The sequence below is a fragment of the Rhizobium sp. Root149 genome (assembly GCF_001427345.1).
Taxonomy (GTDB): Bacteria; Pseudomonadota; Alphaproteobacteria; order Rhizobiales; family Rhizobiaceae; genus Neorhizobium; species Neorhizobium rhizoryzae.
In genome coordinates this window covers 913,611-969,601 of the sequence record NZ_LMGD01000012.1, presented here as the reverse complement: position 1 = coordinate 969,601, position 55,991 = coordinate 913,611, and the positions used below count along the sequence as shown (strand labels likewise).

Sequence of the window (55,991 nt, the reverse complement as noted above, 5' to 3'; positions counted from 1 at the left end):
CAGGTATCTCCGTCTTGAGCGGAAATTACGGATGAGCTGCAAAATGGTTCCACCGCGTGTCATCGAAAGCGGCTTTCGCATCATCTCTGTCGCAGCTTCTGGCATTTCTCAGCAGTGATCCTAAGTAACCAGCCACGATCATCTTTCACCTTGTTCGGCCATCTTTCCTTTCTAACCTATCCAGCTACAAGGTCACCATTGCTTTGTTGAAGAGGAATCACATGCTCAACCTGCCGAAAACCCTATCCAGTATGTTGATAGCCTTGGCATTCCTGCAGCCACTACCCGTCATGGCGCAGGAGAAGACGCTTCCGCAAAGCCAGCAGCAAATGCAGCTATCTTTTGCGCCGCTTGTGAAGCAGACCGCAGGAGCGGTCGTCAACGTCTATGCTGAGCGTGTGGTGCAGCGGCTCAATCCCTTTGCCGGTGATCCGTTCTTCGAACGTTTCTTCAACCAGCGCATGCCGAACCGATCGGAGAAGCAGTCTTCGCTGGGGTCCGGGGTAATCGTTTCTCAGAACGGACTCGTCGTGACGAATACGCACGTCATTGAAGGCGCTGACGATATCAAGATCGCACTTCCGGACGGTCGTGAATTCCCATGCGAAGTGCTGCTCAAGGATGAAAGCATCGATCTGGCTGTTCTGAAGATCAAGGCGAATGAACAGTTCCCGGTTCTCGGCATAGGCAATTCGGACGCGGTAGAGGTCGGCGATCTGGTTCTGGCAATCGGAAATCCCTTTGGCGTTGGGCAGACCGTGACGAGCGGCATAGTCTCAGCACTTGCCCGTAATCAGGTGACCGACGGCGACGTCGGCTTCTTCATCCAGACGGATGCCTCGATCAATCCCGGCAATTCCGGGGGCGCCTTGATGAACATGAAAGGCGAACTGATCGGCATCAATACCGCGATCTTCTCCAGGGGCGGCGGTTCGAACGGCATTGGCTTTGCTATTCCCGCCAATCTCGTAAAGGTCTTCCTTCAGGCGGCAGAAGCCGGCAAGAAATCGTTCGAGCGTCCCTATGTTGGTGCAACCTTCCAGCCAGTGACCTCCGAAGTCGCAGAAGCGCTCGGGTTGAAGACGGCGCGTGGCGCTTTGGTGGTTAGCGTGACTGAGGGTGGTCCCGCGGACAAGGCTGGCTTGAAGGCTGGCGAAGTGGTAACGGGCGTCAACGGCATCTCGGTCGAACACCCTGATGCGCTTTGGTATCGTCTGACGACAGCTGGCCTTGGTAATGCAACAAAGCTGACCGTCCAGCAGGGTGGCGCACAGCGTGAACTTAGCATGGTCATTGGTGCCGCTCCGGAAAGCGTGCCGCGCGATGTTCGCCTGATCGAGGGCAGAAATCCCTTTGCTGGGTTGCGGGTCGCCAATCTCTCGCCGCGTCTTGCGACGGAAGTGCGTCTTCCGACAGACAAGACGGGGGTTGTCGTCACGGAAGTCGTCAAAAATTCCCCCGGTGCGCGTCTTGGTTTCCAGGCGGGTGATATCATCGTATCGGTGAACGGCGATCCTGTGCCATCCACAAAGGCAATGGCAGCTCTGGTGGAAGACAATCCCGGCTTTTGGCGTGTAGAGATCGAGCGTGGCGGCCAGCGTATCCGTCAATTCTTCAGATGAGCGGCGATCTGTTCGCGCCCAGGATTCCGGAAGCCGTCGCCAATCGTCGGCCGCTCGCGGACAGGCTGCGCCCCACCTCCCTTGCGGAGGTGACGGGCCAGTCGCACCTCACGGGCGAAGATGGCGTCCTACGCCGGATGATCGCGTCGGGTTCGCTTGGATCGATGATCTTCTGGGGACCGCCCGGGACAGGAAAAACGACGGTCGCAAGATTGCTGTCAGGTGAAGCCGGTCTGGCGTTCGAGCAGATATCCGCCATTTTTTCGGGTGTGGCCGATCTCAAGAAAGTGTTCGAAACAGCACGGCTGCGCAGGCATGATGGGCGACAGACATTGCTGTTCGTCGATGAGATTCATCGCTTCAACCGGGCGCAGCAGGACAGCTTCCTGCCGGTCATGGAAGACGGCACGGTGATCCTTGTCGGCGCAACGACAGAAAACCCAAGTTTCGAATTGAACGCCGCTCTCCTGTCCAGGGCGCGGGTGCTGACCTTCCGTTCTCATGACGAGGAGAGCCTGAGCGAACTCCTGCTGCGCGCGGAGCAAGCCGAAGGCAAGCCGCTTCCGCTCGATGATAGTGCGCGCGGCGCACTTCTAAGGATGGCGGATGGCGATGGGCGGGCGGTTCTGACACTTGCTGAGGAAGTCTGGCGTGCGGCTCGGGCAAATGAGATTTTCGATGTCGATGGCTTGAGCGCAATCGTTCAAAGGCGAGCTCCGGTCTACGACAAAAGCCAGGACGGCCACTACAATCTGATCTCTGCCCTGCATAAATCCGTGCGCGGATCCGATCCCGATGCCGCGCTCTACTATCTTTGCCGAATGTTCGACGCGGGCGAGGATCCTCTTTACATTGGCCGCCGATTGGTTCGCATGGCGGTGGAAGACATCGGGCTAGCCGATCCGCAGGCATTGGTGGTGTGTAATGCGGCCAAGGATGCCTATGACTATCTCGGATCACCTGAGGGTGAGCTGGCTTTGGCGCAGGCTTGCGTTTACCTGGCAACCGCTCCCAAGTCGAACGGTGTCTACACTGCCTACAAAGCTGCGATGCGCGCCGCCAAGGAGCACGGCTCTCTCGTGCCGCCAAAGCATATTCTCAATGCACCCACCAAGCTTATGAAGGGTGAGGGCTATGGCGACGGATACCGTTATGATCACGACGAGCCCGATGCCTTTTCCGGTCAGGATTACTTCCCGGAAAAGATGGGCAGAGTGACTTTCTACGATCCACCGGAACGCGGTTTCGAGCGCGAGATCCGCAAGCGGCTCGACTGGTGGGACAAGCTGAGGCGCGAACGAAACCCGCGTTAACCGCGGCTCTGCTTGGGCGCTGGAATGCTATTGGCAGGTGGCGCCACCATTTTCACGGAGGAATCTGCCAGTCCATGGTGGCCTTCCGCATCAACGATGAGATGCCACGTTCCGTCTTCCGGAACGACCAGTCGGATCGGCGATTTTTTCGCAACGCCTCCGATATACTTGAAGTCGAGACGCTCGTTGAAGCGCTGCCAGGCAGTGGCATTCATCAGCCGCACGTTGTTTACCGCACTCATTGTCACTTCGATCGTGGTGCCAGCGCGCTGCTGCTTAAGATCATAATGTGTGAAACGAAAACTCGGGCCTGCCATTTCCAACTCCAGAACAGTCTGCTGCCCGTAGTTAGAACGCAAAGTGTTAAAGTTCGGTAGGTCTGCATTCGTCTCTCCGGACGAGACTGAATATTATAATTTACAGTAAAGATATTATTTAATACGGGAATGAACGTGATAAAGGGACATCTTTTGAATATGATTTGCAATTAAAATACATTCTGTATTGTCAAAAAATTTTAATAAAACTGCAGCAGGTTTTATAGAATGCGAGTGAAAGTTCAAATTTTATGTGTTAGATCGCCGCCAACATCGAAGGCGGAGAGATTAGTCAGCCGCTCCGGCAATCTCAAAACCGGTGTTGAATGTATTACTGAGTAAACGCACTAAGTATCAAATCATAAAAAAACGAATATCATGAGGAGAGGACGCAATGACGTCAGGCTCGAATGACAACTTTTATTTTGAAGACGAAAATCAGCAGATCAATGAATATGTAGAAGAAGACTACGGCGGTCCTCGTAAGATCCATCCTGAACAATATATGGAATCGCGCTCTCCCTCCATGTTCCACACCCCTTGGATCCCCATGTGTTACAGGGTCGATGTGCCCGCGCCGAAGAAGAAGGCTGCGTAATTTCATCTCGATCGTCGATCGGGGGGGCTGTATGGACTTCCCAGTCGTCGCCCTGCGCGCTACTTGGCGAAGCATGCGCCATTCATCATGCTTCCTCCTATTCCTCATGCGTTTCTCTGCCCCCTTTGCGATGTTGGCGATTGCAGGGCAGACGCTTGCCGCCGATTTGCGCCGCGGCGAGCAGATCTTCAAGCAATGCGCGAGCTGCCATACGCTTCAGACGAACAGCAATGGCTTCGGGCCAACCTTGAACGGTGTCATTGGCAGAACTGCCGGCACAGTCCCGAACTTCCGATATTCCCCCGCAATGACGGAAGCGGGCGCGAAGGGTCTTGTCTGGGACGAGGCTGCGCTTTCAGAGTTCCTGCGAAGCCCGAAGAGCAAGGTGCCGGGCACCAGCATGCGCTTCTGGGGGTTCTGGTTTCGATCGGAAATCGATGATGTCGTGGCTTACATCAAGGCAAACCAGTGACGGTTTCGGGGTCATTTTGTGCGTGGCCGCCTAAAGGCAGGTTTTCCCCAGGCCGCGTCTCCCTGGTTAAGGATGTGTTTATAGATTCGTGAAAAATGGAGAATGTATTGGCAAGGTCTGATGAATGAGGCTGGGGCAAAGGGAGGCCGCTTTCACAGACCGAGGATGTCCCGATGATCGCCCGCGCATCGGCCATACGTGGGCTGTGTATGGAGTTTACGAACATGATCAAGAAGCCGCTTGCCCTGGCCGTCATTGCCAGCCTTACTGCTCCGCTCGCCACGACCGCTTCCGCAGCAGACCTCACTTCATCCTATCAGGAACCGCCTGCCTATAACGAGCCTGCTGCACGCAGCGGCAACTGGGATGGCGCCTATGTTGGTGCGCATGGCGGTTTTGTTTCGCGCCGTTTGAACCCCTTCAAGGGTGGCAAGGGCGTTGCTGCTGGCGTTCAGGGTGGTTATCAGGCGGATGTCGGCGGCGTTGTTGTCGGCGGTGAAGGCGAATTGTCCTACCTCGGCGATGCTGACGTGAAGGTCAATGGTGGCAAGCTGGAAGAGCGTCATCGTCTGGGCCTGAAGGCGAAGGCAGGCGTTCCGCTCGATCAGACGCTCCTGTACGGTACGGCCGGTATGGCCATGACCAACTTCCGCGATAACGGCGGCGTCTCGGGCCCGGATGGCTGGAAGGCAGGCTACATCGTTGGCGCTGGCATCGAGCAGAAGTTCAACGACAAGATCTCGGCCAAGGTAGAATACAATTACACCGGAACGCCGAATGTTCGAAGCTTTGCGGGTGGTGTTGCCTCCGAGCAGGATGTGCATGATCACACCGTCAAGGCTGGCGTGAACTACAAGTTCTAAGTCGCCCGACTGTCAGGAATTCCAATGGCTCTCTCGCAATTCGGGAGGGCCATTTTGTTTGAACTGCCCATGCAGCTCACTTTAGTGGTATTTCGCCTTGCCAATGCCATGTTTGGCGGGGCACTCGAAATGGGATACGGGCCGGGCCTGTCTGATTCGAGCGCACGTGCAGCTCATCGGATTGCAAAGCGGCACAATCCGGCCCGGCAATGAATGTGAAGACTGAAGGGCTTCGAGAGAAGCCGATGAAATTGAAGTGACAAGGAGAGAGCGATGATCGACGCCAGAGGCGGCATTTCCGGTTTGCAGCCGCACATCACAGTTATCGGCGTCGGCGGTGGCGGCGGTAACGCGATCAACAACATGATTGCGGAAGAGCTGGCAGGCGTAGAATTCATCGCCGCCAACACGGATGCGCAGGTGCTGGCCACGTCCAAGGCGCAGCGCCGTATTCAGCTCGGTGCCCATGTGACCGAGGGTCTGGGCGCCGGCTCGCTGCCGGATGTCGGTCGTGCCGCTGCGGAAGAATCCATCGATGAGATCATGGATCATCTCTCCGGCTCCCATATGTGCTTTGTAACGGCAGGCATGGGCGGAGGAACCGGCACGGGTGCAGCTCCGGTCATCGCGCGGGCTGCCCGCTCTGCCGGTATCCTCACGGTCGGTGTCGTCACGAAGCCTTTCACCTTCGAAGGCAATCGCCGCATGAAGACGGCTGAAGCCGGGATCGAGGAACTGCGCCAGGCCGCTGACACGGTGATCGTGATCCCGAACCAGAACCTCTTCCGCATTGCAGACGCCAAGACCACCTTTGCCGATGCCTTCATGACTGCGGACCGCGTTCTCTTCGCAGGCGTGGGCTGCATTACGGATCTCATCGTCAAGGAAGGTCTGATCAACCTCGATTTCGCCGATGTGAAATCTGTCATGCGGGGCATGGGCCGCGCCATGATGGGTACGGGTGAGGCGGAAGGCCAGGGCCGCGCCATGCGCGCTGCGGAAGCCGCCATCGCAAACCCGCTGCTGGACGATATCTCCGTGCGCGGCGCGCGCGGCGTTCTCATCTCCATTTCCGGCGGTATGGATATGACGCTGTTCGAAGTGGATGAGGCCGCCAGCCGTATCCGCGATGAAGTGCAGGATGAGGCCGATATCGTGGTTGGCGCGATTTTCGACCGCAATCTTGATGGCCGTTTCCGCGTTTCCGTTGTGGCAACGGGTCTGGAAGGCCAGCCGCTCGCGGCTGAGTGATCGGCCTGAACCATTTGCCGGAAGTGACAGGCGGCGGGGCTGGAAACGGCTCCGCCGCTTTTTCATGACCGGTGACATGCGCTCTATGCAAACTCCCTCATGGACCTTATCCATTTCTCATCAAGTGGGTTGGGAGGAAGCCATGAGTCGGATTGAGGGAAAAATCGCGGTTATAACCGGTGGCACGCAAGGGCTGGGTGCCGCCATTGCCGAGCGCTTTGCCGCGGCAGGCGCAGGCGGCATCATCATTGTCGGGCGCGATGCGGAAAAGGGCCGGGGAGTGGCAGACCGTATTACCGGTGCGACAGGAATTGCCGTCGAGGTTGTTGCTGCCGATCTTGCCGATATCGATGCTGTCCGTACCGTTATTCCAGCAGCCGACAAACGCTTCGGCAAGGTTGATATTCTCGTCAATGCGGCGGGGCTGACTGATCGTGGCAATATTCTCAACACCACGCCGGAACTGTTCGACCGCATGTTTGCGATCAATGCCCGTGCGCCGTTCTTCCTGCTGCAGGATGCCGCCAGGCTGATGATCCGCGATGGCATCGAGGGCAGGGTGGTAAATATCGGCTCCATGTCTAGCCTCGCCGGTCAGCCCTTTCTTGCGCCCTATTCCGCCTCCAAGGGCGCACTGGCCACGCTGACCCGCAACGCGGCTTACGCGCTCATGCGTCACCGTATCCATGTCAACCAGTTGGATATTGGCTGGATGAACTCGGATCACGAGCGCAAGCTGATCCTCTCTGAAACCGGCGATCCGGATTTCATCGATCGTGCCGCCGCGACCAAACCCTTTGGCCGCATACTCAACCCGAAGGAGGTGGCCCGCACGGTTCTCTGGATGGCATCCGAGGAAAGCGGCATGATGACTGGCGCTGTTATCCCCTTCGATCAGTCCGTCTATGGCGGTTATGATGATGCACCGGTGCCGAAGGAGAAGTTGCAGGGGTAGCGGGCGGAACTGGCGCGACACCCAAGTATCTGCGCATCCACGGAAAATAATCACCACTTCTCGCAATGGATGTAACAACCAGAGTGACATAGTGTGGTTGCGGGATCGGCTTGAACGGGTCGATCCCGGGGCTCGTAACCCCACACACTTCGACTGGCATCCGCCTAACGAGATGCCCTCTCAGCTACTATTCGGTGGCTGAGCGCTTGAGTCTGCCCTATAAGGCTCTCCCACCCTCTATGGCTGGGGAGGCCCCGACGTATGTCCAAGGTGCTTGCACCTAAAGGTCGGGGCGGTCGTCGGTGTGCGATTTACGAACTCCCCGGTCGCCAGAGGCGCACGTTGCGCCTGCTGGTGTGCCGTTGTCCGTTCGGTTTGAACTCGCAATAGAGCAGGGCGGCTTGCCTCATGCAGGACTATAATCTCTGGGCCGATCTACTGGCCACGTTTCGCGCGTCTCCAGATGCCATCAAGGCCCTGTGGCTCCTTGTGCCGCCGGTATTTGTGCTGGGCGTGCTGGGGTTGGCGATCTGGACCCTGCGACTTCGGATCAAGCTCACATTACCCACGCCACCCGCACGACAGGATCGCCAGCCGGCGCTCGTTCTCGATCACGCGGATTTCGAAGCGCTCACGCAAGCCCAGGGCCGTGAGCCGCAAATGCTCGCCGTGCCATCTGCCAGATTATCCAGTTTCGGGGACCCATCCTGATCATGCTGAGGCGGACAGTTCAGTTGCAGAACGCAAACTTGTATCCGTGGCTCACCCCCCTCTGTCCTGCCGGACATCTCCCCCTCAAGGGGGGAGATCGGCCAGACGTTACCGCTCGGCAGTCGCGTAAACTGGAGATTGCCTCTTGCGGATAACCAGAAGAGTGCGTTGGGCTTCGCCGCGAATCGATCTCCCCCCTTGAGGGGGAGATGTCCGGCAGGACAGAGGGGGGTGAAGCGGCACGTCGCGTGTCTTGCGGAGCGACTTACACAGCACTCTTAGCCAGCGCCTCTGCAGTACCGACCGGATTTTTCGCGATGACCCTCAAATAGGCCTGCGCCGTCTGGTCTGGCACTGAGCGGCCCTGTTCCCAATCCCGCAATGTGCCCAGCGGGATCTGATAGCGTTCGGCAAATTCTTCCTGGGTAAGCCTCAATGCGCGCCGCATGACTTTCACCTGCGGCCTGCGCTGCGCGGCCCGCAACTCTTCTTGCGTCATCGGCGGATTATCGGGGTCGGCAAGCGCATTGGCTTCCGCTTCCTCGTCGGTCATGGCGGAAAGGCCTGGTCGGTTTATGTCGTTACTCTTGGTTAGGAGGAGGGACCCTTCTCGCCGCTTCCTTTGCTTCAGCACTAGCAGTAACGCGAGCCAACCTGTCTTGCCGCCTTTGACGTTCAATATACCAGTCATCGAAAAGATTTTCGACAAGACTGAGCAGCAGTTCGGCTTCGTCTGGATCGATATCAACGATTACGTTGATATCTTTTTCCATATGAGCACCAATATTGCCAATCTTCCGGATCGCTTCTATGGCCTCAAAGCTCTCTTCAGACACGCCCCGCGGCGCTTGACCTTCGTTGAATTGCTTTTTTAGTTCATTAATTTCTAGGTTTAGTGATTTCTCTCTTATGCCACAGAAGTCTCTAATCATGCCTTGTAAGCATCGCCTTGATAGCGTTGCGGATGCCTTCGGGCTTAGCTTCGATATCCGGCACGCCTCCAAGTAGTCTTGAGCGATTGGAGCTGGAATAAAATTTGGTAGAGAGCGTGCGCGGCTTTCTGGTTTTATAGGTAGATCTAGGATCTTTTCATTGATTCTGTAGTCATCGTTGAATTGACTTTCCTTTAGTGTTCCGTACGAGAGCGTGATTGTGACATTCTTGCAAGTTGAATTTGAACATCCAATCGATACAATTTGCACGCCAATACATTTTCCGTCGACGGTATCGCCTAAGTCAAAGCGGACTGTGGACACATCGTACTTGGCAGTGACGACCGTTTGGTGGCTTGAGCAGTAAGGGCATGTCCAGTTGAACTCTCTCATTGGCTGCCCTCATCTTAATGACAAAAGGCCCGAGGTTTCCCCCGGGCCGCATTCACTTCAAACTCTCTTTACTCAGCTGCATCCGCTCGTGGCGCCGCACGTGTCGCACTTCTCGCAGGTGCCGTTGCGCACCATGGTAAAGTTCTGGCACTCGGTGCACATGTTGCCGGTATAGCCCTGTGCGATGGAGCGCATACGGCGTTCGGCTTCCACCTTCTTCGCTTCCGTCTTTGCTGTCGCCGCGTCGGCGGCTGCCTTGTCGGAGAAGAGGGCGGTCGCAGCCTGCTGGCCTTCATCGGCCACCGCTTCCTCGGCAATCTCTTCCGCCAATTCCTTGGCGCGCTCTTCATAATCGCGCTTGAAGGAAACGACTTCCGAGGTCGAGATGGCAACCGTTGCTTCCAGCTTGCGGGCGGCAGAGCCTGCAAAGGCGGTTACGTTGCCAGCGCCGGAAGCCTTGGCCGGTGCCGCAGTGGCAGAACCCTTCGGTTCCGAACCAGCGCGGTCCAGGCTGCTGCTGGAAACCAGCGTTGGCTTGTGGCCACGGGTCCAGCCGGTGGAAACCAGGTTGGTCTTGCCTTCCTGAATGCCCTTGCCGAGTGCGGTGTTGGAGAAGTCCGACGTATCGACATGCGCCAGATCGTGACGTCCGAGGTAGGACACGGCGAGTTCGCGGAACACGTAGTCGAGGATCGACGTGGCGTTCTTGATCGCGTCGTTGCCGGTCACGATGCCAGCCGGTTCGAACTTGGTGAAGGTGAAGGCCTCCACATATTCTTCCAGCGGCACGCCGTACTGCAGACCCAGCGAAATCGCGATGGCAAAGTTGTTCATCATCGCACGGAAAGCAGCGCCTTCCTTGTGCATATCGATGAAGATTTCGCCGATGCGACCGTCACCGAATTCGCCGGTGCGCAGATACACCTTGTGTCCGCCGACATTGGCCTTCTGGGTGTAACCCTGACGGCGGTTCGGCAGCTTCTCACGCTCGCGGGTGACACGTTCGATAACGCGCTCGATGATCTTCTCGGTCACCTGAACGGCCTGCGCCGCTGCCGGTGCCTGGATGAAGTCTTCGACTGCATCCTCATCATCCTCGTCTTCGATCAGCGAGGCGTTGAGCGGCTGGGACAGCTTGGAACCATCGCGGTACAGCGCGTTGGCCTTCAGCGCCAGCTTCCAGGAGAGCATGTAGGCGCTACCGCAATCCTCAACGGTTGCCTCGTTCGGCATGTTGATCGTCTTGGAAATCGCACCGGAGATGAAGGGCTGTGCAGCCGCCATCATGCGGATGTGGGATTCCACGGAGAGATAACGCTTGCCGATCTTGCCGCAAGGATTGGCGCAATCGAACACGGCCAAGTGCTCATTCTTCAGGAACGGTGCGCCTTCCAGCGTCATTGCGCCGCAAACATGTACGTTTGCCGCTTCGATGTCCTTCTTCGCAAAGCCGAGATGCTCCAGAAGGTTGAAGCTCATGTCAGAAAGCTGCTCATCGGAAACCTTGAGGGTGTCCTTGAGGAAGTCCGCACCGAGCGTCCACTGGTTGAAGACGAACTTGATGTCGAAGGCAGCCTTCAGCGCACCGTTGACGGCTTCGATCTTCTCATCGGTGAAGCCCTTGGCACGCAGCGTCGAAGGGTTGACGCCCGGCGCCTGGTTGAGGTTGCCGTGGCCAACTGCATAGGCTTCGATTTCGGCAATCTGGCTTTCCGAGTAACCCAGCGTGCGCAGAGCTTCCGGAACGGCACCGTTGATGATCTTGAAGTAGCCGCCACCGGCCAGCTTCTTGAACTTCACCAGAGCAAAGTCCGGCTCGATACCGGTCGTATCGCAATCCATGACGAGGCCAATCGTGCCGGTCGGCGCGATGACGGTCGTCTGGGCATTGCGGTAGCCGTGCTTTTCGCCAAGCTCCAGCGCCTTGTCCCAGGCAGCCTTGGCATGGGCAACCAGATCCTGATCCGGATTTTCCGAATGGGTCAGCGGAACCGGGTTGACGGACAGGCCCTCATAGCCGGTTGCTTCGCCATAGGCCGCACGACGATGGTTGCGCATGACGCGCAGCATGTTTTCGCGGTTCGGAGCAAAGCCGGGGAAGGGGCCGAGTTCGGAGGCGATTTCGGCGGACGTCGCATAGGCAACACCGGTCATGATCGCGGTCAGCGAACCGGCAATGGCACGGCCTTCAGCCGAGTCATACGGAATGCCGGAAGACATCAGCAGACCGCCGATGTTTGCGTAACCGAGGCCCAGCGTGCGGTACTGGTAGGAAAGTTCTGCAATCTGACGCGACGGGAACTGCGCCATCATCACGGAGATTTCGAGAACCACCGTCCACAAGCGGCAGGAATGTTCGTAGTCCGCGATGTTGATGCGCTTTGTCTTGGCATCCTTGAACTGCAGCAGGTTCAGAGAGGCGAGGTTGCACGCCGTATCATCCAGGAACATGTATTCCGAGCACGGGTTGGATGCGCGGATCGGGCCAGCCGCCGGGCAGGTGTGCCAGTCGTTCATGGTGGTGTTGAAGTGCAGGCCCGGATCGGCAGACGCCCAAGCCGCGTAGGAAATCTTCTCCCACAGATCACGCGCCTTCAGCGTCTTCATGACCTTGCCGTCCTTGCGGGCGGTCAGGTTCCAGGTGCCGTCGTTTTCAACAGCGCGCAGGAAGTCATCCTTCAGCGAAACGGAGTTGTTGGAGTTCTGGCCCGCAACCGTCAGATAGGCTTCCGAATCCCAGTCCGTGTCATAGGTCTTGAACTCAAGATCCTTGTAACCTTGGCGTGCGAACTGGATGACGCGCTTAACGTAGTTTTCCGGAACCTGATCCTTCTTGGCAGCGCGGATTTCGCGCTTCAGGGCAGGGTTCTTGGTCGGGTCGAAGCAATCGTCGCCGTCAGCCTCACAATTCACGCAGGCCTTCATGATGGCCTTCAGGTGCTTGGAGACGACCTTGGAGCCGGTCACGAGCGCCGCAACCTTCTGCTCTTCCTTCACCTTCCAGTCGATGTATTCCTCGATATCCGGATGATCGATGTCAACAACCACCATCTTGGCCGCGCGGCGTGTCGTGCCGCCGGACTTGATGGCACCCGCCGCACGGTCACCGATCTTCAGGAAGCTCATGAGGCCGGACGAGCGGCCGCCGCCCGAAAGCTTTTCGCCTTCGCCACGCAGATAGGAGAAGTTGGAACCGGTGCCGGAGCCATACTTGAACAGGCGTGCTTCACGAACCCACAGGTCCATGATGCCGCCTTCATTGACGAGATCGTCCTCAACGGACTGGATGAAGCAGGCATGCGGCTGCGGGTGTTCGTAGGACGACTTCGACTTCGTCAGCTTGCCTGTGAAGGGATCGACATAAAAGTGGCCTTGACCCGGACCATCGATGCCATAGGCCCAGTGCAGGCCGGTGTTGAACCATTGCGGGGAATTGGGGGCGACGCGCTGCGTGGCCAGCATGTAGGCCAGTTCATCACGGAATGCCGCTGCATCTTCTTCAGACGAGAAATAGCCGCCCTTCCAGCCCCAGTAAGTCCAGGTGCCTGCAAGGCGGTCGAAGACCTGGCGCGCATCGACTTCAGAACCGTAACGTTCGCCTTCCGGCAGTTCCTTCAGCGCCTTTTCGTCCGCCACCGAACGCCAAAGGAAGGAAGGAACGTCATTCTCTTCAACCTTCTTGAGGATCTTCGGCACACCGGCCTTGCGGAAATACTTCTGCGCCAGAACGTCTGTCGCAACCTGGCTGAACTGTGCGGGCACATCAATATCCGCAAGACGGAACACGATGGAACCGTCCGGATTGCGGATCTCACTCGTGGCCTTGCGGAATTCGATTTCCGCATAGGCGCCAACGCCTGGCTTCGTGAAACGACGTTCAATGCGCATGTCTCTCGTCCTTGTTATGCGCCCCGCTCAGGCGCAGAAAGTCCCTGCGGCAGCCGTTGGGTCAACACCGGCAGCCGTGCCCTATCTCAGTCCGAATGGTAAATCATCCGTAGATGGTCGACCTGTATCTTGTGGCGAGTTTGGCTGCAAACACTAAATATAGCGTAAAAGCAGTTTTCCACCACCCCATGTCACGGAAGAAATCAGACGAAACGGCACAAAAATCCTGCCGGGGAAAACAGTGATGTTTTGCCCGTTTCATGCCTGCAGGATACAGGGTTTCGTTCTGTTAGAACCGGCCTCGTCATGCCCGGTTCAGTCGCCGCCGCAACATAGACGCTATCTTGTTCGAATGTGTGATTCCGTCAAGGTCTCGTTCGCAATGGATTTTTAACCACAAGATATTGTGGTGCTTGCCTGTGGAAACTGGGGACAAGCGAATCACTTAGTGAAGTCAACAACTTGCAGGCGGAAGTGCAAAAGCTGCACCGTAAGGCGAAAAATCACTTGACCGATACATGCCCTTGAAAATGGCGGGAAAACTGACAACCGCACAATTTTAACTTTCCTGGATTAGATTTTCGGAAAATTCGAATGGACGCGCCTGCTGACGCGTCTGTCTGCCGTCGGGGGTCTCTCGTGAATATCAAGAATTTCTCAATCCTGAAAAAGGTTGGCGTCGTCATGACGCTGATGAGCCTGTCTGCTGTCGTGATTGCTGGTGTGGGTGCGCAGGGGCTGAGCGTGCTGGGGTCTTCGCTGAAAAACACAGGCGCCCGTGAAGAGGTTGCGCGCGAGGCAATGGATCTGCGTGTTGATATCATCGCCATCAGCCGCATGACCTATCAGCTCGCCATGGCACCGGAAAAGGCAGCGGATTTCGCAGCCGAGACTGAAAAGCGCGCAAAGGAAATGCTGGACCGTCTGCCGAAGATTGCAGCGACCGCAGACGCGGAAGAGCAGAAGCAGCTGGCAGATGTTCGCACATCACTCGCCTCTTATTTCGACAGCATCCGCGCGATGGTGAAGATCGCGGGCTCGGAGCAAGGCAAGAACCCCGCCGTGCTGCGCGCGGCTCTCGACAAGGCTCTCGACGGGCAAAAGGCCGTGACTGCGGCAGTAAAGGTCTACAGCACCTATTCCTCCAACACTCTGGCAACGGCACGCGCCGATGCGCTGGCGGACTCACGCATGACCATGACGATCCTGCTGGCGACTGCGCTCGTCTGCATTGGTCTCGGTATCGCCATCAGCTTCCTGGTGGCTCGACGCGGCATCTCGGCGCCAATCCGCAGCTTGACGGCGGTCATGACCGAAATGGCCAACGGCAATGTCCGCAATGTGGTGATTGATACGGACCGCGCAGACGAAATCGGCGAAATGGCGAGAGCGCTGGAGATCTTCCGGGCCAACGAATTGCACATGCGCGAAATGGAGGCGCAGGAGCAGGCGCTCAATCGCCAGAGCAAGGATTTGCAGCAATCGATCAGCGGCATTGTTGCCGCCGCCGCCGCTGGCGACTTCAGCCAGCGAATTACCAAGACCTACGAAGATGCCGACCTCACGCGCTTCGCCTCTGGTGTCAACGAACTGGTCGAGAATGTTGACCGTGGCATCAACGAGGTCCGTCGCGTTATCGCTGCCCTTGCCGATCAGGATCTGACCCAGGACATGCAGGGGCATTTCCAGGGTGCCTTTGCCGAACTCCAATCGAACGTCAATGCGACGATGGCCTCGCTGAGGTCGACCATGGACAATGTTCGTGCGGCAGCCGGGACGATCACCGATAGCTCTGGCGAGCTTTCCGCCGCATCGAACCAGCTAGCCCGCAGAACGGAACAGCAGGCCGCAGCTCTCGAAGAAACCGCCGCAGCGCTTGAGGAAATCACGACCACGGTCAAAACCTCTACCCAGCGCGCAAACGAGGCAACCCGAATGGTGGCCGCGACGAAGGAAAGCGCAGGCCGTTCCGGCGGCATCGTTCGCGACGCAATCGACGCGATGGAGCGTATCGAGCAGTCATCGCAGAGAATCAGCCAGATCATCTCCGTTATCGACGAGATCGCCTTCCAGACGAACCTGCTCGCGCTGAATGCCGGCGTGGAAGCAGCCCGTGCCGGTGAGGCGGGGCGCGGTTTTGCCGTTGTTGCTCAGGAGGTCCGTGAACTCGCGCAACGTTCGGCGAACGCCGCGAAGGAAATCAAGTCCCTGATCAACAACTCTGCTCAGGAAGTGCAGGGCGGGGTGAAGCTGGTGCTCTCTACTGGCGAAGCGCTGAAGGAAATCGAGGATCTCGTTCATCACGTCAACGAACAGGTTTCCATGATCGCTCGTGCAGCGACGGAACAGTCGGCGGCCCTGGGAGAGATCAATACTTCCGTCAATCACATGGACCAGATGACCCAGCAAAATGCTGCCATGGTCGAGGAGACGACTGCCTCCAGTCAGGTACTCGCCAACGAAAGCAGGCAATTGACTGATCTGCTGTCGCACTTCCGTGTCAGCGGTTCGGCACAAGCCTATCGTTCCGCTGCGTAAGGGGAAGATTCTGACGTTGCGTGAGGTGCCGATACTCGTCGGCACCTCATTCACTATCTTTGGACCGGTTGTTCGGTAGCGGGTGCAATCTGGGTCTGGACCGGAGGGTTGGTGATGGAGCCGGCTGCTGCTGGCGCCTGCTGGGATGACGCCGTTGATCCGGTAGGCATCTGGTCTGTCCCGAGCGGTTGGTCCGTCTTGGCACCGTTGGAAGCTGCTACACGCCATACCGTGTTACCCGCATCATCGGCGACCAGAAGCGCTCCGGTCCCGTCTATCCCCACGCCCACCGGCCTGCCTTTTGCATTATCCCCTGACAGAAACCCGGTGAGGAAGTCCTGGGCTTTGCCATTCGGTTTCCCGTTTTCGAACGGTACGTACACGACTTTATAGCCATTGAAATGATCGCGGTTCCAGCTTCCGTGCTCTCCCACGAATGCTCCAGTGGTGTACGGAGGAGGCAAAGCAGAACCCATGGAGAATGTCAGGCCAAGAGCCGCCACGTGGCTGGAGAGGGCGTAATCCGGTGCTATGGCTTGCTTCACCATGTCCGGGCGCGGCGGGTGAACCCGTTTGTCGACGTGCTGTCCGTAGTAACTCCAAGGCCAGCCATAGAATCCGCCATCCTTGACGGACGTCATGTAGTCCGGAACCAGATTGGGCCCCAGTTCATCCCGCTCGTTGACAACGGTCCATAACTCGCCATTGGCCGGATTGATGCTCAGCCCATTGGGGTTGCGCAGGCCCGATGCAAAAACACGCGCTGCTCCGGTTAGACGGTCCACCTGCCAGATCGCGGCGCGGCCCTTCTCGGCTTCGATGCCGTTTTCAACAATGTTCGAATTGGACCCGACCGACACATAGAGCCATTTTCCGTCCGGGGAGGCGGCTAGATCCTTGGTCCAGTGATGATCAATCGGACCACCCGGCAGCGGCGTCAGCACGCGCGGCGTAGTACTGATTTGCGTATCGCCCGGTCGGTAAGGATAGGCGAGGATTGCATCTGTCGTCGCAACATAGAGGGTGTTGTCGAACCATGCCACGCCGAACGGGGAGTTGAGATCGGTCAGGAGATCGATCCGCTCGTCCACTTGGCCGTCGCGATTGGTATCGCGCAGGAGCGTGATTAGATTGCTCTTCTTCTTTGGCCCACCCGTGTCGCCATGGGCGATCGACATGATGAAGCCGCGTATGAAGTCTTTCGGTCTCGAGGTTGGCTCACCCGGTGGCGCTTTGCTCTGAACTACCAGTACATCGCCATTGGGGAGAGTATGCACGGTGCGCGGGTTCGCAAGGTCCTTGGCATAGGCGGTGACAGTGAAGCCATCCGGTGCCTTCGGCGCTTCTCCGTCCTTCCAGCCGATGACGGATGCAACTTTCAAATCCGGCAGAAGATATTGGCTCGGTTCCGGCAGGACAGGATTCGGCCCGATTTGCTGTGATACGTCAAAACTTGCATCGTCACCGTCGCTACAGGCAGCAAGCGCAAGCAAGGCCGTAGCAGCAAGGAGCGTCTTGGAAAATGGCGGGCGCATCATGCGATCACCTTCCATTCCCTGCGGCTGTGATGAGCCGTTGCAAGCCCGAACGTGATCAGGGCCACGACAGCCGTGACCGCTGAGAGAATGATTCCCATTGGGACCACGGCTGTCCAGCCATCGCCAGCATGGACGAAATTATTGAGGATGCCGAGGCTCCACATGATAAGAAATCCGACCGCCGCGGCGCCTCCGCCCATTTGATAGCGCGTGGAGGGACGAAGAAAATCGATCAGACCCAGAACGATGGCGATGCCACCAAACATCGCCCCCGCCAGAAGCAACCACGCGGAAAAATTCTGCCACATCAGGTTGCCGGTGCGCCAGAACAAGACGTCGGTAAAGAGCGTCAGAACGAAGCTGACAAACGGAAAGGGAAGAAAAAGACTGGATAGTCGGGTGCCTCTCCGAGGCAAACGCTGGGACGTGGTCATGGGGCGCACTCGTTCTGGGACTCGCATGCCCACTACGCACCAGTCACGAATTCGTTCCCTAAGAAAAAGACGACCCGGTCTATGCCGGGTCGCAAAGTCTGTCGATTTTCAGCCCTTGTGCCCCTTGGCAATCGGCTCCTGATAAGTGAAGCCCATGTCCCAAGGGAAGTAAATCCACGTGTCCTGGCTGACTTCGGTGATGAAGGTATCGACGGTCGGCACTCCCTTCGGCTTTGCATAAACGCAGGCGAAGTGTGCATTCGGCATCAGGGTGCGGACCTCCGAGGCAGTCTTGCCGGTATCCGTCAGGTCGTCCACGACGAGAATGCCTTTGCCGCCATCGACCATCAGGCTGGCATCAATACCTTTCAGCAGGTTCATTTCGCCCTGATTGACATAGTCATGGTAGGAGGCGACGCAAACGGTATCAATCAGGCGGATGTTCAGTTCGCGCGAAATGATCGCTGCGGGCACGAGGCCACCACGTGTGATGCAGACGATTGCGCGGAACTCCTGTCCTGATCCTGCCAGACGCCATGCAAGCGCGCGGGCATCACGGTGGAACTGGTCCCAGGAAACGGGGAAGGCTTTATCAGGAAGAGACATATGGTTCGCTCCGGGCGCGCTTGAGTTTGACAGGCGCCGAATGGGAACGGGCAGCCTGCGGAGCAACCGATAAAAGCTGCTCCGTTGGCCGTTGCTATTAGCTTTAATTCCTACAATTAGGCAAGATGGATGGAAGACGAGTTTATGTGGATCGAGTTCATCGCGAAAGAAGCGTAAACGCGGTCATCGAGGTCAGAAGAGAGCGCGTGACGCCGCCAAACAACATCTCCCACCAACGGGAATGTCCATAGCCCCCCATGATCAGCAGGTCGACGCTCTCGTCTGCAAGACGGGCCGTGATGGCTTCAGACGTGGAGGTTTGGCAGTTCTCTTCGGTGCGAATGCTCACCTTGACGCCATGCCGTGCAAGCGCAGTGGCGAGGTCGGCACCGGCCAGTTCCGGATTCTGACGTGGCATATCCGGCGGATCGACGGAAAAGATCTCAACGCTTTCCGCTTGTTGAAGAAACGGCAATGCATCGAATGCGGCACGAGCCGCCTCCTTCGATCCGTTCCAGGCGATGAGCGCGCGGCGGACGGGAAGCGAGCGGTTTGAACCATGCGGAAGAAGCAGAACAGGACGCCCACTTTCAAGGATGAAGGTCTCGAGGTCGGAGCTATTGTCTGCTTCCGCTTTGGCGTCATTCTGTCGAGCAACGATCAGGTCACAGGTGCGGGCAAGTTCGAGAACTGCTTCGGAGGAAGTTCCACCTGTCGAGACGTAAGATCTGAATTCGAAGGGGACGCCGGAGGATTCGGCGCGCTGGCGAAATGCCGCCTCAATCTTCCGGGTCTCTTCCTGCGCCGCTCGCTGCAAGGTCTCAATCGCTGTTGGATCCGGAATTTCCATCGGCGCGATCAGAGGGATTGTCGCGAGAGTCTCGGCTCGAAGTGCCATGATGTGCGCGGAAAACTGGCGCGCCAGCTGAATGGCAAACTCGGTGACGGGAGCGACGTTATGCTCGCTGTCCAGAACTGCAAGAATGGTCCGATAGCTCATTGTCTGATCTCCTCGGCAGGGTGGATAGATGTATCCCACCATCATCAAAGGAGATGGTCCTTGCATTGAGATGGGTCAAGAAGCCTTTTGGGGGAGGTTCGACCTTGGGTCAGGCTTCGGGCCCTGGATTGCTGCCTGCACGTGCCGCATCGAGCCCGCGGATCATGTCGGAAATCGCGTTCGCGGCAGCGTCGAGCTTTGCTTCATCTCGCGCTCTGACAACGAGTTCCGTGGAGAAGCGCTGACCGTCATACTTGGGATAGGAGCCGATGCTCGTTTCTGGATGAGCCTTCTGGATTGCGCCAAGCAGTGTGCCGATATCTCCCTCTCCATAGGGGCACGGCAGCGAGCGCGTCAACAAGTGCGACCCTTTTTGAAGTTCTGGCAGGATGTTATCCACCATGGCCTGAAATACCTGCGGCACCCCGGCCATCACATAGACGTTTTCCACGATGAAGCCCGGTGCGGTGGAGACGGGGTTCGCGATGTGACGCGCCCCCTTCGGCATACGCGCCATCCGCTGACGCGCCTCGGTGAACTCCATCTCCCGCCGCTTGTACATTTCCGCCAGCAGGCGCATTGCTTCAGCATCGTGTTCGCAAGTCAAACCGAATGCTGCCGACACGGCATCTGCCGTGATGTCGTCATGTGTCGGGCCAATGCCACCGGAGGTGAAGACATAGGTGTAACGCTTGCGCAGCGCATTGAGCGCTTCGACGATGGCGTCCTGCTCGTCTGCCACGATTCGCACTTCCTTGAGGTCAATGCCGGAAAGGAGAAGGACATCGGCAAGGTGACCAATGTTCTTGTCCTTCGTCCGCCCGGAAAGGAGCTCGTCGCCTATGGCCAGAATGGCCGCGGTTACGATCGTCGATGTCATTTTAGCCCTCGTGAAGTCTGCGACTGAATCATGATGTATGCGGATTCCCCTCGCGACAGAAGACGAATTCCAGCTTCCATTGTTACGAAATTATGATCACAACAGATCTTCCGTATTCGATTATTGAACAGTGCGTACCGCGCCTGGAGGCTGGAAGTTAGTATTTGCGCGGATAAGTATGCAGCTACCAGACGCGCTCCAATTGTTGGAGCCGAAACAGGAGGAATGAATGGCTAAGGTTCTCGTACTCTACCACTCGACGTATGGTCATATCGAAACCATGGCATATGCCGTTGCAGAGGGCGCAAGATCGGCCGGCGCCGAGGTGACCGTCCTGCGCGTGCCGGAACTGGTTCCGGAAGACGTCGCCAAGGCTTCTCACTACAAGATGGACCAGCCAGCAGCAGTCGCCAAGGTTGACGATCTCACAGAGTACGACGCCATCATCGTTGGCGCAGGCACGCGTTTCGGCACGGTAGCTTCGCAGATGCGCAACTTCTGGGACCAGACCGGTGGTCTGTGGTTCCAGGGCAAGCTGGTAGGCAAGGTCGGATCGGTCTTCACATCCACAGCCACGCAGCATGGTGGCCAGGAGTCAACGATCCTGTCGTTCATCCCGACCTTTCTGCACCATGGCATGGTCGTCGCAGGGCTTCCCTATGCATTCCAGGGCCAGATGGGCGTCGAACAGGTCAAGGGTGGCTCACCTTATGGCGCATCCACGATCACGGATGGCGACGGTTCCCGTCAGCCCTCGGAAATCGAGCTGGAAGGCGCACGCTACCAGGGGGCGCATGTGGCCAAGATTGCGACGAAGCTCGCTGGCTGATTGACCGAGCAGTTCATGTGCAAGAGGGGCGCGGGATCATTAGTCCGCGCCCTTTGCCGTTTCAGGCGGCAGGAGAAAACGGGCGAAACAGCCTCAGGCGTGCGGGAGGTCTTCTTTGTTTCCCGCCTTTCCAGTCAACGACGAACTGAATGACATCCGCCGCAGCCTGCTGTGTGAGCGGTTTGGCGATGACGCCCAGAGCCCCGGCATCGCGCCCTTCGACAAGCATCGGATTTCCGGTTACGAAAATGACCGTCAGGCCGCGTCCGGTCAGCAGCCGGGCAAGCTCGGGGCCGGTCTCGCCATCGGCAAGCCGTACATCGACAAATGCTATGTCCGCTTCTCGGGCATAATTGAGCGCGACGGTCATATCTGGCGCGATGCCGATGACCTCGTGCCCGCTGCGCGAAATGGCCTCTTCCAGATCCATCGCGATCAGAAGGCTGTCCTCTACGATCAGAAAACGATGCTTCACTACTAAAACCTCTGTGATCCCGATAAGATAGGGTTGATCCCCACATCGGCAAGAAAGTATTTTAGTGGTGACTAAATAAATTGAAGACGTCGGAACCGATCAGTCTGGAAATATCGACCGGTACTCTCTGCGAACGATCTTGAGGCTACGGTCTGGCTGTATCTGGTAGGTTTCTTCCACGACACGCGTACCGTCGTAGAAGTCGTGGGAAAACGTGCTGCCAATCGGGGATCGCGTCAGTTTGGTTTGCGGCTGACCGTTGTAAGTTATGCTTCCCGGTATGGGCGCGATCTCTGTGCTTGCGCAGCCAGCAAGAAACAGGCTTCCAAGAATGGCGGCAGAAAGTGCTTTCATGGTCGTTGGGCTCCGGTCGCTCTTTCAACGGATATGGGACGCGACCAGCCAGTTGGGAAGCATATGCATCAATAGAAGTTCAACGCACGTCTTCAAATTTGCCCGCGGATGGACTTGCATTTTTTGGCGAACGCCTTGATGAAGGCTGTGCACGCGGACGTGGCGAAACTGGTAGACGCAAGAGACTTAAAATCTCTCGGAGCAATCTGTGCGGGTTCGATCCCCGCCGTCCGCACCAAAATTATCGGTCATATTGATCCTTTTTGCTCCATCTCGCGTTGTTAATGAGGGAGGAGCCACAATGTATTTTGCTTCGAAATGGATCATGGCGACGATGACGGTGTTGGGAACGGCGACCATGGCTCATTCTACCGCTGACCAATTGAGCCAGTTCCGTTGGAACCACCGGATCCTGGTCATTTTCAGCGACCGATCTGACGATGCTAACTATGTGCAGCAGATGGGTGCTCTGAAAGGCACACAGGAATCGGTGGCAGAGCGAGATATGCTGATCATTTCAGTGGTCGCAGACCTCGCAGCCATCATCGACAAACCACAGTTGAAGCTCGACGCGTACAGTCTGAGAAAGCGGTTTGGCGCAGAGGGACGAGGCTTCCGCGCCGTCCTGATCGGGAAGGATGGCGGAGCGAAGTTGTCCAGCAACAGACCTATCACGCCTGCGGAACTGTTTTCCACGATTGACGCAATGCCGATGCGGCAGTCGGAAATGCGTTGACCTAGTTTTTCCAGAAAATGGGCAAAAACAGGACGAGAACCGTTAGCACCTCAAGACGTCCGAGTAGCATAAGGACAGAAAGGACGTTCAAAGCCGGGTCCGAGATCGTGGAGAAGTTTCCAGCCGGGCCGATCACGTGTCCGATCCCGGGTCCAACATTCGACAGGCAGGTGATAGACGCTGAAATCGCTGTCAGCAGGTCATACCCCAGAAGAGTCAGGATCAGCGAACCTGCAACCCATATCGCCATATAAAGACTGACGAAAAGAAAGATACCCTTTACGATATCGGGATCGACGGATTTCCGCCCGTAGCGAACTGGGTATATCGCATTCGGGTAAAGCAGTTTCTTCAAGCCGGTGTTGATCACGCTCATTATGATCAGCACTCTGTATGCCTTTATTCCGCCGGCAGTTGAACCGGAGCACCCGCCCAGGAATGTTGCAAACAAAGCCAGAGCAACAGCGAAAGGACCCCACAATGTGTAGTCCTCGCTGGCGAATCCGGTTGTGGATAGTATTGACGAGATGTTGAAGAAAGAATGGGTCAACGCGACCGGTAAGGTCACGTCGTTGTGGACGTGATGGTAGACGCCCAGCAAGCCTGAAAAGACGCAAAGATAGCCAAGGAAGAAGCCCACCTGCGGATCGAAGAGCGTGTCTGTGCGGCGACGAACCGCAAAAAGAATCATAATGGAAAAGGGAAGGCTGCACACTGTCATGAAAACCGTGCCAACCCACATGAGTGGAAGACTCTGAAAATAGCCAAAAGAGGCGTCATGGGTTGAGAAGCCTCCAGTCGCAACTGTCGCCATAGCATGGTTCAAGGCGTCGAAATGCCCCATTCCTGTCATGTCGTAGGCAATGGTGCATGCCAGGGTCAGCCCGACATACACCGCCAAAAATGCGCGGGTAAACGTCGCCAGCTTGGCAAATGGCTTGTCACCGGTGTCGGACGATTCGAGTTTGAAAAAAGACATTCCGCCCACTCGGAGGAATGGGAGCACGAAAAGCCCGAGCGCAACAATCCCTATGCCGCCCATCCAATGCAGCAGGGAACGCCAGAAAAGGATGCCCGGAGCCGCGTTGTCCAGACCAGCGATAACGGTCGATCCGGTGGTAGTGATCGCCGATATCGATTCAAAAAGTGACTGGGAGAAGGTCAGCCTCAAAGGTGACAGATAAAGGGGAAGTGCGCCTACGAGAGAAAAAAGTGCCCAAAGCACGTTCACGATAAAAAATGCGAGGCGCTTGCTAACGACTGGTGTGGAGCCACGTGTTGCGAGCGTACATGCCAGGGAGAATGATCCGACCATGAAGCCACATGCTGCAAACAGCTGCCAGTCCCTGTTGCCATAATAAAGGTCGATGGCAGCAGGGAGAAACATCGCGGCGGCGAGATAAATGCCACATAGACCAGCGATATACAGGGAAGCGCGAAGTTGGGTTGCGTTCAAGCGCCGGATCCTGCTGATTTGCCGTTGAAAAGAAGCTTTTGTGTCTCTGTCCAAGCTATGGCATAGCGGGGCCTTTCAGGAATTTCAACGGATGGATTGCAATGTTGAACGTGCATGTGGATGAAGCGATGGAGGCGATGCGGCAGATTTTTGCCGAGACGCCGCTCCAGATGAACGAGCATCTCAGCCGACGCTACAACGCAACCATTCTGTTGAAACGGGAAGATCTGTCGCCTGTCCGCTCCTATAAGATCAGGGGTGCCTTCAACTTTTTCAGGAAAGCGATTGCTACCGGGGGCACCGACAAGGTTTTCGTCTGCGCGTCCGCAGGCAATCACGCTCAGGGTTTTGCCTTCGTCTGCAGGCATTTCGGGGTCAAGGGCGTGGTCTTCATGCCGATTACAACTCCCCAGCAGAAGATAGACAAGACGCGAATGTTCGGCGGGGAGTTCATCACGATCAGGCTTATCGGCGATATCTTCGACCAATGTTATGCGGCAGCCAAGACCTATGTCGAAGAGATTGATGGAGCCATGGTTCCGCCGTTCGATCATTCCGACATTATCGAAGGCCAGGCGAGTGTTGCAGCGGAAATTGCGCAGCAGATGCCCGAAGGAATGAAACCAGATCTGATGATTATGCCGGTCGGTGGCGGCGGACTATCGTCCGGCATAACCCAATACTTCGCGGGAGAACTGGCCGATGATGCCTTCATCATGGTCGAACCCGCAGGTGCGCCAAGCCTCAAGCGAAGCCTTGCGGCCGGGGAGGCGATCACCCTCTCGAAGGTCGATAACTTTGTGGATGGTGCAGCTGTCGCCCGCATCGGAGACCTGAACTTCGAAGCTCTCAAGAAGTTTCCGGCAGAGCAGGTCATCGTCGTTCCGGAAAACGCGATCTGCGTGACTATGATCGATATGCTGAACATCGAGGGCGTTGTTCTGGAACCGGCGGGCGCTCTTTCTCTGGCCGCTCTTGCTGCGATGGATCCGACACAGCTCGAAGGAAAAACGGTCGTTGCGATCGTTTCCGGCGGCAACTTCGACTTCGAACGCCTTCCGGATGTGAAAGAGCGCGCAATGCGTTACGCCGGGCTAAAGAAATACTTCATCCTACGGCTTCCTCAGCGTCCGGGCGCACTGCGCGATTTCCTGAATCTACTAGGCCCCGACGATGATATCGCGCGCTTCGAATACCTGAAAAAGTCCGCGCGCAACTTTGGTTCCATCCTGATCGGCATCGAGACGACCGCATCTGAAAACTTTGTCGGTTTGATCAAGCGATTTGACGGTGCAGGGCTTGGCTTCGAAGACATCACAGAGAATGAAATTCTCGCAAACCTCATTATATGATGACAACGGCGCCTCGCAAACGGTGCCAACCTCGAAACGACACAAAGACTTGAGCAACGAAGGAAACACGGATGGCCTCAATCTTCTCAAAAATCGCAGGCATTTTTTCTGGCGGAGGTGAGGGGAGCAAGACGGCGTCCGTTGCAGCCGATCCGCAGGAGCACGCCGGTTGCACCATTTACGCGGAGCCGATCCGTGAAGGGTCGCAACTGCGCCTTGCCGGGAGAATTGAGAAGCAGGTTGAAGGCAGGACCCTCGTCAGAACCTTCGTGCGCGCGGACATGTTCACATCTCAGGAAGACGCTCTGGAATGCACCTTCCGGAAAGCACGCCAGATTATCGATCAGAACGGACCGTCCCTGTTTGCTGACGGAGCCGAGTCACGCACAACCTGAAATCGGCAAAACTCTTTGAATGCAGAAAAGGCCCGGACTGTCGGGCCTTTTCCGTTTGATCTATCGGGACGCGCGTATCAGGCTGCGACGGCCAGTTCCTTGGTGCGGCTTTCAGCAGCAGCCAGAGCCTTGGCAACAGCGTCTGGACCGAACGCGAGACCTTCGACATTCAGAACTTCCACATCCGTGATGCCAAGGAAGCCAAGAACCGTCTTCAGGTAAGGTACGGCGTGATTGAGCGGTGCTGCCGGACCTTCGGAATATACACCAGCCGAAGCCAGAACGATGTATGCCTTCTTGCCGGTCAGGTGGCCCTTCGGGCCTTCGGCAGAATAGCTGAAGGTGACACCGGCGCGAGCGACGTTGTCGATCCAGCTCTTCAGTCCGGAATAGATGTTGAAATTGATCAGCCCGGTTCCGATGACGATCTTGTCTGCAGCTTGAAGCTCGGCAACCAGCTCATCGGAAATCTTGATGGCAGCAGCTTCTTCGGCATTGCGGTCGGCTGGAGCCTTGCGGATGGCATTGGTTGTCACCGTGTCGAGGTGCGCAATCGGGGAGGCTGCGAGGTCACGGGTCACGATCTGCGCGCCTGAGTTCGCCGCCAAGGCAGAAGCAAGGTCTGTTGCCACCTTGGACGAGACGGATTCTGCGCCGCGGGGGCTCGAAGTTATGAGAAGTACGTTCGACATTGTTCAAATCCTGTTTGGATAGGCCAGCTTGGGTCCGGCTTTCGAGGCAACATACGGATGGACGCCCATCGAAAAAATGGCGATAATATCGAAGTCTTCTATCGATGAAATGGATGGGAAAATGGATGCTAATCCAACACTGGACCAGTTGCAGGTTTTTCTGACAGTCGCGCAGACTGGCAGCTTCTCTGCTGCATCCAAGCAACTCAACCGGGCCCAATCCGTCGTTAGCTACACGATCGCCAATCTTGAAAGCCAACTTGAGGTGAGCCTGTTCGAGCGAAACGGCTCCCGTCAGACCCGGTTGACGAAGGCTGGAGAAGCGTTGCTGACCGACGCCCGCAGGATCGTGTCGGATCTGAATGTGATGCGCTCTCGTGCCAAAACCCTGAAGGAGGGGCTGGAAGCTGAGGTCTCGCTTGCCATCAGCAATATGGTGCCCATCGAAGCTGTGGTGGATGCTCTTTCCGAATTTGGGCGGCGCTTTCCGTCCGTATCGATGAAGCTGACATCCGGTGAGCTGGGCATGGTTATGGATCTGGTCTCGACAAGCCGCGCGAGCCTCGGCGTTGGCGGGGCCTTGCTGAAGCAGGATGACAGCCTCGCAGTCGAAAAGATCGGCCATTCATTCATGGTTCCGGTCGCCTCTTCGCAGCACAAACTGGCGCAACTGGGACGAAGGCTCGACAGGCGTGATGTGCGCGAGGAAACCCAGCTCGTTGTGACCGATGCATCAGGCATTACACAGGGGCGCGACTTCAATGTCCTCTCCTACAAGACCTGGAGAGTGGGAGACATCGCTACAAAGCACCAACTCATTCGGGGTGGGCTTGGCTGGGGGGGGCTGCCTGCTTCGCTCATTCGCGAGGATCTCGCGACAGGTCGACTGTTTCCTCTTCAAATTGATGCTTACGAGACGACAGAGTATCCGCTTTATGCCGTACACCGTCTGGCAGATCCGCCTGGACCGGCCGGAACCTGGCTCAAGGCAGCCTTGGCGGAACGTCTGGGGCGATGCCCCAATCGTAAGGATTTCGACGATCTCCTGCTGAGACCGCCAACTGAAAAGCTCTCCGTTGCGGCGGAATGACGGCTGATCTCTAAGATAGTGTTGGTAACGTCTCTGGAACTGACAGAAATACTGATCTGCCTCCTTTGTGGTCTCGTACTGAGCTAATTGACCCAATGCCAAAGGAGGCACTTAGCGTGCCGTTTGAGATTATCGTTGTCGCCGGTCCGGACTTCATATCTGACGCCGCACGACAGGCGTGGGAGGATGCGCAGCTGAAGCTGATCGGGCCGCTAGGTGCAGAAGAGCTTGATGATACAGCAGCAGCACGATGCGGCGGTGTGTTGTTAGATCTTGGCCTCGATGCTGGCGTCCTTTACGCGCTTTCTGAAAGGCTGCTGCGGCTTTCCACGCCATTCCTGTTCGTGATCAATTCCAAGAATACTCCGAGCCGGGTGCAGCCATTTCTTCTGAACGAATGCGAAGAAGACATGCGAAACATTGTCGATGCGCTCGCGCTGGATGGAGTAGACGTCAGCACGCGCCCCTTGCACTGAGTTCAGTGCCAGAGGGCTCATGTTGAGCTCAATCTGTTTCTGATCATCTGATCTTCCTGGGTTTCGATTTATAGATTTTTCGTTCCCCTAATGAACCTTCGCCCTGATTGCGTGTTTCCTTCAAGAAGTGGTCGGCGATGGAAGACGATAGGATGCACGTCCCCGTTCGTTGCATGAAATTCATAGTCGTCCGAGTGACCACATCACTCGGTTAGAGACGCATACGCTACAAGGATTAGACAAGCCGGAAGTTCGTCGTCGGTCTGATGAAGAGGAGATAGATAATGCTACATCTGAAGCCGGAGCTCTCCCCGAATCTCATTCTCTCAAGCCTTCCTGCTGACGAACTTGAAGGACTTCTCGATGAGATGGAGCTCGTCGATCTACCGCATGGCGAAAAAGTTGCGCATGTGAATGAGCCGACGGATTACGTCTACTTTCCTGTTTCCGGGATAGGCTCCGTAGTCGTTGTCTCGCCAAGCGGCAAGCGGGTCGAAGCAGGCCTGATCGGGCGAGAAGGTTTTTTCCCGACCTGGGTTCTAGGCGGGGTAAAGGAAAACATCCACGAAATCACGATCCAGGTTCCCAGCAGAAGTTGGCGACTGGACCTGAAGAGCTTCGAACGCCTCATGAGCAAGTCCGAGGCGTTGAACCAGCTTGTGCATTCGTCCGCGATAGGTTTCCAGTTTCAGGTTTCGGCCACAGCATTGTCCAATGCCATCCATTCTGTCGAGGAGCGCCTGACGCGGTGGCTTCTCATGTGCCACGACCGGGTTGATGGCGACGAGCTGACCCTGACTCACGAGTTCATAGCCATCATGCTCGCCGTGCGCAGGCCAAGCGTAACAACATCCCTTCATATGCTGGAGGGGCGCGGGTTCATCCGGTCCCAACGAGGGTTGATTACGATCCGTAACCGCGCTGCGATGGAGAAATTTGCTGCAGATGCGTACGGCATGGCGGAGCAGCATTTCGAGAGAATGGGGCAGTCCGTCCGCACGAAGAGCATTCGCACCCTCGTGCCCGGATGAGGACAGACATATCAGATTGCCATATCTCTCTTGCTGGGTAGCTCTCCGATGAGACGCCGGTATTCTTGTTCGGGCTTTCCGTACGCGTCACCGGCAAAGCGCTCGAGTGCATTGCGATCTCGCACCGAAATTCGGCCGCGCTCTGCGCGGATCAGTTTCTGTCCTTCCAGAATGTGGAGAGCGGTCGTGACGCTCGGTCTCCTGACGGCCAACATCAGGGATATGAATTCGTGTGTAAGGGAGATTTCGTTCCCATCGACCCTGTCGTGGCACATGAGCAGCCATCGTGCCAGCCGCTCATCAACGCTATGAACCGCGTTCGAAAGAGCCGTGAATGAAATCTGCGAGCTGAAGGCGTGGATGAAACGCGCGAGCAGGTTGGAAAAGACCGGGCAGATCGGCAGTAATTCCCCGAGCCGGAGCGAAGAGATGCGGACACCTTCACCGCCTACCTGCATGAGTACTTCGTGGATACTGATTGTCCCGCCAACCGCAGCCGTTGTTGGTGCAAAACCTTCTCGACCAAACATTCCAGCTTCAGCCTGATGACCCTCAGGTGAAATGGTCACAACCGATCCGATACCCGAAAAGGGAAAATAGATGTAATCGACCACAGCATCCGTGTGCACAATCACATGACCTTTTTGCATCACGACTGGCTCAAGGAACGGCTTTATAAGATCGAGTTCCTGGCTCGGGAGAAGGTCGAGCAAACGATTGCGTAGCGGCTGATGCGAATATTCGGACATGGCTCTCGCGGCCTGCCTGAAGCGGAAGCTTCGACTGATCGCGCCCTTTGATTTCAGATGGTTACTCCCTATAGCACCCTCTGATTGCTGTGGTTTTTGGGTACGCTGGCAGACGGATCCGCAATAAGAAAGAGCCGCCGAACGCTGTCCGGCGGCTTCAAGGCTGTAAGCTGAGCTTCAGATCAGAGAATCAGTCTGAATTTTGCAAAACCTTCAGCGCCGTCGCCTGCATCTTCGATTTTTGCTCCTTTGACGGCGGCAGCATACTGCCGTCCCTTGGGACCGCTTTCGAAAACCGCACTCGTGCCAGGCAATGCCTTGAAGGTCCAGTTTGCATCCGCTGACGGATTGATGGATCCCTGCTCGATGATGTAGCGAACAATGACATCGCGATTGGTATCGGGTGCAACCAGAATGACCTTGTCGGCGGCAATTTCGGGGAACTTTCCGCCGCCGCCTGCACGGTAATTGTTGGTTGCGACCACGAACTTCTGCTTGGGATCGATCGGCTTGCCATCGAACTTCAGGTCCACGATTCGCTGTGCATCTGGATTGACGAGCTTTCCGTCGCCGTCATAGCGCTGGGGCTGCGACAGGTCGATTTGGTAGGTTACGCCGTCGATGATGTCATAGTTGTAGCTCGGGAATTTGGGATTGAGCAGCGGCGCATCTTTGGTGCCGACCGGGATCTGGTTGAACATTCCGGCGCTCATTTCGAGCCAGTTCTTGACCTGCTCTCCGGTGATCAGGACCGCCTGAACAGTGTTTGGATAGAGATAGAGGTCGGCAACATTCTTGATGGCAATATCGCCAGCCGGAACGTCAGTGAAATAGTCCGGACCGCCGCGCCCACCTGCCTTGAACGGCGCCGCCGCAGAGAGGACCGGATAATCTTTGTACTGACCATCCTTCAGAAGGTTCTTCACATACCAGGTCTGGGCGATTGATACGATCTGGACCGAAGGATCGTCCGCAACGAGGGCGAAATACGAATAGAGTGGCGCCGAGGTCTTGCCGACGGGCCGGCGAACATAGGCAAGCGTAGCCTCATGTTCCGACTTCACGGCCGCGACGATCTCTGGCTTATCCGTTGCGTCCGCGATGACCTTGCGGTTCTCGTCGCGATGATAGATCGGGCGAGCCTCGGTTGTGAAATCGACCACCTTCCACTTGTTGCCGTCTCTTTCCAGCAAAAGGTCGATCAGGCCCATGTGGGAACCCCAGAAACCTGCCATGACGGCAGGCTTGCCCTGCAACGTTCCCTTCTTGATATCCGCACCCGGAACGCCTTCAAAATCTTTGGGACCCGGGAAGACGAGGTGCTGGTGGCCCGTGAAGATTGCGTCAATGCCCTCAACGCCTGCAAGATAGAGCGACGCGTTTTCCATCCGTTCGGACTGTCCGGTGCCGTCGATGCCGGAGTGCGAAAGAGCGATGATCACGTCCGCTCCCGCTTCTTTCATGACAGGCACCCAGGCCTTGGCCGCTTGTACGATGTCGCGTGTCTGGGCCTTGCCTTCCAGGTTCTTCGCGTCCCAGACCATGATCTGCGGAGGCACGAAACCGATAAAGCCAACCTTGACCGGGCTTGAATTGCCGGAGCCGTCCTTTATCTGCTTCTCAATGATGACATAGGGTTTGAAGAACAGATCGTCCTTCTTCGGGTCGGAGGCGAGCTGCCCCTTGGTGAGATTGGCGCAGACGATGGGAAATTTGGCGCCATTCAAGGTATTGAAAAGGAATTCAAGCCCGTAATTGAATTCATGATTACCGAGCGTTCCGCAATCATAGCCCAGGGCGTTCATCGCCTTCATGACAGGGTGCAGATCGCCTGCTTTCATCCCCTTTTCATAGGCCATGTAGTCGCCCATCGGGTTGCCTTGCAGCAAATCACCGTTGTCGATCAGCATTGAGTTGGATGCTTCGGCACGGACCTTGTCGATGAAGGTTGCTGTACGGGTCAGACCCAGCGTGTCGTTTGGCTTATCGGCATAATAATCGTAGGGCATGATATTCACGTGAATATCAGTGGTCTCCATGATGCGTAGATGCGCCTGATTGGCCTGCGCGCGCGCTGCGAAGGGATGCAGCATCACGAGTGCAGAACCAGCGGCGATGCCGCCCAGAAGCGATCGTCGCGTCACATTGGTTTGGGTGAACAGGAATGACATGGAGCTCTCCCTCAGTCGTTTGGCGGTGCGAGTGTAGGGTCAATGTCATGGCAACGCATCAGGAAAATGACGGATGTTTTCGCAATCCTTATCTTTCGAATATTCGTTAGGCTTGAGAGGACAAGCTGTCAGACTGGAGGCAACTGGCAATGTGGCCGCACTGCCTATCCTCGTCTGCGACCCAGTTGTCCCGCTGCATCCGGCATGGCTGATTTATGGAAATGCCTAAAATACGAAGCCACCTGTGCAGCGGTGTTCGACGTTTCCGCAAGATGAACCCCCATGCGACCAGAGCGATACCAGCGCACGGTCCCCTCGACCATACCCAACTCGCTGGTCCGAAGGCGAACTGTCGCGCCCGGTGTAGCGGAAACCCAGCTCTTGAGCGTCAGACAGAGGCCAGTGCGGGAAATATCCGCGACGCGTACCTCGACCACTTCATCGATGAAGTAGAGAAAGCCATTGAACTGGCATTTGAGGCGCTCATTTTTGCGATTATCATAATTTTTCTTTTCCATATCTTTTGATTTTCTTTTGAAAATGAAAGGTCTATGGAAGTAGGAACCGGCAATTTTTATTAAAAATCCCTCAATATTGCGCGATATATCAACGTATATAAGCGCAATGAAGCCATTTTAAACTTTCGATTTTGATAGATCTGCGAAATATAATATCGAAAGTTGTTATGATTTAGTGTTTTGTTGGTTAGTAAGATTTGGATATGCATCCGGCTGCTCGCCCTGTCACCACGCGGCAATCCTTGAGTCGATGTCGGGCGGGGGTAGGAGGCAACATCTGATCGGAAGCATGGTCTCAGGAGTGCGTTTACTGCAACACACTCGGAATCAGGGATCAAGCGCAGTCTGGAGCGCACAGCGAGATCCTAAAAAGCATGTCGTGCAAAAGTGTGCCGCGGCTTTGCGATAACGACATGCGATAACACAAGACTTTAAGCGTCAGGAGCGAATCTGAAAGATTTCGCCACGCTTTAAGCATCAGCCATCTTGCAGGGATGCTGTGTCTCGCATGGTTTGAAGTCAGCGCTTGGGCCGGGCCGGCGTATGATAGAAGCGGAAGTAGGATGCCACTTTCGCCCAGGCATTGGATGAGCGGTCGAACTGTACGCCGATGCGTACACCCTCTGACCAGGTCACGCTGCCTTCCAGCATTCCAAGCGCATCACAGGTAACGCGTATGCGAGACCCAGCGGAAGCGAAAAGCGGTCGATCCAGCTGAATTGCGAGGCCGGATGCCGAGAGGTTGATGACCTGACCCGAACGATCATGCCCGCCATAGCGTATCGTGGCGATGATGCGAGTGCGATGACGCGCAGTGTGCCGTGTCTTGATAGCCTGATGAAGCAACATGAAACTGTCTCGTGGCGGTCGATATCGGCACAATGTCAGACCAAGTCTTACCTCTTTGTTAGCGAGGTGATCGACCAATCAGGTATTTCTCGTGGACATGCATTAGAGGCCGACATTGGGTCGGTCGATGACCTCGCGAAGGGCGAAACTCGAATTGATCTTTACCACATGCGGTAGCGCCGAAAGCCAATCGCGGTGAATGCGTTCGTAGTCTTCCAGATCCTTCGCCGCAACCCGCAGAATGTAGTCGCAATCTCCGGACATCAGATAACAGACGAGCACATTCGGACAGAGTTTCACCGCTGCTTCGAACTCGTTCAGGGTTTTCGCGCCTTGGCCGGACAGTGATATGTGCACGATTGCCATCATCTTGTAATCCAACGCCTTGTTGGAGAGGCGGGCATGGTAGCCGCTAATGATGCCGTTCTTTTCCAGCAGATCCAGACGCCTGGAACAGGCCGACGCCGACAGCCCAACCTTCTGCGATAGTTCTGCATTCGACATGCGCCCGTTGGCCTGAAGAGCCTTGACGATGGCAAGATCTATTGCGTCCAACGCACTCATGTGAAGAATCCACGAAAAATGTGCTTAATCACGCACGAACCTACGACAACGGTAGGATTTCGATCTCATCTTCGCAAGGACATTGCGTGGTTTCTTTGTTGAAATTCCACCATCGCAGTCGGGAGCTGTGATGAATGGGAGCGAGATCAGATGCGTGTCGGTTGTCCGAAAGAAATCAAAAATCATGAGTACCGGGTTGGCCTTACGCCCGGCGCGGTCCGCGAATACATCGCCCATGGCCACGAGGTCATTATCGAGACCCAGGCAGGATCCGGAATTGGTGCGGATGATGGCCAATACATCGCTGCTGGTGCGCGGATCGCTGCAACCGCGCAGGAAGTATTCGAAAGATCGGATATGGTGGTGAAGGTCAAGGAGCCGCAGCCTAGCGAGTGGGCTCAACTGCGCGAGGGGCAGATCCTTTATACATATCTCCATCTTGCACCGGATCCGGAACAAACGAAGGGCCTCGTGAATTCGGGTGTGACGGCCGTTGCCTATGAAACGGTGACAGATGATCGTGGCGGACTGCCGCTTCTCGCCCCGATGTCCGAGGTGGCAGGCCGCCTCGCAATTCAGGCCGGTGCGACCGCTCTACAGAAAGCCAACGGTGGACGGGGCGTTCTGCTGGGCGGCGTTCCGGGTGTTCTGCCGGGCAAGGTCGCGGTAATAGGTGGCGGGGTTGTTGGTCTGCATGCGGCGAGGATGGCTGTTGGCCTCGGCGCCGACGTAACAATTCTCGACCGTTCACTGGCTCGTTTGCGTCAGCTTGACGATCTGTTCTCTGGACGCATTCATACCCGTTACTCGACGATCGATGCTCTGGAAGAAGAGGTTTTTGCAGCTGACCTCGTCATCGGCGCTGTCCTTATTCCGGGTGCAGCGGCACCCAAACTTGTGACCCGTGAGATGCTGACGGGCATGAAGAAGGGGGCGGTTATCGTGGATGTGGCTATCGACCAGGGTGGCTGCTTCGAAACCTCCCATGCGACCACCCATTCCGATCCCACCTACGAAGTCGACGGAATAATCCATTACTGCGTCGCCAATATGCCTGGTGCTGTTCCGGTAACTTCTGCACACGCGCTCAACAATGCCACTCTCCACTACGGTCTCGCACTGGCGGATCGCGGCCTGAGAGCGATTGCAGAAGATCGGCACCTTCGAAACGGGCTGAATGTTCATCGAGGACGCGTGACTAACAAACCGGTGGCTGACGCACTTGGTTATGACGTGGCCTCGGCTGAGACCCTCCTTAACGTAGCATAAAATAAACAAGCTACGTTTCAGCCGCCATGGTCAGGGGGAAAGCCATGGCGGCTGTTGATTTCATACCGTCTCAAACCATCAATGTTCTGACTTCACACCGGTCAAAGCGGACGAGATGGGTTCAGTCGCGTTTGCCGAATGCAAGCAATTCCGCATCCGACAGCGGTTCAACCCAGGCGTCACTGGTGGCAACAGGCGTAAAGCCCATCATCTGATAAAGAGGCAATGCGCGCGGGTGATCGAGCGTATTGGTGGTCACAGTCACCTTCCACGGGCTGGTCTGCCACGCCGAATAGAGCGCTTGTAACAGAAACCATTTGCCGATCCCCAAGCCCAGCGCATGTTCGAACAGACCGAAGTAGGACAATTCGACGACATCGCCGTCGAGTTGGTTCAGTTCGTACATGCCTGCCGGTGCACCATTGACGTAAAGAACCGTAACCGAAACCTTCGGGTCACGCAGGATTGCCGACAGATCGGCGTCGCTCATGCGCAACCGCTTGTACCAGTGCCATCGCTTGCCGATCTGCCGATAAAGATAGCGGTAGTAATGGAGCGGGATATCCTGGGTACGGATCAGGGCCGTTTGCAGGTTGACCGGCATCGGCAGGCTTTGGCGCGGCGGGGCCGTCATCTCCAACCGCGTCACGTGAGCCCGAAGCGGACCGTGGACAGGCTTCTCCAGCGGCTCGGCGGGGCCGGTGACTACAGGCGTGTCATCGCGACCGCCCCATTCGGACCAGGAACCATCATAAAGCGAATTGTTGGTATGACCGAGTGATTCGAGTGCCAGGGTCACTACAGCGGCGGTCACGCCAGACCCGCAACTGGTCACAGCCGGCTTGGAAAGATCGACGCCTGCCTCCTCCATCATGGCGCGGAGCGTATCGAGGTCCTTCAGATGGCCTTTATCGGAGAGGCTCGCAGCAGGAAGACTGCGCGCACCCGGCATGTGGCCTGATCGCATCCCCGCTCTTGGTTCTGCTTCCTCACCCGTGAAGCGTCCTGCGCCGCGCGCATCGATGATCTGGGCAGATCCATTGTCGACGATAGCTCGCATTTCGTCGAAAGTCGTGACGCGGCGTCCACGGAAGCGTGGTGTGAATGTCGCTGGAGCCGGATCCGGCGTCCCGCTCTCCAGAGGACGCCCGTCGACCTTCCAGCCGTCCAGTCCGCCATCGAGAACATAGACTTTTTCCACGCCCATAGCGCGCAGCATCCACCACACGCGCGGTGCCGAGAAGAAGCCCGGACCATCATAGACGACGATCACGTCCGTGTCGCTAATACCCAGGTCGCCGACTTCCTTTGCAAAAAACTCAGGCGAGGGCAGGGAGTGCGGCAGGCCGGTCGAGTGATCGGCAATAGCATCCTGATCAAAGAAAACACTGCCCGGGATATGACCCTGTACGAATTCTTCGGCACCATTGCGCTTGTGCATCGGCAGATACCAGGACGCGTCAATGGTCTTGAAGCCGGGAGATCCCAGCTGTTGCTCAACCCAATCGCCCGAAACCACGAAACGGCTTTTCTCGACACCCATGCTCAGTCTCCTCATTCATGCAAGGAGATGCTTATGCGCTTTGCTCCGGAACTCCGAAACGAATGCGGAAGCGTCTGTTCTCCTTACCCTTCTTCTCGATCTTGGCGATGTGAATCGCTCCGACCTCCTGGGTCTCGGAGACATGTGTGCCGCCGCAGGGTTGGCTGTCAACGCTGGAGTCTTTACCGATGCAAATCAGGCTTACCCGTCCCAGTCCGACCGGCGGCCGAACGTTCTTGGACTTCACTATACCGGGATTGGCCAGAAGTTCATCGTCCGTAATCCACCGCGTGAATACCGGGTGATTCTCTGTCACCAGGGTCATCAGTCTGGCTGTGATTTCGTCCTTGTCGATTGTTTCACTCATATCGAAATCGACACGGGATTCCTCTTCGCCAACCGCTGCCCCCGTAATCGGGTACTCACATACCACGGAAAGGAGGTGGCAGGCCGTATGCATGCGCATGAGCTTGTAGCGGCGCGCCCAATCAACATGCAGAACGAGGGTTTCTCCAACCTCCGGGCGCGGCTGTTCCTCCAGTGGGACATGCAGGATGATATCTTTTGTTTCACCATGCCGTGTCTGGCCGAGTTGGATTCGCGATCCATCCGCTCGTTCAAGGAAGCCTGTATCCCCCGGCTGGCCGCCGGAGGTTGCATAGAAGCAGGTCTGGTCCAGTTCGATCGCGCCATCCGGATGAATGGCTGTCACCGTTCCCTCTGCCGTGGCCAAATAGAAATCGTCACGGAAAAGGGCTTTGGTTGTCATGCTGCAGTCTCACTCATGCCTGTTCGAAGGGAACATTGATCTCGCGTTTTTGTACCAGCCACTGCGGTATCGGCAAGCCTTTCGACCGGAGAAAGTCCGGATTGAACAGCTTCGATTGATAGCGATTTCCGTAATCGCAGAGAATGGTCACAATGGTGTGGCCCGGGCCAAGCTCTTTCGCAAGGCGCACCGCTCCAGCGATATTGATGCCCGACGAACCGCCGAGGCAAAGGCCTTCCTGCTCCACGAGATCGAACACATAGGGCAGGGCTTCAGCATCACTGATCTGGTAGGAGAAGTCGGGCCGGAACCCTTCGAGATTGGCGGTGATGCGACCTTGGCCAATGCCTTCCGTGATGGAAGAGCCTTCTGATTTCAGTTCGCCTTCCGTGTAGAACTTGTAGAGAGCCGCACCATCCGGATCAGCGAGACCAATCTTGATGGAGGCATTCTTCTCCTTCAGGCCAATTCCGGTTCCGGCAAGTGTGCCGCCCGAACCGACCGCGCAGATGAAGCCGTCGACCTTTCCATCCGTCTGCTGCCAGATCTCCTGCGCAGTGGTGGCGATATGCGCTTCGCGATTTGCGACATTGTCGAACTGATTTGCCCAGATTGCGCCATTGGGCTCGGTTTTGGCCAGTTCAGCGGCCAAACGCCCGGATACCTTTACGTAGTTGTTCGGGTTCTTATAGGGAACAGCCGGCACTTCAACGAGCTCCGCCCCGAGAAGCTTCAAGGCGTCTTTCTTTTCCTGGCTTTGCGTCTCAGGGATGACAATGACTGTCCGATATCCGAGAGCCTTCGCTACAACCGTCAAACCGATACCGGTGTTGCCAGCAGTTCCCTCCACGATGACGCCGCCTGGACGAAGCAGGCCCTTCTTCTCGGCATCGCGAATGATGAACAACGCGGCCCTGTCCTTGACCGACTGCCCGGGATTGAGGAACTCCGCCTTCCCCAGGATCTCGCAACCGGTCGCGTCTGAAGCGCCCTTGAGACGGATCAAAGGCGTGTTGCCGATTACACTGAGCACGGAAGGGTGGACGGTCATTACGGATCTCCAAAATGGGCTGGAATAAGGTGCTTTTTTCCATTGCCACCAAATTTCAGCAAGCAATACATTCCCGCAATTTGCATGTTTGGTGAAATTTCACACCTAAGTTTCATAGTGCGCGTTCTTTCACAACGAAAAAGGGGCGGCCAAGGCCACCCCTTTGTCATCTCGGGAAAAACTTATTAGCACTGAGTGCGGTTTACCGGGCTCGTGCTCGAACCTTCGGTTGGCGTGGCAGAAGGCGCTGCGCATGGGCTGTCCTGAACGGTCAGTTCGCCTGCAGGCTTTGTGCCGCTATCGCGATTGGTGCTGTAGGTCATGCCGGGGTCTACCACGGTGCCTGTGGCGCTGTTGGAGCCGTAGGTTCCAGCACGGGTGTTGTTGTCTGTGTTCATCATGGTCTGGTCATTGGGAGTGACCGCCGTCTGTGCAATCGCGCCAGTGGCAAGACCAAGGGAAATAACGGATACGCTAAGCAGTTTCGAAAGCATGAGCTTCCTCCTCGTTTTTTTGTTTCAGGCTTTTCCGTCGCCCGACAAAAGAACATTCGACCAGCAAACCCGTTCCCAAAAAAATTAACTAAGTTTTTGCGAATGCGAAGATGCCTGCTCGGTCAGATCCAGTCTCAACTGCACACCACGGGGAATGTAGAGCGGCTTTTGGCTCGCAAGCTGGATGCGCTGAAAGGTCTTTCGTCTCTCGTCTGCATCGCGCTGGCGAAGCGCCCTGGCGGTCGCAACAGCAGCCAACGCATTTTTGACGGCCTGTTCTGCACTGTTCATGCTCATCTCCATCAATGTTCTTCTTTTGTTCTAATTCAAGCGAACGCTGATGTCAACGAATCATCCTGAAGGCGGGACTTGGAGGAACGTTGCCCGAATTGGGATGTTTGAAGATCATTATGATCGAAAGGAGTACCTGACATGGCCTATAGCCCGAATGATCAAGGACCAGAACTGCCACGAACAACAGGTCGAAACAGACGAGCAGGCTTATGGCTAGGGTTCGTTGCCCTGCTTCTGATAGCGGGCATCATCTGGTCTCAGTCAAGCAGCGGCCCCGGAACCGACCCGTCAACAACGGCCTCTACGACGCAGACGACAATCCCGGCGCCCCAACCCGGAACCTCTGACAATGCAGGCCAGACGCCGACGCAAACCGCGCCAACTAGACAGTAAGAATAACTTCTGGAGAAAACGAAAATGCCCGCTTTTGAGGAGCGGGCATTTTGTTCAGCATAGCTGAGAAACTGGCTCCCCGGGCCGGATTCGAACCGGCGACCTATCGATTAACAGTCGAGTGCTCTACCGCTGAGCTACCAGGGAATACCGCGTTGCGGTGTGAGCGGCGTCATAACGAAGGTTGATGGTTTTGCCAAGCACGATTTCATGTGGCCGTCATAAATATTGCCACGCCACAGGCAATTCGTTTGGTTTAGGGATGAAATCGACACTGGAAGGCTTTAAACATGAAAATGCCCGCCGTTGAGGGGCGGGCATTTTGCATTCAGCTTGGCTGAGAAACTGGCTCCCCGGGCCGGATTCGAACCGGCGACCTATCGATTAACAGTCGAGTGCTCTACCGCTGAGCTACCAGGGAACACCGCTCGTCGCGGCGTGAGCGGGGTATTACCGATGACTGCACGATTTGCCAAGCGCTTTTTTAAAAAAAATGGATCTCGCTTGTCTTATCCACACCGGGTCACCATCTGCGGCCAGCAATGATAACGCAAAACAGACATGGGATTCGGAGCTTTCTTCGGTCGAATACGTTCAAAGGCGGCAAAGCACGGATACGCGCGGCCCCAAAAAGACGAGAACGCGAACCGAATGCCAACTGGTGAAGATTTGAAACAAGAAAACGCAGAAAGCAGATTTGGGATAGACCCGAGAACCGGCCGGCTTCATCTCGGTCGTTTCCACATGCCAATGCCACGGTCGCGTGCAGGCCGCGTCTCAATTGGCGCCGGCCTTGTTGCGGGTGGCTGCCTGGGATTCCTGCCAATCCTGGGGTTCTGGATGGTGCCCCTTGGTCTCGTGGTCCTGTCGCACGATCTGGCCTTTGTGCGCCGCAGGAGACGTAGGTTTGCGGTCTGGTGGAGCCGGCGACGTCGAAACTAACGCCAGCCGGCCCACGGGCGCGTTGATTAACCGAGCATTGAGGCGAGGCCATTTCCGGCACGAAGGGCAAAGAATCCCAAAGCGCCGAAATAGAGTGTCGTGAAAGCAAGGAAGATGTAGCCGCCCAGGACAACCGCGCCGTCGCGCTGGATCATGCCAAGGGCCGTCAGCAGGATCGCAATGCCGGGCAGTGTGTTCGAAAAGGGAATGAGACCCAAGGGAAACATCAGCAGGAGACCCCCGGCGGCAATCGCCAGCGCGTTGATGCGGTTTGCAAATGCGGATCCCGTGAACGAGGCGAAGCGAGGCTTGATGTAGTTATCCAGTCTGGAAACGATTCTAACGCCTTTTCTCAGTGTCGGTACGAGTCGCGCTGTCTCCAGTTGCTTGTCCAGGATTCGCGCTGGAAGCCAAGGCAGGCGATTGAGGAAGACAGCAATGCCGATCAGGATGATAGCGGCTCCGAAAACGGTACTGACACCCGGAATGGAAACCGGGATCAGAAAGGGGAGAGAGGCGAGGGCACAGATGAGCAGAAGCCCTTGCTCGCCAACAGCATGCATCAATTGACGAAGCGTTACGGTCTCGCCCTCAATGCCATTTATGAGGGTCTCCAGTGTCAATGTCAGAGGCTGGTTCGTGTCGTTGAAGGCAGAATCAGTACGCAAAGTTCACTCCGGGCAGGTCCTGATGCAAAACCTGTCATAACAAACTTGTCGCCAGTCCCGAAGTGGGCGCAGACGCGCCTTCTTTCACGCTTCAGTGTGTATGGCGCCACCAGTCAACGGCACCGCATATCAGCACCATTCCCAAGGCCGCCAGAACATATGGATTTATGGCTGTTACGAATGTCAGGTAATGCATGACGATCTCCTCCAACGCATGCAGTCGTCCCGCCTTTGCTCCTCCAAAAGCCGAACACAGATATGCTATCAGAGTTGCATGCATTGTGCACGGGAAACCGCGCCGGGATCATCCGCGAGCCGAATTCAGGACTTGATGTCGATACCGGCCTCGATCGCAGCGGCAATAAAAGCGAGACGCGCGGCCTCCGCCGTCTTTTTACCCTTCATCGCCGCTTCGAAAACTATCAGAGCCTTGTCCAAAGCCTCACCGTCTTCGAGCGGCCAATCCTCGATCAGCGCCCAGGAGGCTTCCTGCAAAGTGGTGATTGTGCGGTACTGCCCAGGTCCATCAAGCGCAAGAGTAACGCCTTTGTTCCATTCCATCGTCTAATCGCCTTCGGGAAATTCGTCTCGATATGAGTATTCACCACGGGGTGCCTACGCAACCGCGGTCGTCAACTATGAATACTCTGAAGTTTGGAATGGAGGCCTCGCCCGGAATTGAACCGGGGTACAAGGATTTGCAGTCCTCTGCGTCACCACTCCGCCACGAGGCCATTCCGATGTGTTTTCTGAAGTGGTGACGGGCGTTTAGAACGGATTTAGATGGAGCGCAAGAGGGGTAGACCTCTGCATTGGCTTTTTTCACACATCATACGCTAGGCGAGCGCCGCATGATGAACGAGGCACCCGCCAATCAATCACCGGCATTGGCGGCGGGGACCATTGAGCGGCTGATAGGTATTGTCGGATGCGCGATAAGAGCGGTACTTGGACGCGCAGTATTCTACGTGCGAACCTCCATACGACCGCGCGGCAGGCTGCGAGGCGATAAGGCCCCCAATCAGTGCGCCAGCGGCCAAGCCACCAATGACCGCCCCTGCGTTACCGTGTCTGCGATCTCGGTAGTAGCCGTCCCGATAGTGACGGCGATCATCCCAATTCCGATAATGGCGACGCCCTTCCCAGCGGTCACCACCGCGATAATGGTGGCCGTTACCCCAGCGAGGATTGATTTGCGGGCAGTTGGTTCCATTGTTGCAACCGACCTTTACGATGCCTTCCGCGTTCTCCGCCTGAACTGCAGGTAAGGAAACCGCACCTGTCGGTCCGGCGAAAGCAGGAACTCCACTGAAGGCAGTCGTAAGAGAGATTGCAATGACCATCAGTTTTTTCATCTTAATCACCTCAAAATTCTGATCCTGCAAAGTAACGCTTCCGGTGTATTTCGGTTCCGCTTTGTGCTTCCAAAAAAGAAGACCCGCATGTTCTGCGGGTCGAGGAAAGGGAAGGGTGTTTTTTACTTTGTTAGGCGGCTCCTGCCGGATCACCGATCGGCAATAAAGCTGGGTTGAGCGGCGGATCGTTTGGATTTTTTGTATCGGCCGGATCTTGGGCCGGTGTCAGTGGCGGCTTTTCCTGAACACGATCAGGCACGCCCGGCGCCGGGGTAGGGCCTCTCGGAGAATCGACGGGATTGTCTGTCGGCAATGTCGTGGGCATCCTGGCCTCCTCTGTCTTTGTCGGTTGGGAAAATAACCCGTCGATAAAAGCTTTGTTCCCCCGAATTCGGCTGGTAAGTCGGTGGAATTGCGAGAGAGGGGCGCCAACGGTCTTGAAAGCTGTGCTGCTCGCCAGTAATACGGGGCCAGATATACGCTTTCACGAGGCGAGCCCGATGATTGATTTTGAAGCAGCGCGGACCAAGATGGTGGAAAACCAGATACGGACCACCGACGTCACGTCGCACTCCGTGTTGCGCGCATTTTACAATGTTCCGCGCGAAACCTTCGTGCCGGAAAAGTCGAGGGCGCTGGCCTATATCGATAACGACATCCAGATCGCGAATGGTCGTTACCTGATGGAGGCGTCTCCACTCGCCAAGCTCTTGCAGCTTGCAAAGGTCACCAAGGATGATGTCGTTCTGGAAATCGGCTGCGGGACAGGCTACGCGACCGCAATCCTCTCGCATATCGCTGGCACCGTCGTTGCGATCGAGAGCGATACGGAATTGAGCGCTGCGGCCACTGCAAACCTCGCGGCGTTGGGTTGCGATAATGCTGCGGTGGTGACAGGCGAGCTCGAAAAGGGTTACGCAGCCGAAGCGCCGTATGATCTCATCTTTATCAACGGCTCCGTTGAAGACGTTCCTGAAGCCTTGTTCTCCCAACTGCGGGATGGTGGTCGTCTTGTTGCAGTTCTCGGATACGGGAACGCCTCCACTGCAAGGGTTTTCCTCAAGGAGCATGGCGTCATTTCCGAAGCTTCGCACTTTAACACGTCGGTGAAGCCGTTGCCGGGCTTTCGAAAGTCCAAGGAATTTGTGTTCTGATCAGAATGGGCGGCCCTCGGGTCGCCCTTTTTGTTTCGGTCATGCCCTTACGGGGTGTGGCGGCTGACCAGCAGCTCCTCTGCCCGCTGATGTTGAGAGTCTTTAGCTTATTCTGAACTGAAGCTCCTGTGTTTCCTTGAGAAACCTGTGCATCCGGTTGACCAATCGGTCTCCGGTAATTGTGACGCAGCATCCCCTCGCGTAGAATCAACCATGATTCGTTGCCTGCTAGCATATGTGTGATGCGGGGCTCGACTTTCAGATCGGGGATAAAAATGGCTCAGCCAAACGTAGCGCGTGAACCCTCCATGGAAGAGATCCTGGCATCCATCCGCCGGATCATCGAAAGCAATGATCCGATCAGCGAAAGCCAGTCGGTCAGGGGCGCGCAAGCTTCTTCTTATTTAGAAGATAGCGAAGAGTTCGATGTCGAGTCGGACTATGACGATGGCTACATGTCCCAGGTCCCTGCGAATGACCCGGGCATGTCCTATGCGGAACCTGTTCACGCCGAGCATTCGAGAGCGGTTATGGAAATGAGAGAAGTTGCGGCAGATCCGCCGCATGTTAGCGAAAAGTCACTATCTCTGGCAGATGTCGCAGCCAGGGTTCGTGCCGGGGCAGCACGACCCGCCGAGGCTGGAGCGGCAGTTCATTCAGCAGCCCCTCAACCCGAAATGCACCGTCCAGTTCCACAACCCGTGCAGCATCCCCCCTATGTGAATGCAGAGCGGGCGCGCCCCGTCCAGGTGCAGCCGATCGAGCAGCCTTCTGCTCAACGGGATCAGGTATACCGCGACGCTGCGAATGCTCAATCGCACGAAAATCGCGAGCAGACATTGCCGGCTCGCATCGAACAGGCCACCTCGCTGTTGTCTGAAGAGGCGGGTGCGCAGATTGCGCGGTCTTTCAACGATCTTGCTCAGGTCGTGAATGGTATCGAGCGCGAGACCGTTGAAGACATGGCGAAGGACATGCTGCGTCCCATGCTGCGTGAGTGGTTGGACGATAATTTGCCGACCCTGGTCGAGCGGCTTGTGCGCGAGGAAATCGAGCGCGTAGCGCGCGGCCCGAGGCGGTGAACGGATCCTGTCACCCTCAATAGCCGCCCTTGAGGCGGCTTTTTTATTGACTCGCATCTGGCAGTCCTATTTACAGCCAGCAACGAGAACTCCAGGTTTTGGTCCCAAAATGCTCGAAAAAACTTATGATTCCGCCTCTGTTGAACCGAAGATCGCAGCCGCATGGGATGATGCCGATGCGTTTCGCGCCGGTGCGAATGCAAAGCCGAATGCGGAAACCTTCACGATTGTCATTCCTCCGCCGAACGTGACGGGTTCCCTGCATATGGGCCATGCCCTGAACAACACGCTTCAGGATATCATGGTCCGTTTCGAGCGGATGCGCGGAAAAGACGTGCTTTGGCAGCCGGGGATGGACCATGCGGGTATCGCGACCCAGATGGTAGTGGAGCGTAAGCTTGCGGAAGCGCAGCAACCGGGTCGTCGGGCTCTTGGTCGCGAGGCCTTCATCGACAAGGTCTGGGAATGGAAGGCTGAATCGGGCGGATTGATCTTCAACCAGTTGAAGCGGCTTGGTGCGTCCTGTGATTGGTCACGCGAGCGGTTCACGATGGACGAGGGCTTGTCGAAGGCTGTGCTCGAGGTCTTTGTGACTCTCTACAAGCAGGGGCTAATCTATCGTGGCAAGCGCTTGGTCAACTGGGACCCGCAATTCGAAACCGCGATATCGGACATCGAAGTCGAGAACCGCGAAGTCGATGGCCATATGTGGCATTTCAAATATCCACTGGCCGGTGGGGAAACCTACACCTATGTGGAAAAGGATGCCGACGGCAATGTAACCTTCCAGGAAGAGCGCAATTACATCGCGATCGCGACAACGCGCCCGGAAACCATGCTTGGCGATGGTGCGGTGGCCGTTAATCCGTCAGATGAGCGTTACGCGCCAATCATCGGAAAACTCTGCGAAATTCCTGTTGGTCCCAAAGAGCATCGTCGCCTTATTCCGATCATCGCGGACGAATATCCGGATCCGGCCTTCGGGTCGGGCGCGGTCAAGATCACCGGGGCGCACGACTTCAACGACTACCAAGTCGCTCGCCGCAACAACATTCCGCTGTATCGTCTGATGGATACGCAGGCGCAGATGCGGCAGGACGGCGAGCCCTATGCTCGTTGCGCGGAGCAGGCGCTGGCGATCACGCGTTCTGGCCAGCTTCCGAGCGAGGCGGAGGTCGACGACATCAATCTTGTTCCGGAAGAATATCGTGGGCTGGATCGCTACGAGGCGCGCAAGCGGATCGTTGCTGCCATCAATGCGGACGGTCTTGCCGTCACGACCAAGGACGCAGAGGGCAACGATGTGCCCTATGTCGAGAACAAGAAGATCATGCAGCCATTCGGCGACCGCTCGAACGTCGTTATCGAGCCTATGCTGACGGACCAGTGGTTCGTGGATGCCAAGACCCTTGCCGAGCCCGCCATCGCTTCGGTTCGCGAAGGACGCACGAACTTCGTTCCGAAGAATTGGGACAAGACCTATTACGAGTGGATGGAGAACATTCAGCCCTGGTGCATTTCGCGCCAGCTCTGGTGGGGTCATCAGATCCCGGCCTGGTATGGACCGGATGGGCAGGTCTTCGTCGAGAAGACGGAAGAGGAAGCTCTGGACGCAGCCGTCCAGCACTATCTGGCGCATGAAGGACCGTGGAAGGCCTGGGTTCAGGAAAAGCTCGAAAACTTCGAACCTGGCGCGATCCTGACGCGTGACGAAGACGTTCTCGATACGTGGTTCTCGTCGGCGCTCTGGCCGTTCTCGACGCTCGGCTGGCCAGACCAGACTCCTGAGCTTGCGCGCTATTATCCCACCAGCGTGCTCGTCACCGGCTTTGACATCATCTTCTTCTGGGTCGCCCGCATGATGATGATGGGCCTGCACTTCATGAAGGATGAGGATGGCAATCCCGTCGAGCCGTTCCACACCGTCTATGTGCACGCGCTTGTGCGTGACAAGAACGGACAGAAGATGTCGAAGTCGAAGGGCAACGTCATCGATCCGCTTGAACTGATTGATGAATACGGAGCCGATGCGCTGCGTTTCACGCTGGCGATCATGGCGGCGCAGGGGCGCGACGTGAAGTTGGACCCGGCTCGCATAGCAGGATATCGCAACTTCGGCACCAAGCTGTGGAACGCAACCCGTTTCGCGGAAATGAACGGCGTCAAGCGCGATCCGAAATTCCTTCCGGAAGCCGCGACGCTGACGGTCAATCGTTGGATCCTGACGGAGCTTTCCTCCACGATCGCGGATGTAACGACTGCAGTCGAGACACAGCGCTTCAACGATGCTGCAGGCAGTCTTTACCGATTTGTCTGGAATCAGGTTTGCGACTGGTATCTCGAACTGCTGAAGCCAATTTTCTCTGGAACGGATGAGGCAGCCAAGCTCGAAGCCCAGGCTTGCGTGGCCTATGTGCTGGAAGAAACTTACAAGCTTCTGCATCCGTTCATGCCATTCATGACGGAAGAACTTTGGGCTCACACCAGCGAGCGTGACGGTCTGTTGTGTCACGCTGACTGGCCTGCTCCAAATTTCGCCGACGACGCGGCAGCTTCGGAAATCAACTGGCTGGTCGATCTTGTCACGGGTATCCGCTCGGCTCGTTCTGAGATGAACGTGCCACCATCGGCCAAGGCTCCCCTGATCGTGGTTGGTGCCTCTGCCTTGACGCAGGGCCGCTTGCAGAGGCATCAGGCAGCAATCGAGCGCCTGGCCCGTGTCGAAACCATTGAGCTTTCCGATACGGCACCGCGTGGAGCGGCGCAGGTCGTGATCGGCGAGGCAACGGCGTGTCTTCCGCTTGGAAGCCTGATTGATCTTGGAGCCGAGAAAACACGGATCGAGAAGGCGCTTGGGAAGGTGCAGGCCGATATTGATCGCGCTGAAAAGAAACTCGCCAATGAGAAGTTTGTCGCCAATGCCGATCCGGAAGTTGTGGCGGCCGAGCGCGAACGGTTGAGCGAAATGCAGTTGCAGCAGGCAAGCCTGAAGACAGCACTTCAGCGGATTGCCGAAGCAGGCTGATTCTTTTCAATATTGCTAAACTAAGGCCTCGGCGTTTCGCGCCGGGGCCTTTTGTTATCATTTCGACCAAACTGCCTGAAATTCGATCTGTTTTTGCGCCGTTTGCGCGAATTCACGTAATGTTGCTCGCGGGCAACATTCAGCTCATCGTGAGAACATTAGACTACAGAGATACGGAAATACATTCATTCATTAGAAAAATAATGCGACTGAGTAGGCGTTTTTGACTGCCCATTGTGAGCTTACGTAAATTTTTCTGCGCTTTCTTCACAATGGCCGGAATGTGTCGAAGTTGTGTTTTAATCTGCGACAATTAGGCTGTGTGATGGTCACTTACCTGGGAGTGGGAGAATTATGGTAAGAACTCATCTTACAAAGGGCCTTCTGGCTGCGGCGGCGGTCGGTGCTCTTAACACGAGCGCTTTGGCGGGCGGCCTCGAGCGCGGCGGCTATAATATCGACCTGCTATACGATCGTTCATCCGTAGCAATCGAGTCGTCCGCAACTTATGTTGCTCCTCAGCGCAAGCTGAAGAACGTTCAGGACGTCGATCGCACAGATGGTCTCGGTTCGAATGGTTTGAACGGTGGCACAACCACTGCTGACGACTCGGAGAACTATTGGATCCCGCGCGTTGGCATCAAGGCTGCAATCGGCGATGCAGCAGACTGCATGTTCGATTATTCGCAGCCTTGGGGCGCACATACGAAGCCAGGTCGCAACTGGCGCGGTGCCAACGAGAACATCGAAACAAAGGTCGAAAGCGATAATTACGCAGTTACCTGCTCGTACCGGTTCGATGCTGGTCCGGGTCAGTTGCGTGTCATCGGCGGCACGTTCTATCAGGAAGTCAGCGGCTTCAAGGAAAGACTCGTTGCGCCTGCCGGTTTCCCCGGCGTGGTCGGCAACGGTATCGGTCGTCTTGAGCTGAAAGATAGCGCGTGGGGCTGGCGCGCTGGTGTTGCCTACGAGATTCCCGAATACGCATTCCGGGCAAGCCTCGTTTACAACAGCGAAGTCAATCTCAACGACATTTCCGGCACCTTGAACCTGTCGCAGGTCAATGGCCGTATCCTGAACGTCTATGGCGCCCAGAAGATGCCAGACAGCCTTGAGCTCAAGGTGCAGTCCGGTATTGCCCCGGATTGGCTCGCCTTCGGTTCCGTGAAATGGACTGACTGGAGCCAGTTGCAGACAATCCCGTTCTGCGTCGTCGGCGTGCCGGTTTGCAACGGCGCAACGCAGATCACATCGCTTGAGCTTGGCTATCGTGACGGCTGGACCATCAGCGGTGGTGTTGGCCACAAGTTCAATGATCAGTGGAGCGGTGCGGTCAGCCTGACATGGGACCGCGGCACGAGCCAGGGCTTCGGCACGCAGACGGACACCTGGTCTGTTGGTGCCGCCGTTTCCTACGCGCCGACGCAGAATGTCGAACTCCGCCTCGCCGGTCTTCTTGGAGTTCTGACGTCCGGTTCGTCCGGCCCGACAACCATCAACGGTGTCCGTTATGGCACCGATGCAGCCTACACTTTCGGCAATGACCTGGTTGCCGCCATCTCGACATCGGTCAAGGTCAAGTTCTGATCTGATGTGATGTGAGCTTCATGATGACGCCTCGGCTTTCGCAAGCCGGGGCGTTTTTTATTGGCTCCTCGGTTTATTCCTAACGTTAACGGTACAAGATCCTGAAAACGTCTCGGTAACGATGTTTCGACTGTCCGATTTTGTGACGATTCAGCAACAGATTTTTACGACGTTCGATTGTACATTCTTGAGCATCAACTTCTGTCCATTTCCCGCCACAAACGAGGCGCAGCGAGATAGGCAGAAAGAAAGCGGACCTGCGGGGGCGGGGCGCGTATCGGAGTAACATGGGCGATTTCTCGAAGGAAAATCCAAGTTTTCCAGCGAAGCGGGCGTTGTGCTCGACTTCAGGAGGGAATGGAATTCGGAGTTCGGCGGAAGCCGCAGTCTTGCCGAAAACGCATCTTATGCTTTCGATCGTTGCCCGTTTGCAAGGCAGGCGAGCTGATCCGGTCCAAGTGTCTTTGATGAGTGCACCGGAGCAAGTGTTCGGAGTAGGTGCATGACAATGGTGAGCAGCCGCGATTCTCTTCGTCATCGAGAAACATGTTCGTCGATCTTTGCCATGTCAGCTTCAATCATCGGCATGGTTAAGGAAGCGTAAAGATGCTGATGTTCTCCAAAGCTTCTTTTGGGCTGATGACGCTCGGGCTGGTTATGGCGTTCGCGCCTGCCCGCACTGCTGCCGCTTTCGATATCAGTTCCGGTGTGACCAAAGAGTCAGGTCCGTTTGACCTTTTCAAGTTCGGCTTCAAGGCCTACAAGAACGGCCAGAAAAAGGATGCTGTCGAAGCCTATCGCTATGCTGCGGAAAAGGGGCATACCGGATCACGATGGGCGCTCGCCAACATGTATGCCTTCGGCGACGGCGTTGCGAAGAACGATTATGAGGCCTTCAAGATCTACAACGAGATCGCCAGCCAGGGCATCGAGCCCGGCTCGGAAGATACCGGCTTTTTTGTCAACGCCCTGCTGGCTCTGGCGGACTACTATCGCCACGGTATTCCGGGGTCTCCGATCCGCACAGATCTGTCTCAGGCGCGTCAGCTTTATTTCCAGGTTGCTTCGACCTTTGGCGTGGCAGAGGCGCAGTTTCAGCTCGCCCAGATGATGCTGACGGGTGAGGGCGGCGCTCGCAACGTTCTGCAGGCAAAGAAGTGGCTGAATCAGGCGCGTAAAGGCGGGCATGCCGGCGCCATGTCTGTATTCGGCAACCTTCTGTTCCAGGAAGGTCAGTCGGTGCGCGGTCTCGCTTACATGACCGCCGCACTGGATCGTTGCGCCAAGAACGAATGTTCCTGGATGCAGCGATTGCAGGAAGATGCGTTTTCTCTGACAACCGAACAGGACCGCCGCAGCGCCATCGTGCTGGCCCAGCAGTTCGACGTGGAAGACGGCGGCGACTGAATTTTCGCCGCCCAACAGCCTGTTCTGTATCAGGCGAAGTTGAACGTCCCGACGACCGGCACGTGATCTGAAGGCTTTTCCCAAGCCCTGACCTGTTTCTCGATTGAGGTACTGACCAGTCGGTCGGCCGCTTCCGGTGAGAGAAGCAGATGATCGATGCGGATGCCGTTATTCTTCTGCCAGGCACCGGCCTGATAATCCCAGAACGTATAAAGTTTGGTCTGGTCTGTCGTTGCTCTGACAGCGTCGAGAAGCCCCAGATTCTCCAGCCGGCGAAACGAAGCGCGGGTTGCAGGCAGGAACAGCGCATCCGTTGCCCAGGCGGCGGGGTCGTAGCAATCGTGAGGCTCTGGAATCACGTTGTAGTCGCCGGCGAGAACCAGCGGCTCTTCCAGAAGCAGTCGGTTCGCTGCATGTAGCCGCAACCGCTCCATCCAGGCCAGCTTATAAGGGTACTTGACCGGATCATCAGCCGGGTTGCCATTGGGAAGATAGATGGATGCAACCCGCACAACGCCGGACGGTACAGAAAACACAGCTTCGATGTAGCGAGACTGTTCGTCGCTATCGTCGCCCGGCAGGCCGCGAATCACATCTTCCGGCTTCAGCTTTGATAGAATGGCGACGCCGTTGAAGCCCTTTTGTCCATGAGTTTCGACGTGATAGCCGAGCGATTCGATGTCTGCTCTCGGGAACCCTTCATCGACCGACTTTATCTCCTGCAGGCAAACGATGTCGGGTGAGAAATCACTCAGCCACTGGCGCAGGTTTTCGATGCGGGCTTTGATCCCGTTTATGTTCCAGGTGGCGATCTTCATTATGGCTTTCCCGATTGCCCTGCTGTTTTAACCCAAGGAGCAATCAATGAAAGTAGAAATCGACGATCAATCTCAGATCGAGAAGCTCGTTCCACAGCCGCAACTCGCCACGGCATTAGGATTTTTGATCTGGAACGATTGACCCAGCAGGTTATCGACAAAGTCGATTTCCGATCCCGTCATGTAGACCAGCGAAAGACTGTCGATCAGCACTGTGGCGCCGTCTTTCGAAATCACGAGATCGTCTTCTCCCTGGGCGTCCACGACGTCAAATTTATAGGAGAAGCCGGAACAGCCGCCTCCTTCTACGGAGACACGCAATGCTTTCTTGCCGGCATCGGCAGATACGATCTCGGCAATGCGCCGGGCAGCGGATTGGGAAACGGTTACTGGGGCATCTGTCATGGTCTATTCTTGCCTTCTGGCCGGGTTCAAGGCCCGGAGATTGCTGCAATCGCTTTGCGTTGCTTCGCTGTATAGGTATGAAGGGTTGAAGGGCGCGTCAATGGTGCTTCGCGTCTGTATGTTATGCGCAAAACGGATGGATCATGTCAGTCGATACACGCATTCTTGGTTTTGGCAGCGGCGAACGGGCTATTTTCGCTTCCGATCCGTGGCAGAGCCGGGGGCGTCTCGTACCGGAGAATTCCAGTCTGACGCGGTCGGAATTCCAGCGGGACCGTGACCGTATCGTCCATACCACTGCCTTTCGCCGCCTGAAGCACAAGACGCAGGTCTTTATCGGGGTGGACGGCGATCACTACAGAACGCGGCTGACCCATACGATCGAAGTAGCGCAGATCGCGCGCGCACTCGCCAGGGCCTTGAAGATCGACGAGGATCTGGCTGAGGGCGTGGCGTTGGTTCACGATTTCGGTCATACGCCCTTTGGACACACTGGCGAGGACGCGCTGCACGAGGTTCTGCTGCCCTACGGCGGTTTTGATCACAATGCGCAATCGCTTCGCATCGTTACCAAGCTTGAAAGGCGCTACGCTGAATTCGACGGCATAAACCTGACGTGGGAAAGCCTCGAAGGCCTGGTGAAACACAACGGTCCCCTGATGGATCGTTCAGGAGCAGGTACACGCGGTCCCGTTCCGCAGCCCATTCTCGACTATTGCGAGATCAATGATCTCGAACTCGCAAGTTTCGCCAGTCTCGAGGCGCAGGTTGCGGCGATTGCCGACGACATTGCCTACAACACGCATGATATCGATGACGGACTGCGATCCGGCTATCTGACTTTCGACATGCTGGAGGATGTGCCCTTCCTTGCGGCGATGATGCGCGAGGTCAGGGCGAAGTATCCGAGCCTGGAGCCTGCCCGCTTCGCAAACGAAATCATGCGCCGACAGATCACGCACATGGTCGAAGACGTGATCGGTGTTGCGCAGCGGCGCCTTGAGGATCTGAAACCGCAAAGCGTACTCGACATCCGTGCCGCGGATCATGCCATTGCGACCTTCTCGGATGAAATGGCGGAAACGGACAAATCCATCAAGAAGCTGTTGTTCTCGCGCATATACCGGCATCCCGAAATCATGCGGATCCGGGCCGGGGCGGCGCAGATCGTCACAGATCTCTTCGGAGCCTACATGCAAGACCCATCAGAGATGCAGAGCCACTATTGGGTCAGTCATATAGCCGGGCTCAGCGAAGCAGCGCGCGCACGCCATGTGGGCGACTATCTGGCGGGGATGACCGACACTTATGCTGTGAAGGCCCATATGCGCCTGTTTGACCGCACCCCTGATTTGCGTTAGGCACCCCACCGAAACCAATTGATTGGCGGCCTTTCCGCCCTTTTTGCTGGGATGCAGCACCATGAACCTGTTCGCCGATTTTGAAGTTCGGATCAAAGAGGCACTTGAATCCATCGATCTCATTCGTGAAAAGCGCGAAAGTGTCGATTTCAATCGTCTGACTGTCGAGCCGCCGCGCGATCCAAGCCATGGCGATGTTGCGACGAATGCTGCCATGGTGCTCGCAAAGCCGCTGGGTACCAATCCTCGCGCGCTGGCAGATGTCATTGCAGAGCGCCTGAAGCAGGATGCTGATATCGTAGACGTAACGGTGGCCGGTCCCGGCTTCATCAATATTCGCTTGTCCTCCGCCTACTGGCAGCGACTGCTCGCCAGCATCATCCGTGATGGCGAAGGCTACGGGCGTTCGGCGGTCGGGGCAGGGCGCAAGGTCAACGTCGAATTCGTTTCGGCAAATCCTACCGGACCGATGCATGTGGGCCATTGCCGCGGCGCTGTCGTCGGTGATGCGCTGGCCAACCTCATGGCATTTGCAGGCTACGAGGTTACCAAGGAATACTACATCAACGATGCCGGCTCCCAGATTGATGTGCTGGCAAGGTCGGTCTTCCTTCGTTACCGCGAAGCATTGGGTGAAACGGTCGGTGAAATCCCTTCTGGCCTCTATCCCGGAGACTATCTTGTGCCGGTCGGCCAGGCGCTCGCCAAGGAATTTGGCACGAAGCTGCACAACATGCCGCAGGACGAGTGGATGCCGATCGTCAAGGATCGTGCCATCGACGCGATGATGGCGATGATCCGGGAGGATCTGGATGCTCTCAACGTCCATCATGACATCTTCTATTCGGAACGCGGTCTCCATGCCGATGGCGCGGCCCGTATCCGTCAGGCGATCAATGATCTGACATTCAAAGGGCATGTCTATCGTGGCACGCTTCCGCCGCCGAAGGGCCAGTTGCCGGAAGACTGGGAAGATCGCGAGCAGACGCTGTTCCGTTCGACGGATGTCGGCGATGATATCGACCGTCCGCTGATCAAGTCTGACGGAAGCTATACCTATTTCGCGGCGGACGTGGCCTATTTCAAAGACAAGTTCGACCGTGGCTACAACGAGATGATCTACGTGCTCGGTGCCGATCACGGTGGCTATGTGAAGCGTCTCGAAGCGCTGGCCCGTGCTGTGTCCGGCGGCTCGGCGAAGCTGACGGTTCTGCTGTGCCAGCTCGTGAAGCTCTTCCGCGACGGCGAGCCGGTAAAGATGTCCAAACGTTCGGGAGACTTCGTAACGCTACGTGAGGTGGTGGATGAAGTCGGCCGTGACCCTGTTCGCTTCATGATGTTGTACCGGAAGAACTCCGAGCCGCTGGATTTCGATTTCGCCAAGGTGACTGAGCAGTCCAAGGACAATCCGGTCTTCTACGTCCAGTACGCGCATGCTCGCTGCATGTCGGTTTTCCGCCAGGCCAGGGAAGCTTTTCCGGACCTCGACACCGAATCACTTGACCTCGCAGCCGCTGTTTCAGGGGTGTCTGACCCGGCCGAAATGCAGCTGATTGCCAAATTGGCGGAGTTTCCGCGCATAATTGAGGCTGCAGCGCTGGCTCAGGAGCCCCACCGGCTTGCTTTTTACCTCTATGATCTGGCAAGTTCCTTCCATGCGCACTGGAATAAGGGCAAAGATAACCCCGACTTACGGTTTGTTAAGGATAACGACCGAGAATCCAGTATCGCCAGACTTGGGTTGGTGCGCGCTGTCGCGTCCGTATTGAAGTCCGGGCTTGCCATAACTGGCACTGCTGCACCGGACGAAATGCGATAGTCACGCCACCATTTACCCATATTGCGCTGGCATGAGCATTGGTTAGCGTAGGTAAGTGGACAAGGGTATGGCAAACAATAACGTGGCTTATGGCCGTAGCGGCGCGCCTGACGTATTTGCGGATGATGATCCGCTTGCGGAATTGGCGCGCATTGCGGGCTATGATGAGCGGTCCCCCTTGCGACCTGTGGCGGAGCAACCGCCGCGGCGAGAGCCGGCGTTCAATCTCGAAGATGAATTGCTTCGCGAGCTCGAGGATTATCAGGATACGCGTCCGTCGGTTTCTGCGGAGCCGGTTCTGTCGCGCCCGGCCGAGGCGCCTGTCGCTCGTTCCGAGCCACCCATGACGCCTTCCGCGGGCGCGGTTTCTGCGCGTGTGAGCGTGCCGGTGGCTGACCCGTTCAACGACGAGGAATTCGATACGCTCGATCGTCGCGATCCTATGTCGCGAGCTCATGTGGTCGATCAATTCGGAATGGCGCCAAGGCGTTCCGAGGCTTCGTCCTT

Annotated in this window: 55 protein-coding genes and 4 tRNA genes (1 of these 59 only partly in view); 27 read left to right on the top strand and 32 right to left on the bottom strand. The window is 56.5% G+C overall.

The window, feature by feature from the left end:
- Positions 1–251: 251 nt before the first annotated feature.
- Complete coding sequence (locus tag ASD54_RS11590) at positions 252–1,622, top strand: DegQ family serine endoprotease (RefSeq protein ID WP_244484742.1); 1,371 nt, start codon at positions 252–254, stop codon at positions 1,620–1,622.
- A complete protein-coding gene (locus tag ASD54_RS11585; protein WP_062554695.1) occupies positions 1,619–2,935 on the top strand; it encodes a replication-associated recombination protein A in 1,317 nt (438 codons plus the stop codon). The genes ASD54_RS11590 and ASD54_RS11585 overlap by 4 nt, the downstream gene beginning before the upstream one ends.
- Here the strand turns inward: ASD54_RS11585 and ASD54_RS11580 are convergent.
- Positions 2,932–3,252, bottom strand: coding sequence for a DUF1883 domain-containing protein (locus ASD54_RS11580; RefSeq protein ID WP_062554694.1), 321 nt, complete (start codon positions 3,250–3,252; stop codon positions 2,932–2,934). The two genes, ASD54_RS11585 and ASD54_RS11580, sit on opposite strands and share 4 nt — an antisense overlap.
- Positions 3,253–3,646: 394 nt before the next feature.
- On the opposite strand from ASD54_RS11580, the gene ASD54_RS26575 reads away from it, so the two are divergent.
- The 6 genes from ASD54_RS26575 (at position 3,647) to ASD54_RS11545 (ending at position 8,102) form a co-directional block, all read left to right on the top strand.
- Complete coding sequence (locus tag ASD54_RS26575; protein ID WP_156379167.1) at positions 3,647–3,850, top strand: hypothetical protein; 204 nt, start codon at positions 3,647–3,649, stop codon at positions 3,848–3,850.
- Positions 3,851–3,923: 73 nt separating this feature from the next.
- Positions 3,924–4,322, top strand: a complete 399-nt coding sequence (locus tag ASD54_RS11570; RefSeq protein ID WP_062554692.1) for a cytochrome c family protein — start codon at positions 3,924–3,926, stop codon at positions 4,320–4,322.
- 224 nt (positions 4,323–4,546) lie between these two features.
- On the top strand, positions 4,547–5,185 hold the full coding sequence (locus ASD54_RS11565) for an outer membrane beta-barrel protein (protein ID WP_062554819.1): 639 nt from the start codon (positions 4,547–4,549) through the stop codon (positions 5,183–5,185).
- Positions 5,186–5,458: 273 nt separating this feature from the next.
- On the top strand, positions 5,459–6,436 hold the full coding sequence (ftsZ, locus tag ASD54_RS11555; protein ID WP_062554690.1) for a cell division protein FtsZ: 978 nt from the start codon (positions 5,459–5,461) through the stop codon (positions 6,434–6,436).
- Between the two features lie 142 nt (positions 6,437–6,578).
- A complete protein-coding gene (locus ASD54_RS11550) occupies positions 6,579–7,391 on the top strand; it encodes an SDR family oxidoreductase (RefSeq protein WP_062554689.1) in 813 nt (270 codons plus the stop codon).
- A gap of 408 nt (positions 7,392–7,799) precedes the next feature.
- The gene (locus ASD54_RS11545; protein WP_062554688.1) at positions 7,800–8,102 is read left to right on the top strand and encodes a hypothetical protein; all 303 of its coding nucleotides are present in this window, start codon (positions 7,800–7,802) and stop codon (positions 8,100–8,102) included.
- A gap of 265 nt (positions 8,103–8,367) precedes the next feature.
- Here the strand turns inward: ASD54_RS11545 and ASD54_RS11540 are convergent, their stop codons facing one another.
- From ASD54_RS11540 to ASD54_RS11530, 3 genes are all read right to left on the bottom strand, one after another.
- Positions 8,368–8,655 (bottom strand): helix-turn-helix domain-containing protein, encoded by a 288-nt coding sequence (locus ASD54_RS11540; protein WP_062554687.1) that lies wholly within the window; start codon positions 8,653–8,655, stop codon positions 8,368–8,370.
- A gap of 28 nt (positions 8,656–8,683) precedes the next feature.
- Positions 8,684–9,427, bottom strand: coding sequence for a DUF4145 domain-containing protein (locus tag ASD54_RS26130; protein WP_082547175.1), 744 nt, complete (start codon positions 9,425–9,427; stop codon positions 8,684–8,686).
- A gap of 72 nt (positions 9,428–9,499) precedes the next feature.
- Positions 9,500–13,315 carry a vitamin B12-dependent ribonucleotide reductase gene (locus ASD54_RS11530; protein ID WP_062554685.1) on the bottom strand — a complete coding sequence of 1,272 codons (3,816 nt, stop codon included), beginning with the start codon at positions 13,313–13,315 and terminating at the stop codon, positions 9,500–9,502.
- A gap of 639 nt (positions 13,316–13,954) precedes the next feature.
- On the opposite strand from ASD54_RS11530, the gene ASD54_RS11525 reads away from it, so the two are divergent.
- A complete protein-coding gene (locus ASD54_RS11525) occupies positions 13,955–15,853 on the top strand; it encodes a methyl-accepting chemotaxis protein (protein ID WP_062554818.1) in 1,899 nt (632 codons plus the stop codon).
- 53 nt (positions 15,854–15,906) lie between these two features.
- On the opposite strand, the gene ASD54_RS11520 is transcribed toward ASD54_RS11525, so the two are convergent.
- The 5 genes from ASD54_RS11520 to ASD54_RS11500 form a co-directional block, all read right to left on the bottom strand.
- A complete protein-coding gene (locus ASD54_RS11520) occupies positions 15,907–17,391 on the bottom strand; it encodes a sorbosone dehydrogenase family protein (protein WP_082547174.1) in 1,485 nt (494 codons plus the stop codon).
- Positions 17,388–17,825, bottom strand: a complete 438-nt coding sequence (locus ASD54_RS11515) for a DUF2231 domain-containing protein (RefSeq protein ID WP_062554683.1) — start codon at positions 17,823–17,825, stop codon at positions 17,388–17,390. The genes ASD54_RS11520 and ASD54_RS11515 overlap by 4 nt, the downstream gene beginning before the upstream one ends.
- 108 nt (positions 17,826–17,933) lie before the next feature.
- A complete protein-coding gene (gpt, locus tag ASD54_RS11510; RefSeq protein WP_062554682.1) occupies positions 17,934–18,431 on the bottom strand; it encodes a xanthine phosphoribosyltransferase in 498 nt (165 codons plus the stop codon).
- A gap of 157 nt (positions 18,432–18,588) precedes the next feature.
- Positions 18,589–19,431 carry a universal stress protein gene (locus ASD54_RS11505; RefSeq protein WP_062554681.1) on the bottom strand — a complete coding sequence of 281 codons (843 nt, stop codon included), beginning with the start codon at positions 19,429–19,431 and terminating at the stop codon, positions 18,589–18,591.
- 109 nt (positions 19,432–19,540) lie between these two features.
- Positions 19,541–20,311: a competence/damage-inducible protein A gene (locus ASD54_RS11500; protein WP_062554680.1), complete on the bottom strand. Its 771-nt coding sequence runs from the start codon at positions 20,309–20,311 to the stop codon at positions 19,541–19,543.
- Positions 20,312–20,540: 229 nt separating this feature from the next.
- Here ASD54_RS11500 and wrbA point away from each other — a divergent pair, with 229 nt between their 5' ends.
- Entirely contained in the window at positions 20,541–21,140 is a 600-nt protein-coding gene (wrbA, locus tag ASD54_RS11495) for an NAD(P)H:quinone oxidoreductase type IV (RefSeq protein WP_062554679.1), read from the top strand.
- A 61-nt stretch (positions 21,141–21,201) separates the two neighbouring features.
- On the opposite strand, the gene ASD54_RS11490 is transcribed toward wrbA, so the two are convergent.
- Entirely contained in the window at positions 21,202–21,615 is a 414-nt protein-coding gene (locus ASD54_RS11490; protein ID WP_244484726.1) for a response regulator, read from the bottom strand.
- Between the two features lie 99 nt (positions 21,616–21,714).
- The gene (locus tag ASD54_RS11485; RefSeq protein WP_062554678.1) at positions 21,715–21,969 is read right to left on the bottom strand and encodes a hypothetical protein; all 255 of its coding nucleotides are present in this window, start codon (positions 21,967–21,969) and stop codon (positions 21,715–21,717) included.
- Between the two features lie 153 nt (positions 21,970–22,122).
- Between ASD54_RS11485 and ASD54_RS11480 the strand changes: the two genes are divergently transcribed.
- Together ASD54_RS11480 and ASD54_RS11475 are read left to right on the top strand one after the other, a co-directional pair.
- Positions 22,123–22,207: transfer RNA gene (locus ASD54_RS11480), tRNA-Leu, on the top strand.
- A gap of 63 nt (positions 22,208–22,270) precedes the next feature.
- Positions 22,271–22,705 (top strand): DUF4174 domain-containing protein, encoded by a 435-nt coding sequence (locus ASD54_RS11475; RefSeq protein WP_062554677.1) that lies wholly within the window; start codon positions 22,271–22,273, stop codon positions 22,703–22,705.
- A 1-nt stretch (position 22,706) separates the two neighbouring features.
- Here ASD54_RS11475 and ASD54_RS11470 read toward each other — a convergent pair whose 3' ends face one another.
- Positions 22,707–24,161, bottom strand: a complete 1,455-nt coding sequence (locus ASD54_RS11470; RefSeq protein ID WP_062554676.1) for a TrkH family potassium uptake protein — start codon at positions 24,159–24,161, stop codon at positions 22,707–22,709.
- A 101-nt stretch (positions 24,162–24,262) separates the two neighbouring features.
- Here ASD54_RS11470 and ilvA point away from each other — a divergent pair, with 101 nt between their 5' ends.
- Both ilvA and ASD54_RS11460 read left to right on the top strand, forming a co-directional pair.
- A complete protein-coding gene (gene ilvA / locus ASD54_RS11465) occupies positions 24,263–25,513 on the top strand; it encodes a threonine ammonia-lyase (protein WP_062554675.1) in 1,251 nt (416 codons plus the stop codon).
- Between the two features lie 71 nt (positions 25,514–25,584).
- Positions 25,585–25,908, top strand: a complete 324-nt coding sequence (locus ASD54_RS11460) for an HlyU family transcriptional regulator (protein ID WP_062554674.1) — start codon at positions 25,585–25,587, stop codon at positions 25,906–25,908.
- 77 nt (positions 25,909–25,985) lie between these two features.
- On the opposite strand, the gene ASD54_RS11455 is transcribed toward ASD54_RS11460, so the two are convergent.
- On the bottom strand, positions 25,986–26,600 hold the full coding sequence (locus tag ASD54_RS11455) for an FMN-dependent NADH-azoreductase (RefSeq protein ID WP_062554673.1): 615 nt from the start codon (positions 26,598–26,600) through the stop codon (positions 25,986–25,988).
- A 121-nt stretch (positions 26,601–26,721) separates the two neighbouring features.
- Here ASD54_RS11455 and ASD54_RS11450 point away from each other — a divergent pair, with 121 nt between their 5' ends.
- The 3 genes from ASD54_RS11450 (at position 26,722) to ASD54_RS11440 (ending at position 29,197) form a co-directional block, all read left to right on the top strand.
- Entirely contained in the window at positions 26,722–27,690 is a 969-nt protein-coding gene (locus tag ASD54_RS11450; protein ID WP_062554817.1) for a LysR family transcriptional regulator, read from the top strand.
- A 116-nt stretch (positions 27,691–27,806) separates the two neighbouring features.
- Complete coding sequence (locus tag ASD54_RS11445; protein WP_156379166.1) at positions 27,807–28,166, top strand: hypothetical protein; 360 nt, start codon at positions 27,807–27,809, stop codon at positions 28,164–28,166.
- 284 nt (positions 28,167–28,450) lie between these two features.
- The gene (locus tag ASD54_RS11440) at positions 28,451–29,197 is read left to right on the top strand and encodes a Crp/Fnr family transcriptional regulator (protein ID WP_062554671.1); all 747 of its coding nucleotides are present in this window, start codon (positions 28,451–28,453) and stop codon (positions 29,195–29,197) included.
- An 11-nt stretch (positions 29,198–29,208) separates the two neighbouring features.
- Here the strand turns inward: ASD54_RS11440 and ASD54_RS11435 are convergent, their stop codons facing one another.
- The 5 genes from ASD54_RS11435 to ASD54_RS11415 form a co-directional block, all read right to left on the bottom strand.
- On the bottom strand, positions 29,209–29,946 hold the full coding sequence (locus tag ASD54_RS11435) for a Crp/Fnr family transcriptional regulator (protein WP_062554670.1): 738 nt from the start codon (positions 29,944–29,946) through the stop codon (positions 29,209–29,211).
- 182 nt (positions 29,947–30,128) lie between these two features.
- Positions 30,129–32,117, bottom strand: coding sequence for a bifunctional 2',3'-cyclic-nucleotide 2'-phosphodiesterase/3'-nucleotidase (locus ASD54_RS11430; RefSeq protein ID WP_062554669.1), 1,989 nt, complete (start codon positions 32,115–32,117; stop codon positions 30,129–30,131).
- Between the two features lie 164 nt (positions 32,118–32,281).
- Positions 32,282–32,635, bottom strand: coding sequence for a PilZ domain-containing protein (locus ASD54_RS11425; protein ID WP_062554668.1), 354 nt, complete (start codon positions 32,633–32,635; stop codon positions 32,282–32,284).
- Between the two features lie 519 nt (positions 32,636–33,154).
- Positions 33,155–33,484, bottom strand: coding sequence for a PilZ domain-containing protein (locus tag ASD54_RS11420; protein ID WP_062554667.1), 330 nt, complete (start codon positions 33,482–33,484; stop codon positions 33,155–33,157).
- A 102-nt stretch (positions 33,485–33,586) separates the two neighbouring features.
- Positions 33,587–34,048, bottom strand: a complete 462-nt coding sequence (locus tag ASD54_RS11415; RefSeq protein ID WP_062554666.1) for an Lrp/AsnC family transcriptional regulator — start codon at positions 34,046–34,048, stop codon at positions 33,587–33,589.
- A gap of 150 nt (positions 34,049–34,198) precedes the next feature.
- On the opposite strand from ASD54_RS11415, the gene ald reads away from it, so the two are divergent.
- Entirely contained in the window at positions 34,199–35,317 is a 1,119-nt protein-coding gene (gene ald, locus ASD54_RS11410; RefSeq protein WP_062554665.1) for an alanine dehydrogenase, read from the top strand.
- Positions 35,318–35,438: 121 nt separating this feature from the next.
- Here ald and sseA read toward each other — a convergent pair whose 3' ends face one another.
- The 7 genes from sseA to ASD54_RS11375 all read right to left on the bottom strand — a co-directional run bounded on the left by sseA (position 35,439) and on the right by ASD54_RS11375 (position 40,282).
- Positions 35,439–36,860, bottom strand: coding sequence for a 3-mercaptopyruvate sulfurtransferase (gene sseA / locus ASD54_RS11405; RefSeq protein ID WP_062554664.1), 1,422 nt, complete (start codon positions 36,858–36,860; stop codon positions 35,439–35,441).
- 31 nt (positions 36,861–36,891) lie between these two features.
- Positions 36,892–37,629 (bottom strand): alanyl-tRNA editing protein, encoded by a 738-nt coding sequence (locus ASD54_RS11400; protein ID WP_062554663.1) that lies wholly within the window; start codon positions 37,627–37,629, stop codon positions 36,892–36,894.
- A gap of 13 nt (positions 37,630–37,642) precedes the next feature.
- On the bottom strand, positions 37,643–38,680 hold the full coding sequence (locus ASD54_RS11395) for a cysteine synthase A (protein ID WP_062554662.1): 1,038 nt from the start codon (positions 38,678–38,680) through the stop codon (positions 37,643–37,645).
- A gap of 185 nt (positions 38,681–38,865) precedes the next feature.
- Entirely contained in the window at positions 38,866–39,174 is a 309-nt protein-coding gene (locus tag ASD54_RS11390; RefSeq protein WP_062554661.1) for a hypothetical protein, read from the bottom strand.
- A gap of 84 nt (positions 39,175–39,258) precedes the next feature.
- A complete protein-coding gene (locus tag ASD54_RS11385; protein WP_062554660.1) occupies positions 39,259–39,465 on the bottom strand; it encodes a hypothetical protein in 207 nt (68 codons plus the stop codon).
- Between the two features lie 468 nt (positions 39,466–39,933).
- A tRNA-Asn gene (locus ASD54_RS11380) sits at positions 39,934–40,008 on the bottom strand.
- 199 nt (positions 40,009–40,207) lie between these two features.
- Positions 40,208–40,282 (bottom strand) — tRNA-Asn (locus tag ASD54_RS11375).
- 230 nt (positions 40,283–40,512) lie between these two features.
- Between ASD54_RS11375 and ASD54_RS27270 the strand changes: the two genes are divergently transcribed.
- The gene (locus ASD54_RS27270; protein ID WP_082547186.1) at positions 40,513–40,803 is read left to right on the top strand and encodes a hypothetical protein; all 291 of its coding nucleotides are present in this window, start codon (positions 40,513–40,515) and stop codon (positions 40,801–40,803) included.
- A 26-nt stretch (positions 40,804–40,829) separates the two neighbouring features.
- Here ASD54_RS27270 and ASD54_RS11370 read toward each other — a convergent pair whose 3' ends face one another.
- From ASD54_RS11370 to ASD54_RS11350, 5 genes are all read right to left on the bottom strand, one after another.
- Complete coding sequence (locus ASD54_RS11370; RefSeq protein ID WP_062554659.1) at positions 40,830–41,471, bottom strand: exopolysaccharide biosynthesis protein; 642 nt, start codon at positions 41,469–41,471, stop codon at positions 40,830–40,832.
- Between the two features lie 321 nt (positions 41,472–41,792).
- A complete protein-coding gene (locus ASD54_RS11365; RefSeq protein ID WP_062554658.1) occupies positions 41,793–42,032 on the bottom strand; it encodes a DUF982 domain-containing protein in 240 nt (79 codons plus the stop codon).
- Positions 42,033–42,131: 99 nt separating this feature from the next.
- Positions 42,132–42,205 (bottom strand) — tRNA-Cys (locus ASD54_RS11360).
- A gap of 144 nt (positions 42,206–42,349) precedes the next feature.
- Entirely contained in the window at positions 42,350–42,826 is a 477-nt protein-coding gene (locus ASD54_RS26120; protein WP_082547185.1) for a BA14K family protein, read from the bottom strand.
- A gap of 130 nt (positions 42,827–42,956) precedes the next feature.
- Positions 42,957–43,151: a hypothetical protein gene (locus ASD54_RS11350; protein WP_062554656.1), complete on the bottom strand. Its 195-nt coding sequence runs from the start codon at positions 43,149–43,151 to the stop codon at positions 42,957–42,959.
- 175 nt (positions 43,152–43,326) lie between these two features.
- On the opposite strand from ASD54_RS11350, the gene ASD54_RS11345 reads away from it, so the two are divergent.
- From ASD54_RS11345 to exoR, 5 genes are all read left to right on the top strand, one after another.
- The gene (locus ASD54_RS11345) at positions 43,327–43,980 is read left to right on the top strand and encodes a protein-L-isoaspartate O-methyltransferase (protein WP_062554655.1); all 654 of its coding nucleotides are present in this window, start codon (positions 43,327–43,329) and stop codon (positions 43,978–43,980) included.
- Between the two features lie 275 nt (positions 43,981–44,255).
- Positions 44,256–45,062: a DUF2497 domain-containing protein gene (locus tag ASD54_RS11340; RefSeq protein WP_082547172.1), complete on the top strand. Its 807-nt coding sequence runs from the start codon at positions 44,256–44,258 to the stop codon at positions 45,060–45,062.
- A gap of 109 nt (positions 45,063–45,171) precedes the next feature.
- Positions 45,172–48,087: a valine--tRNA ligase gene (locus ASD54_RS11335; protein WP_062554653.1), complete on the top strand. Its 2,916-nt coding sequence runs from the start codon at positions 45,172–45,174 to the stop codon at positions 48,085–48,087.
- A 354-nt stretch (positions 48,088–48,441) separates the two neighbouring features.
- Complete coding sequence (locus ASD54_RS11330) at positions 48,442–49,674, top strand: OmpP1/FadL family transporter (RefSeq protein ID WP_062554652.1); 1,233 nt, start codon at positions 48,442–48,444, stop codon at positions 49,672–49,674.
- A gap of 639 nt (positions 49,675–50,313) precedes the next feature.
- Positions 50,314–51,081: an exopolysaccharide production regulator ExoR gene (gene exoR / locus ASD54_RS11325; protein ID WP_244484741.1), complete on the top strand. Its 768-nt coding sequence runs from the start codon at positions 50,314–50,316 to the stop codon at positions 51,079–51,081.
- A gap of 29 nt (positions 51,082–51,110) precedes the next feature.
- Here the strand turns inward: exoR and xth are convergent, their stop codons facing one another.
- Both xth and erpA read right to left on the bottom strand, forming a co-directional pair.
- Positions 51,111–51,899: an exodeoxyribonuclease III gene (gene xth / locus ASD54_RS11320; RefSeq protein WP_062554650.1), complete on the bottom strand. Its 789-nt coding sequence runs from the start codon at positions 51,897–51,899 to the stop codon at positions 51,111–51,113.
- Positions 51,900–51,971: 72 nt separating this feature from the next.
- A complete protein-coding gene (gene erpA, locus ASD54_RS11315) occupies positions 51,972–52,304 on the bottom strand; it encodes an iron-sulfur cluster insertion protein ErpA (protein ID WP_062554649.1) in 333 nt (110 codons plus the stop codon).
- 143 nt (positions 52,305–52,447) lie between these two features.
- Between erpA and ASD54_RS11310 the strand changes: the two genes are divergently transcribed.
- The 3 genes from ASD54_RS11310 to ASD54_RS11300 form a co-directional block, all read left to right on the top strand.
- Positions 52,448–53,665: a deoxyguanosinetriphosphate triphosphohydrolase gene (locus ASD54_RS11310; protein WP_062554648.1), complete on the top strand. Its 1,218-nt coding sequence runs from the start codon at positions 52,448–52,450 to the stop codon at positions 53,663–53,665.
- 61 nt (positions 53,666–53,726) lie between these two features.
- Complete coding sequence (gene argS / locus ASD54_RS11305; protein ID WP_062554647.1) at positions 53,727–55,484, top strand: arginine--tRNA ligase; 1,758 nt, start codon at positions 53,727–53,729, stop codon at positions 55,482–55,484.
- Positions 55,485–55,551: 67 nt separating this feature from the next.
- A protein-coding gene (locus ASD54_RS11300; RefSeq protein WP_062554646.1) for an SPOR domain-containing protein crosses the window boundary here: on the top strand, positions 55,552–55,991 show its start. It continues 2,461 nt past the right edge of the window; only the first 440 of its 2,901 coding nucleotides appear in the window; its start codon is at positions 55,552–55,554; its stop codon lies beyond the right edge, outside the window.

Excerpts from the sequence above, each read along its gene's own strand:
- ASD54_RS11430 (WP_062554669.1), bottom strand. The coding sequence starts at position 32,117 with ATGTCATTCCTGTTCACCCAAACCAATGTGACGCGACGATCGCTTCTG.
- ASD54_RS11425 (WP_062554668.1), bottom strand. The coding sequence starts at position 32,635 with ATGGAAAAGAAAAATTATGATAATCGCAAAAATGAGCGCCTCAAATGC.
- ASD54_RS11400 (WP_062554663.1), bottom strand. The coding sequence starts at position 37,629 with ATGACAACCAAAGCCCTTTTCCGTGACGATTTCTATTTGGCCACGGCA.
- ASD54_RS11395 (WP_062554662.1), bottom strand. The coding sequence starts at position 38,680 with ATGACCGTCCACCCTTCCGTGCTCAGTGTAATCGGCAACACGCCTTTG.
- ASD54_RS11570 (WP_062554692.1), top strand. The coding sequence starts at position 3,924 with ATGCGCCATTCATCATGCTTCCTCCTATTCCTCATGCGTTTCTCTGCC.
- wrbA (WP_062554679.1), top strand. The coding sequence starts at position 20,541 with ATGGCTAAGGTTCTCGTACTCTACCACTCGACGTATGGTCATATCGAA.
- ASD54_RS11565 (WP_062554819.1), top strand. The coding sequence starts at position 4,547 with ATGATCAAGAAGCCGCTTGCCCTGGCCGTCATTGCCAGCCTTACTGCT.
- ASD54_RS11540 (WP_062554687.1), bottom strand. The coding sequence starts at position 8,655 with ATGACCGACGAGGAAGCGGAAGCCAATGCGCTTGCCGACCCCGATAAT.
- ASD54_RS11590 (WP_244484742.1), top strand. The coding sequence starts at position 252 with ATGTTGATAGCCTTGGCATTCCTGCAGCCACTACCCGTCATGGCGCAG.
- ASD54_RS11585 (WP_062554695.1), top strand. The coding sequence starts at position 1,619 with ATGAGCGGCGATCTGTTCGCGCCCAGGATTCCGGAAGCCGTCGCCAAT.
- ASD54_RS11365 (WP_062554658.1), bottom strand. The coding sequence starts at position 42,032 with ATGGAATGGAACAAAGGCGTTACTCTTGCGCTTGATGGACCTGGGCAG.
- ASD54_RS11520 (WP_082547174.1), bottom strand. The coding sequence starts at position 17,391 with ATGATGCGCCCGCCATTTTCCAAGACGCTCCTTGCTGCTACGGCCTTG.
- ilvA (WP_062554675.1), top strand. The coding sequence starts at position 24,263 with ATGTTGAACGTGCATGTGGATGAAGCGATGGAGGCGATGCGGCAGATT.
- ASD54_RS11475 (WP_062554677.1), top strand. The coding sequence starts at position 22,271 with ATGTATTTTGCTTCGAAATGGATCATGGCGACGATGACGGTGTTGGGA.
- xth (WP_062554650.1), bottom strand. The coding sequence starts at position 51,899 with ATGAAGATCGCCACCTGGAACATAAACGGGATCAAAGCCCGCATCGAA.
- ASD54_RS27270 (WP_082547186.1), top strand. The coding sequence starts at position 40,513 with ATGCCAACTGGTGAAGATTTGAAACAAGAAAACGCAGAAAGCAGATTT.
- ftsZ (WP_062554690.1), top strand. The coding sequence starts at position 5,459 with ATGATCGACGCCAGAGGCGGCATTTCCGGTTTGCAGCCGCACATCACA.
- ASD54_RS11505 (WP_062554681.1), bottom strand. The coding sequence starts at position 19,431 with ATGAGCTATCGGACCATTCTTGCAGTTCTGGACAGCGAGCATAACGTC.
- ASD54_RS26575 (WP_156379167.1), top strand. The coding sequence starts at position 3,647 with ATGACGTCAGGCTCGAATGACAACTTTTATTTTGAAGACGAAAATCAG.
- ASD54_RS11345 (WP_062554655.1), top strand. The coding sequence starts at position 43,327 with ATGATTGATTTTGAAGCAGCGCGGACCAAGATGGTGGAAAACCAGATA.
- ASD54_RS11385 (WP_062554660.1), bottom strand. The coding sequence starts at position 39,465 with ATGAACAGTGCAGAACAGGCCGTCAAAAATGCGTTGGCTGCTGTTGCG.
- ASD54_RS11550 (WP_062554689.1), top strand. The coding sequence starts at position 6,579 with ATGAGTCGGATTGAGGGAAAAATCGCGGTTATAACCGGTGGCACGCAA.
- ASD54_RS11310 (WP_062554648.1), top strand. The coding sequence starts at position 52,448 with ATGTCAGTCGATACACGCATTCTTGGTTTTGGCAGCGGCGAACGGGCT.
- ASD54_RS11545 (WP_062554688.1), top strand. The coding sequence starts at position 7,800 with ATGCAGGACTATAATCTCTGGGCCGATCTACTGGCCACGTTTCGCGCG.
- ASD54_RS11335 (WP_062554653.1), top strand. The coding sequence starts at position 45,172 with ATGCTCGAAAAAACTTATGATTCCGCCTCTGTTGAACCGAAGATCGCA.
- ASD54_RS11415 (WP_062554666.1), bottom strand. The coding sequence starts at position 34,048 with ATGAGTGCGTTGGACGCAATAGATCTTGCCATCGTCAAGGCTCTTCAG.
- exoR (WP_244484741.1), top strand. The coding sequence starts at position 50,314 with ATGACGCTCGGGCTGGTTATGGCGTTCGCGCCTGCCCGCACTGCTGCC.
- ASD54_RS11330 (WP_062554652.1), top strand. The coding sequence starts at position 48,442 with ATGGTAAGAACTCATCTTACAAAGGGCCTTCTGGCTGCGGCGGCGGTC.
- ASD54_RS11515 (WP_062554683.1), bottom strand. The coding sequence starts at position 17,825 with ATGACCACGTCCCAGCGTTTGCCTCGGAGAGGCACCCGACTATCCAGT.
- ASD54_RS11340 (WP_082547172.1), top strand. The coding sequence starts at position 44,256 with ATGGCTCAGCCAAACGTAGCGCGTGAACCCTCCATGGAAGAGATCCTG.
- ald (WP_062554665.1), top strand. The coding sequence starts at position 34,199 with ATGCGTGTCGGTTGTCCGAAAGAAATCAAAAATCATGAGTACCGGGTT.
- ASD54_RS26120 (WP_082547185.1), bottom strand. The coding sequence starts at position 42,826 with ATGAAAAAACTGATGGTCATTGCAATCTCTCTTACGACTGCCTTCAGT.
- ASD54_RS11420 (WP_062554667.1), bottom strand. The coding sequence starts at position 33,484 with ATGTTGCTTCATCAGGCTATCAAGACACGGCACACTGCGCGTCATCGC.
- ASD54_RS11580 (WP_062554694.1), bottom strand. The coding sequence starts at position 3,252 with ATGGCAGGCCCGAGTTTTCGTTTCACACATTATGATCTTAAGCAGCAG.
- ASD54_RS11460 (WP_062554674.1), top strand. The coding sequence starts at position 25,585 with ATGGCCTCAATCTTCTCAAAAATCGCAGGCATTTTTTCTGGCGGAGGT.
- ASD54_RS11350 (WP_062554656.1), bottom strand. The coding sequence starts at position 43,151 with ATGCCCACGACATTGCCGACAGACAATCCCGTCGATTCTCCGAGAGGC.
- ASD54_RS11485 (WP_062554678.1), bottom strand. The coding sequence starts at position 21,969 with ATGAAAGCACTTTCTGCCGCCATTCTTGGAAGCCTGTTTCTTGCTGGC.
- ASD54_RS11440 (WP_062554671.1), top strand. The coding sequence starts at position 28,451 with ATGCTACATCTGAAGCCGGAGCTCTCCCCGAATCTCATTCTCTCAAGC.
- ASD54_RS11530 (WP_062554685.1), bottom strand. The coding sequence starts at position 13,315 with ATGCGCATTGAACGTCGTTTCACGAAGCCAGGCGTTGGCGCCTATGCG.
- ASD54_RS26130 (WP_082547175.1), bottom strand. The coding sequence starts at position 9,427 with ATGAGAGAGTTCAACTGGACATGCCCTTACTGCTCAAGCCACCAAACG.
- sseA (WP_062554664.1), bottom strand. The coding sequence starts at position 36,860 with ATGGGTGTCGAGAAAAGCCGTTTCGTGGTTTCGGGCGATTGGGTTGAG.
- ASD54_RS11450 (WP_062554817.1), top strand. The coding sequence starts at position 26,722 with ATGGATGCTAATCCAACACTGGACCAGTTGCAGGTTTTTCTGACAGTC.
- argS (WP_062554647.1), top strand. The coding sequence starts at position 53,727 with ATGAACCTGTTCGCCGATTTTGAAGTTCGGATCAAAGAGGCACTTGAA.
- ASD54_RS11455 (WP_062554673.1), bottom strand. The coding sequence starts at position 26,600 with ATGTCGAACGTACTTCTCATAACTTCGAGCCCCCGCGGCGCAGAATCC.
- ASD54_RS11435 (WP_062554670.1), bottom strand. The coding sequence starts at position 29,946 with ATGTCCGAATATTCGCATCAGCCGCTACGCAATCGTTTGCTCGACCTT.
- erpA (WP_062554649.1), bottom strand. The coding sequence starts at position 52,304 with ATGACAGATGCCCCAGTAACCGTTTCCCAATCCGCTGCCCGGCGCATT.
- ASD54_RS11500 (WP_062554680.1), bottom strand. The coding sequence starts at position 20,311 with ATGACATCGACGATCGTAACCGCGGCCATTCTGGCCATAGGCGACGAG.
- ASD54_RS11390 (WP_062554661.1), bottom strand. The coding sequence starts at position 39,174 with ATGCTTTCGAAACTGCTTAGCGTATCCGTTATTTCCCTTGGTCTTGCC.
- gpt (WP_062554682.1), bottom strand. The coding sequence starts at position 18,431 with ATGTCTCTTCCTGATAAAGCCTTCCCCGTTTCCTGGGACCAGTTCCAC.